This is a genomic window from Terriglobus sp. ADX1, assembly GCF_036877645.1.
Lineage (GTDB): Bacteria > Acidobacteriota > Terriglobia > Terriglobales > Acidobacteriaceae > Terriglobus.
Genome location: NZ_JAEDXV010000022.1, coordinates 1 through 57671 on the forward strand (window position 1 = coordinate 1; position 57671 = coordinate 57671).

Here is a 57671-nt window from a genome sequence, read left to right on the forward strand (position 1 = left end):
CCCCCTCCCCCCTTATTCCTAAAATCGTCTTATCAAAGGACTTAGTATTTAAAGTGGAGCTAAAATCGTCTTTCTATTGGGTTTACACGCAAAATCGTCTTTTCATTGGACTTAGCGGTTGATTGACTGCTTTAGAACCAGTTGCTTATTTTGGCTGTCCATGAGGAATTGAAGTGGCAGAGAAGAATGCAGGTTCTTCAGGTCCGCTTCGCTTCGTTCAGGATGACGCGCTCCCACAGAGATAGCGGCTGCCAAGTGTTTCGGATGAAGGACTTACTTTTATTGTAGTGAGGCTGAACAGAAAACATGCCAAGCCTAACCATTTGATTCCGAGACAGTTATAAGAAATGGGGCTTGACAGAGTTTCTGCCAAGCCCCGGGGAGTTATGACGTGGATGATTTAGAACAGCAGCTTGGCCGCGAACTGCAGACTGCGCTGGTCGGCAGAGGTACCGGTGATCTTACCCACGGCCGTCGGGCTGCCAAGTGCGCCTGAGGGGTTGGAGAAGATGGGGTGGTTGAGGATGTTGTAGGCTTCGGCACGAATCTGCATCTTGAACCGCTCAGTAATGGCGAAGTTCTTGATGCCGGAGAAGTCGAACGCAGCAGTTCCGGGACCGCGGCCAACGTTACGCGTTACCCAGCCCTGGAGGTTCGGGATGGGACGAGCCAGAGAGGTGTAATTACCCGGCGTACCGGTGAAGGTAGCCGCAGTGGGCGATTGCGAGAATGCCGTGGGATCAAACCAGTTGCTGATGCCACGATCGCTTCCCTTGAAAGAGCTTGCGATGGTGCGCCCTGGAGCGAGGAAGACACGGCAGCCAATGTAGTTGGCAAACGAGCAACCTGAACCAGAAACGTTGAACGGATAGCCCGTGCGGAGCTGCACTGCAGGCTGAAGGCTCCAGCCACCGAGGATGGCATTGCCAACCTTACCCTGCAGAAACGCCTTGCCCTTGCCGAAAGGCAGTTCGTATCCACCCGAAATAACCGCGCGGTTACGCGTATCAAAGTTCGAGTAGGAGTGATCGAAGGAAGTTGTGGTGGCGTACGACGAATCGTTCGCACCGGCTTCACCGGAGATGTTGTCCAGGTTCTTCGACCATTGGTAGCTGCCCAAGTAATAGAGACCGTGCTTGGTGCGCTGCTCAATCTTGATGGAGCCGCCGTTGAAGTTGGCCGAACCGAGCGTGGAGCTGGTGAGAATACCGGCGCCAAACTGCGGGAAGGGACGTACGGTGAGGTTGGTTGGAATCACGTACGGATACTGGATGTACATGTTCTGGTCATAGCGCTTCCACATGTGGTGGGAGTTGCTGCCGGTGTATGCCATTTCCAGCAACACGCCGTGCCCCAGATCCTGCTGCAGGCTGGCGTTCCACTCCTGTGTGAGCGGCTGCTTGTTGAACGGGAAGATTGAGAACGGCGCTGGAAGAATCGTCGACGTTGTGGGATCCGGATAAAGCTGGTTGGTGAACACGTTGTTGAACGACTGCTGATAGTACAGCGGAGCAGCGTAACGAGTGAACTGCAGCTCGTTGGTGTTCAGGTTATCGAAGTAAATGCCGTAGCCAGCGCGAACCACCGTTCCGGGATGAGCTTCATACGCCAGACCAATACGGGGCATGAAGCCCTTCTTAAATGGCTGAATGATGCCGGGCTGATAGGTACGGGTGGTATCGATGTACGGCAGGTAGGCGGCCGGAATGACGGACGGGATCTTGGTGAAGGTGATCTTACCGGTTCCGGGGTCGAGTGAGCCTTCGAGCTGGTTCTGCTCATGGAAGGGCTGGTTGTACTCCCAGCGCATACCGAGGTTTGCGGTCAGCTTGCGGGTGAGCGTCCAGGTATCGCTGATGAAAGCGCCGTAGGTGTTATCGCGGTAGTGGCCAAGGGTGGTACCGGCATTGCCGTTGCAACCCGATGTACACATGCCGCGGGCGTAGTTCTGGAACTTGTTGTAGAAGTAGGTGGTTCCGTTCAGTGAGTAGCTCTTGGTGCCAAGGGCACAGTTGCCGACGGAAGTCACGTTATTGGGATCATCGGGTCCGGTTGGCGTGTATCCCGCAGCGTATGTTGCGGGTGTGCAGTTGTCGAAGGTGGCTGCGCCACGTGCCTGGTTATCGGCGATCTGCCAGAGACGGCGGTTCTGGAACTGGAAGCCGAACTTCAGCGTGTGCTTGCCAATAACGTCAGAGAGGGTATCGCCGATGCTAATGACGTTTTCATGGCCACCCTGGTCACCCGAACCATCGCCCACGGACGAATATCCGTTGATGGTGAAGGCGGCGCGACCGTTCTGGCGCGGAGAACTGAGAGCGGTCAGGTTCGAGAGACCTTCGGCGGATGCCCAGTTGCCATTGGGGCCTGCGCTTTGCAGCACGCCAAGAGTGATGTTGTAGAACTCGTTCCAGCCGATACGGACTTCATTCACCAGCTTGGAGGTGATGAGATACGTATCGCCGAGGACGGCGTTACGACCGAGCAGCGGGTTTGCCGTGGAACTTCCGGTTGCCGTCGGGCTGATCTGGTTGGAATCGAAGTTGACGTAACGGCCAAACATGGAATGCTTCTGGTTCCACGTCACATCCCCGCGGATGGTGTACTGGTCGTAGTTGTCCTGGAAGGGTAGTACCAGTGAGTAATTCGAGTTGCCGTTGATCGTCAGCGCATCACTGTTCAGGACAGGGTAGGTAGGATTGAGAACCTGCGCAACCCTGTTTGTCACGCTAAATCCGGCGGGATTGCTGGCGGTGTATCCAACCTTGCCACCGACGACGCCGCTGTATCCACCGGTAGGGCCTGTGGATCCCGGCAGAGCTGTGCTGACGCTGGTCCAGTTGCCGGCGAGTTCGCTTTGCGTGGGGAAGAGTGCCGTGTTTACCGTCTGACGCTGCGACCGCTGACCTTCATATCCGCCAAAGAGGAAGAGACGATCTTTAATGATGGGGAAGCCAACCGTGCCACCGAACTGATGACGGTAAAAGTCAGGTTTGGGGTTGAACTGCTGTGCGCCGTTCACCGTGGTGTACGTCGGTGCGAAATATGCGCGGGCATCAAAGACCGCGTTACGGGCGAACTCATAGGCCGAACCGTGAATGCTGTTCGTGCCGGACTTGGTCACCATGGAAACGACTGCCTGGCCCTGACCGTACTCCGTGGAGAAGGTAGAGCGGAGAAGGTTGAACTCCTGCAGGGTGTCCGTGTTCGGCTGCAGCGACATGTTGTTGAAACGCACGGAACGGACATACGTACCGTCGAGCACGTAGTTGGTGGAGTTACCGCGGCCGCCGTCTACCGTGATGTACAGCGAACGCGAACCTGTCTGGGCCGGTGCACCTGTCTGGCCGGTCTGAGCGGGTGAGACGCCCGGAGCCAGCGTGGCGAGCTGCAACACGTTACGGCCATTCAGCGGGAGGTCGTTGATCTGCTTCTGATCGATGACCTGACCGACAGTGGCTTCCTGTGTCTGAAGCTGCGGCGGGAGCGTGGTGACTTCAACCGTTTCGCTGGTGCCGCCGATTGCCAGAGTGACCGAACCATTGGCGGTCTGGCCAATCTGAATGTCCAGCGACGGGATGACGGAGGTCTTGAAGCCGTCCTTCTCCACGCGGATGCTGTAGTTCGCCGGAGGGATGTTCGGGATAGACCAGTCGCCGGAGCCGTTTGACTTCGTGGTTCGCTCGGCCTTGGTGCCATTGTTGATCAGATGGATGGTGGCATCGGGAATCTTTGCACCGGTTGAGTCCGTAACGGTACCGGCAGCGTCTGTGGATGCAGAAGCCTGGCCCCATGCGGAAGGTGCACCCACGGAAAGCAGAACGACAGGCGCGACCGCGAGCATAAATGCGAACGCGCTGCGTTGGAACGTACGCAGGATGGCTTTGTGGGAGATCGGATTCAAGGTGGACTCCTTCGTCGTTCCGGAGTCCGGTGCGGGGACGCAGGGTCCTATGTTCTTGTGTGGTCCATGCATGGTGATGTTGGCCTCTCCGTTTGCAGCACTATGACAGCGTTTACGCGGAAGTTTGGTGTACGCCTTGAGACGATTCAAAATCCGCGATATTTTTTTGCCGCTGGAACACCGCCCGATGCACCTCTTCCCCGGCAGAGCGGTGAACTTTCAGTGCAAATAAACGGAGCTCTCTTCGACGGCGGGACTTATATCACACCGAAATGAAGAAAAGAAACATGCTTTTTGGAGCTTTTTTCGGGAGGTTCTCGTATACGAACCTGCTCGCGCGCGGTGGGCGAGCGGAATGTGGTTTTTTGTCGACAAAAGGACTGAATCGAATCAAATCGGTCGAGAGGTCAGACCAGCCGATTTCAAAGAATCAGCACCGCGCGGACGTCATTCACGTTGGTGAGAGTGGGGCCGGTCATGACCAGATCGTGGATGGTGGCGAAGAAGGAATAGCTGTCATGACGGCGTAGAAAATCGGCTGCGATGGCGGATGTGTCCCTGGCACGGGTGAGCGTGTCGGGGGTCACGATGGCGCCAGCCGCGTCGTCTGAGCCGTCAATACCGTCTGTGTCGCCTGCGATGGCGTAGGTGCCGGGTCCGCCCTTCAATGCGATGGCGAGCGAAAGCAGGAACTCAGTGTTTCGGCCACCGCGACCGGGCTTCTCGCGACCGAGTGTCACCGTGGTTTCGCCGCCGGAGAGCAAGACCGCGGGGTTGGCGATGGGGTGTCCGTTGTGGCGTACGGATGCGGCGATGCCTGCCATCACGGTGCCGAGCTGTGCGCTTTCGCCTTCGATGGCGTCGCCCAGGATCAGTGGGTTCCAGCCAAATTCTTTTGCTTTGGCGGCTGCTGCCTGCAATGCCTGGAGCGGCGAGGCGATCATGCGGACGTCTGCCTCGAAGGTTTTGGGGGCTTCTTCGCTTTGCGATGCGAGTACGCGCAGCACGCTGGCCGGGACTTCCATGCTGTATTCGCGGATGATGCGGAGCGCGTCGGCAGCGGTTGTGGCGGAAGGGACGGTGGGGCCGGAGGCAATGATGGCCGGGTCGTCGCCGGGGACGTCGCTGATTACGAGCGTGACGACGCGAGCGGGTGCGGCGGCTTGTGCCAGCTTGCCGCCCTTGATGCGGGAGAGCGCCTTGCGCACGGTGTTCATGGCGTGGATGGGAGCGCCGGATGCCAGCAGGGCTGCGTTGACAGCTTGTTTGTCTGCGAGGGTGACGCCGTCGACGGGCAGCGTCAGCAGGGCTGATCCGCCACCGGAGATGAGCGCCAGCACCAGGTCGTCGGGCGAGAGATTCTGGACGGCGGCGAGGATGTCTTCCGCGGCCTGCATCCCGGCTGCGTCGGGTACAGGATGCGAGGCTTCCACGATGCGGATGTGGCGTGTGGGAACTGCGTGTCCGTAGCGCGTGACGACGACGCCCTCCATGGGGACGTTGGGCCATGCCTCTTCCACGGCGGCAGCCATGGCGGCGGAGGCTTTGCCTGCTCCCACGACGATGCAGCGCCCTTTAGGCGGTTTCGGAAGGGAAGGCGCTACGACGATATGAGGGTTGGCGGCCGCTACGGCAGTGTCAAACAGGGCACGGAGTTGCTGGCGGACGACGGTTTCCTCATGGTTAGGCATGGCTTTATGATCCACCATCGTTTTCTACAAAATCGGTTCTGTTTGTATCGAAACGTTTTTGAGAGGATGATGGTATGGCCCGCGTGATGGCGAGCTTGCCGCCGCGAACATTCCAGGAGGACCACCAGCATGCCGCTGCTGCACGATGACCGCCTTTTTCCGGCAGACCCGACCACTCGTTCCATTGCACAACGCCTGTTTGCGACGGTGCGCGATCTGCCGATCGTAAGCCCGCATGGACACACGCAGGCCGGATGGTTTGCCACGAACGAGGCATTCCCTGATCCGTCAAAGCTGTTCATCCAGCCGGACCATTATGTCCATCGCATGCTGTACAGCCAGGGCGTGAAGCTGGAAGACCTGGAGATTGGCAAGGCGGTCATTGAAAATCCGCGCAAGGTTTGGAAGATTTTCGCGGACCACTACTACCTGTTTCGCGGAACACCTTCGCGCCTGTGGCTGGACTATGCGTTTCAGGAACAGTTTGGTTTGACCGAGCGCCTGTCTCCGAAGACCGCCGATCTGTATTACGACACGATTGCCGAGAAGCTGCAGACGCCGGAGTTCCGTCCGCGTGCTTTGTTTGAGAGCTTCAAGATTGATGTGTTGGCAACGACTGACTCTGCGATTGATCCGCTGACGGATATTCAGACGCTGCGTAAGGGCGATTGGAAAGGGCGCATTGTTCCTACGTTCCGTCCGGATTCAGTTGTCGATCCTGAGTTTGCTGGCTTCCGCGAGAACATTGCCAAGCTGGGTGAGATCACCGGCGAGAACACGGAGACGTGGGAAGGCTATCTGAATGCGCTGCGGAATCGCCGTGCATTCTTCAAGTCACTGGGTGCGACGGCAACCGATCATGGACATCCGACGGCGCGGACTGCGGACCTTGATCCGGAAGAGTGCGCGCAGCTTTTCGATGTGATTCTGAGCGGCGAAGCGGATGAGGATGATGAAGAGGTTTTCCGTGCGCAGATGCTGACGGAGATGGCGCGCATGAGTGTGGAAGACGGCCTGGTGATGCAGATTCATCCGGGCAGCATGCGCAACCATAACCAGGTGATCTTCGAGAAGTTTGGCCGCGACATGGGTGCGGATATTCCTACCGCCACGGACTACGTGCATGCGCTGCAGCCGATGCTGGATCTGTTTGGCAATGAGGAAAACCTGACCGTGATCCTGTTCACGCTGGATGAGACTGCGTTCAGCCGCGAGCTTGCGCCACTGGCCGGGCACTATCCTGCGCTGCGTTTGGGACCGCCGTGGTGGTTCCACGATAGCCCCGAAGGCATGATGCGTTTCCGCGAAACCGCTACGGAAACCGCAGGCTTCTACAACACGGTTGGCTTCAACGACGACACGCGCGCGTTCCTGAGCATTCCGGCACGACACGATGTGGCTCGGCGTGTTGACTGCGCTTTCCTGGCGCGGTTGGTGGCGGAACACCGCATTGAAGAAGATGAGGCTTTTGAACTGGCGCAGGATCTGACGGTGAATCTGGTGAAGAAGGCTTACCGGTTATAGGCAATTGGATTTTGCAGAGAAGGGCGCGGCTTTGGCCGCGCCCTCGCTGTTTCGGCTATGTATCGTCATCCTGAGCGAAGCGTAGCGTAGTCGAAGGACCTGCATTCTTTTCACGGATCCAGAATGCTCCAGAAAGCCTATGTCCAAAGAAACCTATGTATACATCATGGCCAGCCGAAGCCTCACTCTGTACATCGGCATGACCACAAATCGAAATCCTCGATGGTCCGATTGTTGCTATCGCCCGTGAAAAACAACTCAAAGGCTGGCGTCGTGTAAAGAAGCTCGCTCTGATTCAATCGTTGAATCCGACATGGCTCGATCCTGTGGAAAATCTTGGAAAACCTGTGCAGCCTTATCAGTGGAAACGTGAAGAGCTGATTGCACTCCATGAGGCATTGCAGAGAGCACAAAAGAATGCAGGTCCTTCGGCTTCACTTCGTTTCGCTCAGGATGACGATTCTTCGAATCGTATGAGCTTCGCTGGACGCACTGCGTGCGCCTGAGCGTGCTTTGCACGCTGCCGAGGTTAGCTGCGCGAACCCTGGAGCACCCGCTTTCAGCTTCGGGCAGTGGCAGATGTTTTGGTTTTGGACTTTACGGAACGTTTTCTTGCCTTGGGTTTTGGAGGCAGGTCGTCGTCGGCTTCTGCGTTGGTCAGATGCTTTTCCATGGCGGCGCGTGAAGTGCGCGAGTTGCCGCTGCGAATGGCGCGGTAGATATCGCGATGGAATTTTGTTGTCACGTGCAGATCAGCGATCTGTTCGGTGGTGGAGCGACGCACTTCGTATAGCGCTCCGGTCAGGCTTTCCATGATGGCGGCCAGGATGGAATTGCCTGCGGCCTGCGCGACGATGCGGTGGAAACGAACATCGTGGATGAGGTATTCGTGCGGCTGGTCGATGGAGGCTTCCATCTCTTCCAACTCTTCGGCCATCTGCTGCAGGTGTCGCTCAGTGGTGCGTTCCGCGGCGAGCGATGCGATGTGGCCTTCGAGAATGCGGCGCGCCTCAAACAACTGATGTATGTCGTAGCCGTGCAGGGCATCAAGAAACGGCAGCGATGCTGCGCCGAACTGCGTGGGAGCTTCCGAGATGAATGCGCCCACACCATGCCGCACCTGCAACAGCCCCATGGCCGCGAGATAGCCCAGGCCGGAACGCAGGCTGGAGCGGCTGATGCCGAGCGTGGAGGCGAATTCGCGTTCGGGAGGCAGCTTGTCACCGGGCTTCCAGGTGCCGTCCTCTAGTGCCTCGCGGATACGTTCCACCACGCGCATGGCGGTCTGGCGGTCGGCGGCTGGGGGACGGGAAGCGGTGTTCGACATGGTCAGCACCCATTCTGCACATAGAACGAGGCATTGGGAAGCCGATTGTGCTTAAAAGGTTTGACAGTGGCTCGCGGGCAGGCGTACACATACAGAGTGGTCAGACCACTTGCAGCCTGATATCTTTATCGAAGCGTTTTTATAAAGGGCGTGCCAATGGCACGCAATTCGCTGTAAGCTTGTCCGGCATACCTGAACGCCCTTATTCGGAGCGCGAGTGAGCCCCTTGGAACCGACTGCAGACCTGTCGCCCGGCCAACGCCGGACGCACGTGGGGAATGTCCGCTGGACAATCTGCGCCATGCTGTTTGTGGCAACCACAATCAACTATATGGACCGCCAGGTCCTCAGCATCCTGAAGCCAACGCTGCAGCATTCGATTGGGCTGAGCGAAGAGGGCTACGGAAACGTAATCGCCATGTTCCAGGTGGCGTATGCGGTTGGCCTGCTGGGTGTGGGGCGATTGATTGACAAGGTGGGCACGCGTCTGGGCTACAGCCTGGTGATGGCGCTGTGGAGCCTGGCTGCATTGGCACATGCATTTGTCAGCACTGTCACCGGCTTTGGTATTGCACGAGTTGCGCTTGGCCTTGGTGAATCTGGCAACTTTCCTGCTGCGATCAAGACGGTTGCAGATTGGTTCCCGCGCAGCGAGCGTTCGCTGGCAACCGGCATCTTCAACGCGGGTGCAACGGCAGGTGCGATCATCTGCCCGCTTACGATTCCGTGGATCACCATTCATTACGGTTGGCATGCCGCGTTTCTTTTCACAGGCCTGGTCGGTTTGCCTTGGATCATCTGGTGGTCTGTCTACTATCGCAAGCCCACGGATCACCCGACGCTGACAGGCGAAGAGCTGCGCCACATCTACGAAGAGAACGCTGCGCAGATGGATGCGGCGAACATTCCGTGGCTGAAGCTGCTGACGTATCGCCAGACATGGGGCATTGTGCTGGGCAAGGGCCTGACCGATCCCATTTGGTGGTTCTATCTGTTCTGGATTCCCGGCTATCTGGATTCGCGTTTTCACGTGGACCTGAAGAATCTTGGACTGCCGATCATGACGGTCTACGTTGTGTCCACCATTGGCGGCATCCTGGGTGGTTGGCTGCCCGCGCTGTTTGAGAAGTTTGGCCTTCATGGATCGAAAGCGCGTTATGGTGCCATGTTTGTATGCGCACTGTTCTCGCTGCCCATGCTGTACATCCACCACGTGAACAACATGTGGACTGCCGTGGCCCTGCTGAGCCTTGCAACTGCGGGACACCAGGGCTGGAGCGCCAATGTGTATACCTGCGCATCGGATGTGTTTCCGAACAGCGTAGTCGGCTCCGTTGTGGGACTGGCAGGCATGGTGGGTTCGGTGCTGGGCACGTTGCTTTCGGTATCCGCAGGACGCATTCTGCAAGTGACCGGTAGCTATAACAGCCTGTTTGTTCTTGCGGGTTCCATCTATATGGTGGCGTTTGTGTGCCTGCAGATTTTCGCGCCCGGCCTGCGCCGAGCGGACGTACCTGTTACCAGTGAGAGGTTGGGAGCATGAAGCATCCTTTGAGTTTGGAAGGCCGCGTGGCGGTTGTAATTGGTGGCACCAGCGGCATTGGCCGTGCCATGGCAATTGGTTTGGCACAGGCTGGTGCGGATGTGGTGAGTACCGGTCGTCGCGCTGAGCAGGTGAATGAAGTTGCCGCCGAGATTGAATCGATAGGTCGCAAAACTATCCGTCAGACGTGCGATCAGACAGATCGCGCGCAGGTGGAAGCTTTGTTGGCCGCTGTGCTGAAGGAGTTTGGCAAGGTCGACATTCTGATCAACTCTGCGGGCATCATCAAGCGCCAGCCCACGCTGACGTATCCGGAAGCAGAGTGGAACCAGATTATGGACACCAATCTGACCGGGATGCTGCGTAGCTGCCAGGTGTTTGGCAAGCAGATGATTGAGCAGAAGTATGGCCGCATCATCAACATTGCTTCTCTGAACAGCTTCGTTGCGCTGAGCGAGGTTGCGGGCTATGCGGCGAGCAAGGCTGCTGTGCTTTCGCTGACGCGTTCGCTTGCAGTGGAGTGGAGCAAGCATGGCGTGACGGTCAACGGCATTGCGCCGGGTGTGTTCCGCACTGAGTTGAACGCGGCGCTGCTGGATGGTTCGCCGCGTGGACAGGAACTGCGCATGCGTTGCCCGATGGATCGTTTCGGTAAGACGGAAGAGCTTGTGGGCGCTGCGATTTATCTTGCCAGCGATTCCGCCAGCTTCACCAATGGCCACACGATTGTGGTGGATGGTGGCTTCCTGGCGAGTGGTGTGAATCAGTAAAGCTTCTAGCTGTTGGCTTTGGCTCTCAGCTAAGAGTGCAGTAGAAGGAAATATTTTGAACACGGTGCGAATGAGAATGCGCCAACAACAAGAGCTAAAGGCTAAAAGCTGAACGGCCAAGAGAGGAATTATGCAGCTACCTAAATTTTCGCTCGGTATGGGCGATCGTTTTGCACATCAGGCAAAGGCGCAGTTGCAGGCATGCATCATGGCCGCTGAGGCCGGTGCGGACATTACGCCTGTTTGGAACAAGTCCAACCGTGAGCACCTGATCATTGGTTCGGAACCCAGCCAGACGCGCGCTGCGATTGATGTTGCGGTGAAGGAACTGGGATGGACGAAGCCTTACTTCGCTGATGCCGATCACATCAATCTGAAGACCTATGAGCGCTTCGTTGTACCGTGTGATTTCTTCACGCTGGACGTGGCGGACAACATTGGTCAGAAGAGTGATGAGAATGAGATCGCGAAGTTTGTGGCGCGTCATCCGGAGTTGATTGGCGAGATTGCAATTCCGGGAATTGAGAAGCCGTTTTCGCTGGACAAGGCATTTGTCGAGAAGACGGCGAAGACCTTCCTTGCTGCTGTGCAGGAGGCTGCTGCGATCTACAAGGCAGTGGTGGCAAAGAAGGGCTCTGAGGATTTCGTTGCTGAGATCTCAATGGATGAGACCGACAATCCACAGACGCCGCCGGAGCTGTTGATTATCCTGGCCGCGATTGCGGATGAGAAGCTGCCCATCCAGACGATTGCTCCGAAGTTCACAGGCCGTTTCAACAAGGGCGTGGATTACGTGGGCGATGTGGCGCAGTTTGAGAAGGAATTCCGCGAGGACATTGCCACCATTGCATATGCAGTGAAGACGTATGGCCTGCCCGCGAACCTGAAGCTGAGTGTTCACTCTGGCTCTGACAAGTTCAGCATCTATGAACCGATCCGCAAGGCGCTGAAGGATACCGGCGCGGGTGTTCACGTGAAGACTGCTGGCACCACCTGGCTGGAAGAGTTGATTGGCCTGGCGGAAGCAGGCGGTGATGCGCTGGTGCTGGCGAAAGAAGTGTACGCAGAAGCATTTGCGCATGCGGATGAGCTTTGCGCTCCGTATTCCACAGTGATCGATATCAAGACGGAAAACCTGCCGACACCGGAGACGGTGAACGGATGGACGAGCGAGCAGTATGTGCGCGCGCTGCGCCATGTTGAGGGTGATCCGCAGTACAACCCCGACCTGCGCCAGCTTCTGCATGTTGGTTTCAAGGTGGCAGCGAAGATGGGCAACCGCTACATTGATGCGCTGGAAGCGAATGAGGAAGTTGTGGCGCGGAATGTAACGACGAATCTTTTCGACCGTCACATCAAGCACCTGTTCGTGGGATAGAGGGAACCTCTTTCTTCAGCGTTTCGTATTGCGAAGAAAGATTCAATTTTGAAGGGACTCGGGTGCAACCGAGTCTCTCTTAATCCGTTTGGAAAGTGCGGCATTCGCCGCTGAAGGAAGAACATCGTGGCCTGGTTTACCGTACAAGCACCGCACGTCTCGGACGCACAGATTAAGGAAGCCTGCGATCGCCTTTTGAGCGAAGCGCGTACACGCATCAACAAGGATCTGAAGCGCGTTCTGTTGCTGCCGCCTGATCTTACTCGCGCACACTCTGGCGCTGGCTGGATCACTGAGTATCTTTACAACGCGCTGCCTGACGCGCATGTGGAAGTGATTCCCACGCTGGGCCAGCATGTGCCGCACACCGAGGCAGAGAACAAGTGGATGTTCGGATCGATTCCGAATGACCGTATCTTCCCGCATGACTGGCGCAATGGTGTAACCAAAGTTGCGAACATTCCTGCTGCGTTGGTGAAGGACACCACCGATGGCGCTGCAGACTGGGACATTCCCGTTGATCTGAACAGCAAGCTCATGGACGAGCAGTGGGACCTGATCATCAACGTGGGCCACGTGGTGCCGCATGAAGTGCTTGGCTTCGCGAACCACAACAAGAACTACTACATCGGTCTTGGCGGCAAGGACACCATCTGCGCGTCGCACATTGCGGCTGCGGTGTATGGCATTGAGAACAATCTTGGCTGCCTGATTACTCCGCTGCGCGCCTGCTACAACTGGAGCGAGAACGAGCATCTGCGGAATCTTCCTGATGTGTATCTGCAAATCGTCATGCAGCGTGATGCGGATAACAAGCTGGTGACCAGCGGCATTTTTGTGGGCGATGATCTGGACACGTATCTGCAAGCTGCAAAGCAGAGCCGCGAACAGAACATTACGCTGTTTGATAAGCCGATCAAGAAGGTTGTTGCGGTGATGCAGGCGGATGAGTTCCGCGCAACGTGGGTAGCGAACAAGGCTGTTTACCGCACGCGTATGGCGATTGCCGATGGTGGCGAGTTGCTGATCATTGCGCCGGGGGTGGAGCGCTTTGGCGAACAGCCGGAAGTGGATGCGCTGATCCGCAAGTATGGCTACAAGGGAACGCCGCGCACGCTTGCTCTCTATAAGACCGAAGCTGACATGCAGGAGATTCCGCATGGCGTGGCTCACCTGATTCACGGCAGCAGCGAAGGCCGATTCCACATCACGTATGCACCGGGTCATCTCACGAAGGAAGAGATTGAGCAGGTGGGTTATGGTTACGCGGACTGCGAAGAGATGCAGAAGCGTTATGACCCCGCCGTGATGAAGGAAGGCTGGAACACCATGCCGGATGGCGAGGAAGTGTTCTACATCAGCACGCCTTCTGCGGGTTTGTGGGCTACGAAGGAAAAGCTGGATAACCCTTCGCGCAAGGATCTTTCGCGCGATCTTCCTGAGGCAAAGTAACGATGGATACCGCACTGGCGCAGCTTCGTGAACAGTTACATGCGGAGCTGCGCCGGTATGAACGCATGGCCGTGGCGTACAGCGGTGGCGTGGACTCCGCGTATCTTGCGTGGGAGGCGTTTCAGGTTCTTGGCGACAAGATGATTGCCGTGATTGCCGATTCGCCCTCGTTACCACGCACGCATCTTGCCTTTGCGATGAAGTTTGCAGAAGACAATGGCATTCCTCTGCGCGTGGTGCAGACCAGCGAGATGGATCGCGCAGAGTATGTGCGCAATGATGGCGCTCGCTGCTTTCATTGCAAGGATGAGTTGTTTCTCACGATGGAACGTATGTTGAGCGAGACGGGTATTGCGACGATTGCCTATGGCCGCAATCGCGATGACAGCGGCGACTTTCGTCCGGGGCAGCGTGCGGCTGCGAATCATCATGCGGTGGCACCGCTTGCGGATGCTTCGTTGGGTAAGCAGGAGATTCGCGCGCTGGCACAACACTTTGGTCTTGAGGTTTGGGATCGGCCCGCTTCGGCTTGCTTGTCTTCGCGGCTTGAGTATGGCCGGCCTGTGACGGCAGAGGCTTTGCGGCAGGTGGAAGAGGCGGAAGAGGCTTTGCTTGCGCTTGGGTTCCGGCAGCTTCGTGTGCGGCATCATGGCGAGTTGGCGCGTGTGGAGATTGAACGCAGCGAACTGGCGAAGGCGTTGTCGCTGGACATGTTGTCGCAGATCACTGCGGCTGTGAAAGCGGCAGGATTCACTTACGTCACGCTCGACACCGAGGGCTATCGCAGCGGCAGCATGAATGCTCTGTTGCCGGTGGCTTCACTTCTGCAGGCTGGTCATCATGCAGCGTGACGCACTTCTCCAACTTCTTCGCCAGCTTGAATCCGGCGACATCACCGCCGAACAAACTGCAGACAAGTTAGCTTCGTTACCTTTTGAAGACCTGGAATTTGCCAAGGTGGATCACCATCGCTCGCTGCGTAGTGGTTTACCGGAAGTGGTGTTCGCTGCGGGAAAAACTGCAGAAGAAACCGCCACGATTCTTTCGCGCATTCATGCCAGTGGGACACCTGCGCTGGCTACGCGTGCGGATGCCGCTGCCTTTGAAGCGACGCAGAAGCTGATCCCTGATGCGAAGTATCATGCACGCGCTCGTGCTATCACCTGTGGCGATGGCGCCAAGAAGAGTGGCGGACGTGTCGCGGTGATCTGTGCGGGCACAAGCGATCTGAATGTTGCGGAAGAAGCTGCCATCACCGCGGATTTCTTTGGTGCGACGGTTTCCCGGTTTACGGATGTTGGCGTTGCAGGATTGCATCGTCTGCTTGCGCACCTCAACGCCATTCGTGAGGCGGATGCGGTGATCTGCTGTGCGGGGATGGAAGGTGCTTTGCCTTCGGTTGTGGGTGGACTGGTTGCAGTGCCGGTGATTGCGGTACCGACCAGTGTTGGTTATGGTGCAGCTTTTGGCGGCGTGGCGGCGCTGCTGGGTATGTTGAATAGTTGTTCGCCGAATATTACGGTGACCAATATCGACAATGGTTTTGGCGCTGGGTATGTGGCTACTTTGTACTCGAACCGCGCTGTGCGTTAGTCCAGTTTTTGCTTTCCTTCAGCATCGTAGTGGTGTGAGAGGAATGCAGGTCCTTCAGCTCCGCTTCGCTTCGTTCAGGATGACGGTCTTTCCGTCCGTATGAGCTTCGCTGGTTTCTGCTTTGTGCAGGAACTTCACAGATGACGGTCTTCGACCGTAAGAGCTTCGCTGGCTTCCTTGCAGGAAACTTAATGAGGTGACGGCGCGCGCAAATGTGTTGGGATTCTTCGCTCTGCTCAGAATGACGATCTTTCAGACCGTAAGAGCTTCGCTGAATCACAGCCTTTCATTGGATCACTACCCATTTCGAGCGAATGCTCTAAAGTGGACGTGACTCTCTTCTCACGAGGCTGCCGTTTTGATCGCAACAGGAAAACAGGAACGCAGCCTTCGCGCGCATCAAGGCATCACACTCGTCCTGCTTTTTACAGCGGGCATTGTGAACTTCTTCGATCGCTCGTCGCTGTCGGTTGCGAATACCGTTGTGCGCGGCGAACTGCATTTAAACAATGCGCAGATGGGATGGTTGCTATCTGCCTTCTCGTTGTCGTATGGGTTTGCTCAGCTTGGGCTGGTGGCGTGGCTGGACCGGCTGGGTACGCGCGTGATGCTGGGCGTTGGGCTGGCGGTGTGGAGCCTGGCGCAACTGCTTACGGGATTCGTTACATCGTTCCCTGTGTTCATTGTTCTGCGTATTTTGTTGGGTGCAGGTGAGGCGCCGTTTTATCCGAGTGGGATTCGCAGTGTGCGTGAGTGGTTCAGCCGTGGCACACGCGGGCGCGCTACGGCGCTGATGAGTTCATCGCAGACGTTTGGACTTGCGGCTGCACCGCCGTTGCTTACCCTGCTGATGTTGCGCATTGGCTGGCGCGGCATGTTTGAGGTGTTGGGTGCGGCAGGACTCGTCGTTGCGTTGCTGTGGTTGTTGCTCCATCGTCCGCGTGCGGCGACCATGCACAGCGATGAGACGCTCACGGTGATTCCTACAGGCAGCGTCTATCGCGAGTTGCTGACGCAGCGCACGGTATGGGGCATGATGCTGGGCTTTGGCGGCGTGAATTACACCGCGTGGCTCTACATTGCCTGGCTGCCGGGATATCTGCAGACGGAGCGTCATCTGTCGCTGTCGCAGAGCGGATGGCTTGCGGCGATCCCGTTCCTTGCAGGTGCGTTTGGCATGCTGGCCAGCGGATTTCTTGCCGATGCGTTTGCGGCGCGCGGTTACAAGCTGACGTCGATTCATCGCACGCAGATCATCCTGGGCATGGTGATGAGCGCGGCGGCGTCGTTCTTCGCGTCGCATGCGTTTTCGCTGCCTGCTGCGGTGATCAGCATCAGCGTTGCGTTTGGGTTTATCCAGTTTGGCGGCACCAGCGGATGGGGCTATGTGCAGGCTGTCAGCCCGCCGCATCTGGTGTCGGCGTTGGGTGCGTTGCAGAACTTTGCCAGCTTCCTGATCGCGTCGGTTGCGCCGGTGGTGACGGGCATGATCGTGGATCGTACGCACAGCTTTACGCTGGCGTTTGCGGTTTGTTCCGCGGTGACGCTGCTGGGTGCGTTGAGTTATGCCACGCTGGCTGCGCCGAGTGGGATGAGGATCGACGATTAGGTTGGTGTAGGGCTTCCCATCGGCGTTGTAGTGGACTGCGAGAAATGCAGGTACTTCGGCTTCACTTCGTTTCGCTCAGGATGACGGTACTTCGTACGTTCTCGATGCTGGACGTGTTCGTGTGAGTTTTGCTGGGCTGTGGTTTGAGGTCATAAGTTGTTTTCCGATTGCAGCAATGCGTCCACATCGGCGCGGTGGGGCATGCCTGTTTGCGCTCCGGTGCGTGTAATGGAGAGGGCTGCGGCGGCACAGGCGAAGCGTGCGGCTTCTGCCGGTGTGCGGCCTTGGGTGAGGGCGACGGCGAAGGCTCCGTTGAAGCAGTCGCCTGCGGCGGTGGTGTCTACCGCGCGGAGATCCGGCGAGGGAACGTGGACCGGCTTCGGCACATCTGCTCCTGCAAGATAGGCTCCTCGCGCGCCCAGTTTCAGGATGACGTTTCGCGCTCCGAGAGCCAACAGGCGCTCCGCGGCTTTGGCTTCTGTCATGGCGGTGGTGCGGCCCAGCAGTGTGCGGGTCTCCGATTCGTTGGGCGTGAGCCAGGTGACGCTGCGGAGCAGATCCAACGGGAGTGGTTGTGCCGGTGCCGGGTCGAGGATTAGCGGGATTTTGGCGTCGCCGCATTCCTTTGCCAACGCTGCAACGGTTTCCAGCGGTGTTTCCAGTTGCGCCAGGACGATTGCGGCTTTGCGTATCTGCGAGCGGGCGGCGGCGATATCCGCGGGGTGCAGGGTGGCGTTGGCTGCGGGCGTAACGACGATGCTGTTGCTGCCATCTGCCGCCACGGTGATGGCGGCCACGCCGCTTGGACCTTCCACGGTGACCACTGTGGAGGTGTCGACTTTCTCAATGATCAGGGCATTGCGCAGGAGCTCGCCAAAGCTGTCTGCGCCGACACGCCCGATCATGTGGACGGCGGCACCCAGACGGGCGGCAGCGACGGCCTGGTTGGCGCCTTTGCCGCCGGGAATGGTGGCAAAACTGTTTCCCAGCAGCGTTTCACCGGGTGTGGGGATCCGATCCACGGTGCTGACCAGGTCCAGATTGATGCTTCCGACGACGAGGATCATGCTCATACTGCCTCTTTTCATAGCACGTCATAGCACGCAGCAATGATTTGGACGAAAAAAGCGTTGGGATTATTCCCGATTTAGAATGAGAAATGGATACTTTGGCGCGGAAACCCGGCGCGCCAACCAGACAGGAAAACGTGGCAGAGATCAAGAACCCTAATCAGGGAGGCGGCGGCTCGCAGAGCAATACCACCTTCCTCGTAATGTTGGTCGTCATGTTCGGCGTGTTTGCCGGGCTTCAGTTTTATAAGTCGAAGCAGAAGCAGCCGCTGCAGCCGCCTACGGCGCAGACGCAGACCGCGAATGCTCCCGTAAGCGCGCCCACCGGCAGCAAAGCCGCTTTCAATGCGAACGCCGTGCAGGCTCCTGCAGCCAGCGCCGCCAGCAATACGGTTTCCGCTGCGGCTGAACAGACCACCACCATTGAAAACGAGCTGTACAAGATCACCTTTACGAACCGCGGCGCGGAAGTTCGCTCGTGGATTCTGAAGAAGTTCAAGAGCCGCTACGGCGCTCCACTGGACCTGGTAAATGCGAAGGCGAGCCAGGAGTTTGGCTTCCCCATGTCGCTGCACACGTATGACGCAGGCACCACGGCCGGGCTGAAGCAGGCCCTGTTTGTGCCCAGCGCAACGGGCAACCTGACCGCTCCGCAGACGCTGACCTATCACTACACACAGGGCAACGTGGATGTGGAGAAGACCTTCAGCTTTGACAGCACATACGTGCTGAAGGCGACGGTCAGCGTGAAGGTGAACGGCGCTCCGGTGCGCGCTCTGCTGGCGTGGCCCGCAGGCTTTGGCGACCAGGAGCAGGTGCTGGATTACAACGGTTCGCGCATTGAAACGATGAAGGACGGCAAGGCCGAACACATTGAATTCAAAAAGGTTTCCGGCGGCGAAACGTTGAATGCTCCCTTGCAGTATGCGGGCACCGCGGATGGTTATTTTGCTGCGATCTTCCTGCCGGATAATCCGGGCTCTGCGACGGCAGTCACGCTGCACAACACCGTTGACGTGAACAAGCTGCACCGTGATGGTACGGTTTCGGAAAAGTCTGTGGATGTTCCGGTGGTCGGCATTGCCGCGGGCAGCACGGACAACACCAGCACCATGCGCGTGTACGTTGGACCGAAGTCAGTGGATGTTCTGAAGGGCATCAAGGTTTCTGGCTCGAGCGAGACGCTGGAACCGGTGGTTGATTTCGGCTTCTGGGGACCGTTCGCGAAGGTTCTGTTCCTGCTGCTGAACTGGATTCACGATCACGTTGCCAGCAACTGGGGATGGGCGATTGTGGTGCTCACGATCTTTGTGAACATTGTGATCCTGCCGTTCCGCTACCAGACCATGAAGAGTGGTTTGAAGATGCAGCGCATTCAGCCGCAGATGGACGCCATCAAGGCGAAGTATGCCAAGTACAAGGTGACCGATCCGAAGCGTGCGGACATGAACACCGAGATCATGGCGCTGCAGAAGGAAAACGGCGTGAACATGTTCGGCGGCTGCGTTCCTACGCTGCTGACGTTCCCTCTGCTGTTCGCCATGCTGGGCATGCTGCCCAAGGTGGTGGAACTGCGCGAGGCGCACTGGTTCTGGCTGCATGACCTGACGGTGGCTGATCCGTATCACATCCTGCCCATCGTGATGGTGCTGACGCAGTTCCTGACGCAGTTCTATATGCCGGCTCCGGGTATGGATCCGCAGCAGCAGAAGATGATGGCGTTCACGATGCCGCTGTTCTCCGGCTTCATTACGTGGAACTACTCGTCGGGTCTGGCGCTGTACTGGTGCGTGGGTAACATCATCATGATTCTGGCGCAGTTTGCCATGAACCAGACGAAGGAAGGCCGCGAGATGCGCGAACTGGCTGCGAAGCGTGCACGCCGCAAGGCAGGCCAGCCGCGCACCATCCAGGGCAAACGGTAAACCGGGCGGGTACGCATGAAATGTGCAACTGAGATTGCACTTCATGCGTACCTGTCAGAGACACCCTAAAATTTTTATCCCACGGGACGGCAACCGCAGTGCGGCGACGATCCCGAAAGAAGGAAGAAAGCACGCGCATGCAGGATCTGAAGACCGCAGCCCAGCAGACCCACGATTTTCTGAAAATGCTGACGACGACAGGCGGATTCAAACTCCGCTTCCGCATTGTGGCCGGCGCAGGCGCCGCCGATCCGGATGGGCTGGAAGACCGCCTGATCTACGTAGAGTTGAGCGGCCCGGATGAGCGCATGCTCATTCAGCGCGATGGTGAGCTGCTGCGCTCGCTGGAGCATGTGTGCGCGAAGATTCTGCGGCTGGAGCCGGAGGAGCACGATCGCATCAGCTTCGACGCCTGCGGCTACAAGGCGGAGCGTAATCGCGAGATTCTGGATCTGGCTGAAGAGGGAATTGAGGCCGTGAAGAACAGCCGCAAGCCTTATCGCTATGAACCGATGAGCAGCCGCGAACGCCGCATGCTGCACCTGGCGCTGAAACGTGCCGAGGGGCTGCGCACGGAATCCAGCGGCGAAGGCCCGAGCCGGTTCGTGGTGCTGTATCCCGAAGGCTGGCAGGCACGCGAACGTGATGACCGCGCTCAGAAGATTCGCGAACGCTTCCGTCGCCGGTAGAGCCAAGTTTCGAGCAATGCAATGCACAACAGCGCCCCATGCGGGCGCTGTTTGCATATAGCGGTGCTCTGGATAAATACCTCACGCGGGTCATGGCAGAATGAGCGCCATTTGGTATCTTTCCCTTTGTCCCTCAGAACCGATCATGCCCCCGCACGAGACACATCAGAAGCCCGTTTTGCAGCAGTCCATTGATGACCTGAAGCGCAAGTTATTGCTATGGATTTTGGCCATGGCATGGCTGGGCACAATTCCTGGCTGGGCCGTGAAGGAGTCTCTGGGCCAGTCATCGGCTGCGTTGCGGGTCATTTTCGCGCTCAATGCGGTTTTTCACCCCGTCATGTTCCTGCTGTTGTGGAAACGTCATGTGCAGCAACGGACGGCTGAGCTCTGCTGTTTATTGTTTGCCGCTATTGTTTGTGCCGGGTGCATGGCGTTGAGTTTGTATTCCACGCGATACGGCGCGAGCATGGATCTGGAACCGCTCTATCTGTGGATTCCATTGATCTACGTGCTTGTCTTTGCGTTGTTTGATCGGCAGACGAGCATTCGGCTGTCATTGGCCATGATGACGCTGTTCTTTGTGGTGAGTCTTCCTTACCTAGTGCGGCCTGCGCATATCCACACTGTTTTTACGATCACGTTGCATATTGTGTCGGCAGCGCTGGTGGCGGCTTTGTACTTTTTCTCCAGCTATCAGCACCAGGTACAGATTGCGGAACTCAACATGGAGCAACTGGCTCGTCTGGCGAATACCGATGCGCTCACTGGATTGGCGAATCGGCGGCGCATCAGTGAGGTGATTGAAGCAGAGCTGATTCGCTATGCGCGTTACGGGCACCACTTCGCCGTCATCCTGCTGGACATTGATCACTTCAAAGCGATCAACGATCGACTGGGGCATGACGTTGGCGATGAAGTGTTGAAGGCACTTGCACTTCGGTGCTCTGCGCTTTTTCGCGATGTGGATCTTATTGGCCGCTGGGGAGGCGAGGAGTTTCTGGTTGTGATGCCGGAGACGCCTTATCCGCAGGCGTTGCAACGGGCGCGGGTGCTTTGCGAGCAGATCGCCGCATCGCCCATCTTCAGCGACCATGTCATTTCCATCAGTTGCGGGGTTGCCAGTGTCGAGGCGCAAGACAATCTGAGAGAGCTCTTTCATCGAGCCGATACCGCCCTCTATGAAGCTAAACGGAATGGACGGAATTGTGCAGTGGGAGCTTCGCCGGAGACGCTTCCGAGCCCGGCCGTTGCGCCATAAACAATGTCTGTATCAACGGCGGGATGTATCTGCTACGCTCATTGCCATGCGAATTACGCCTGCCCTGTTGCTTGCCTGCACAGCCGTTTCTGTGTGCGTTTCACTGCCTGCCCAAACCTCCGTTGCCGACCGCACGACCGCGCAGAATGCGCTGTTTGAGGAGTATTTCCAAAATGGGCTGAAGCGCAATCCTACGGGCGCTACTTCGTTTGGCGACTATCGCTACAACGACAAGCTGGGTGATTATTCGCTTGCCTCCATTCAGCGCGATCACGCGGAGAATGACGATTTTCTAAAGCGCCTGAACGCTATCTCCACCGATGGCATGACAGACACTGACGTTACCTCGCATGCGTTGCTGCAGGATCGCCTGGAGCGCGGCGATGTGAGCTATGCGCTGAAGAACTATGAGATGCCCATCAATCAGCAGAACGGCATTCATACCGGATTGGCTGATCTGCCGCTGAGCATGCCGTTCGATTCCGTCAAGCATTACGAGGACTACATTGCGCGTTTGAAACAGATTCCACGTGTGCTGAGTGAGACGACGGATGTAATGCGCATTGGCCTGAAGGATGGCCTGATGCCGCCGAAGGTGATTACAGAAAAGCTTGCTGGACAGTGCGACGGCGTGGTGAAGGCGAACCCGTTCCTGCTACCGACGAAGAAGTTTCCTGCAAGCTTCAGCGATGCGGACAAGACACGGTTGACGCAGCAGATTACGGATGCGGTGAATAACGATGTGTTCCCTGCCTATGCAAAGTTTTCTGCCTTCCTGCGCAATGATTACGCGCCGCATGGACGTGATGCGCTTTCGATTGAATCGCTGCCAGACGGCAAGCGCCGCTATGCCGAAGCTGTGAAGCAGATGACGACGCTGGACATTACACCTGCGGCGGTTCATCAGCTTGGGCTGGATGAGGTGAAGCGCATTACGGCAGAGATGACCGTACTGGCGAAGAAGGCCGGGTACAAGGATCTGGCGACGTGGCGCGCTGCGATCAATAACGATCCGAAGTGGAAGCCGAAGAGCGAAGAACAAATCGTAGAGGACTTCCGCAAGTACATTGCGCAGATGGAGCCGAAGTTGCCGGAGCTTTTTGGCCTGTTGCCGAAGTCGCCTGTGACGGTGGAGCCGATTCCTGACTTTGCTGCTGCGGAAGCTACGCACTACAACGCGGGTACGCCGGATGGTAAGCGTCCGGGCCGCGTGGTGGTGGCGGTTGCGAATCCCACGACACGCACGCTGGTACTGGATGAGGCTGTTGCTTATCACGAGGGTGTGCCGGGCCATCACATGCAGATCAGCGTGGCGCAGCAGTTGAAGGGGTTGCCGAAGTTCCGTCTGCGCGGCGGCTACTCTGCGTTTAGCGAAGGCTGGGCGCTGTATGCAGAAGAACTGGGCAAGGAAGTTGGTTTCTATCAGGACCCGGTTAGCGATTATGGCCGCTTGAACAGTGAACTGTTCCGTGCGGTGCGTCTGGTGGTGGACACCGGTATCCATGACAAGGGGTGGACGCGGCAGCAGGTGATTGATTACATGCATGCCAACGATGTGAATGATGCGCTGGCGCAGACGGAAACCGATCGCTACATTGCATGGCCCGGACAGGCGCTGAGCTACAAGATGGGACAACTTGAGATTCGCAAGCTGCGCGAGAAGGCAAAGGCGAAGCTGGGTGCGAAGTTCGACATCAAGGCGTTCCATGATGAGGTGTTGAATGGTGGCGCGCTGCCGCTGACCGTGCTGGATGCTCGTGTGTCGAAGTGGATCGACGAGCAGGCTAAGAAGTAGTTCACAGAAACACAACGGTCACACCGAGTACATAGGAGTTGTCTTCGTGTACTTGGTGTGGCCTTTGTGCTTTTCGGATATTTCTTCAGAGAATCACTAAGATAAGTGCATGAGCGCCGCGCACGATCTTTTGGACGAGACCACTATTGTTGCTGTTGCTACGCCTGCGGGGCGTGGTGGCATTGGTGTGATTCGTTTGTCTGGTAAGAGTGCGCTCACTGTGGCTCAACCGTTGCTCCCAAAGATTTCAGAGGCTGGGCCGCGTCATGCGGTCTATGGCATTCTGCGCGATGTGGATGGCACGCGCATCGACGACGCCATTGCCACGTATTACAAGGCACCGCACAGTTACACCGGCGAAGATGTTGTGGAGATTGCAACGCATGGTTCGCCGGTGGTGCTGGATTGGCTGTTGCGGCGATGTGTTGCGTTGGGCGCGACGCCTGCGCGGGCGGGCGAATTTACTGAGCGTGCGTTTCTGCGTGGGCGTCTTGATCTGACGGAAGCGGAAGCTGTGCGCGATCTGATTGACGCGCAGACTCTGGAACAGGCGAAGCTGGCGGCAGAGCAGATGAGCGGCAGCATTGCCGCGGAGATTCGTCCTGCAAAAGATGCGCTCCTGGTTTTGATTGCGACGCTTGAAGCTGGCATTGACTTTGCTGAAGACGACACGCCCATCATGGCCGTGGATGAAATCATTGCGGGTGTTCGAGCAGTGCAGCAACCACTGCAAACATTGCTGGCCAGCTTTACGCATGGGCGTTTGATGCGGGAGGGGCTTCAGCTTGCCATTGTTGGTAAGCCGAACGCAGGCAAGAGTTCACTCTTCAATCGGCTGGTAGAGCAGGATCGTGCGATTGTTACGTCCACTCCTGGCACCACGCGCGATGTGATTGCAGAACGCGTAAACCTGAACGGCATTCCGGTGGAGTTGCTGGATACTGCGGGTATTCGCGACACAGCAGACGAAGCGGAACGCATGGGCGTGGAACGTTCGCGACGCGCGATAGCCGATGCGGACGCCGTGCTTCTGGTGGTCGATGCGACGGAGATGGCTTGGACACAAGACGATACGCTTGAGGCTTATCTTGAAAAGCCTCTGGCAGATGCACTGCAGAATCGACCGCTGCTGGTGGCCTGGAACAAGGCGGATCTTCGCCACGGCTCACAGCCGCTTGTTGCAAACACAAAAGGCGTTGTGACCTCTGCTGCAACAGGCGAAGGAATTGCAGAGCTTCGTGAAGAGATTCTGCGCATGGCGGGATCGCAACCCTCCGCAGCAGGCGCAACGTTAACTAACCTGCGTCAACGCGATGCGGTACAGAGTGCGCTGGAAGCGTTGGAACGCGCTGTGGCTGCGGCCCGCACTGGCATACCGCATGAGATGGTGCTGCTGGATCTTTACGAATGCCTGCGTGCGCTGGACTCGCTGACCGGACAGACTACAGCAGACGATGTGCTGAACCGTATCTTCTCCAGCTTCTGCATTGGCAAATAAACACAAAAGCCCTCCCATGGTTGGTAGAAGGGCTTTGCAGTTGTTCCAAATGGCAGGAGCAGGTGATTAGCCTTCTTTCTGCTCGCCTTCGCCAGTTTCCTTGTTAATGAAATCCTTCAGCGCGCCGGTGCCTTCAAATCCGGCAACCGCGGCCGCAGCTTCGGTGAGGATGGAAGGGTCGGAGTCCACCTTCTTCAGTCCCTCGACAGCAACCACTGCACCAGCGACCTTCTCCACTTCGTCCATCAGTCCCATGAGGTTTCTCCTTTTGATTCCTGTGCGCGGTGGGCTCTCTGTCGGGTACCGCTCATACAGGGGTTTCAGCATACACCCGTTCTCGCTGGGCTGATTTTTTAACTCCGTTGAAATTTTGCGGCCTGCTGTTCATGCCCCCAATTCCACACAACTTGTTGGTGTTAGGCGGGTAACGCGAAGAGGCACGCGGTATACCCCGAATAGCGTAACTGCTCCTCGCGCGTGTGATTTTCATACGTAGAGAGCGATGGGAAACTCATTTCCAGAAGTTATAAACAGGCGCATCGCGGGCCAACTGCGAGCGCGAATCTGCAACCAGTGTTGCTCTTGTCCGCTTGTTCGGATGACTTGGTTCTCTCCCTTCCCCAGGGACCCTTTGAAGGAAGTTACAACTTAATGTCTGTCCGTTTGTCGAAGACCTGGCGGCGTCGCACGTCCGCGTGTCTGCGCTCCGTTTTGCTCCGCACCGTGGGAGCGTTGGTTTCCTGCATTGGCATAGCAGGAATTTCTGCCGCACAAACCGTTCAACACATCCCAGGCAGCACTCCGTTAACCGGGAGCGCGAACCTTACGGTTACGCTGTCTCCGACTGCGGGCACGGTGGCGAACGTTCTCATCCTGACCCAGGGCATTGCGAATAAGGATTTCACCGATGCGGGAGGCAGCACATGTGCTGCCGAATCTACCTTGTCGTCGTGCACTGTGAATGTTCTGTTTAAGCCATTGGCGCCGGGCCGTCGTTCGGGTGCGGTGGTGCTGATGGACAACGTAGGCCAGGTGTTGGCGGAGCAGTTGATTGATGGCGTGGGCACTGGGCCGCTTGCTGTCATTCAACCGGGACAGGCAACGCTGGTGGCAGGCAACGGCACGCAGCCGGAATACATAAATGGCGAGGACGGCGGAAACGCCACCAGCGCACACGTTTATCTACCGCGAGGTGTTGTAGGAACCCCGGCGGGCGACTTCTACATTGCCGATACCTTGAACAACCGTATTCGCCACGTGGATACTGCCGGCAAAATCTCAACCTACGCTGGCATCGGTTACCCCTCCAGCGAACACGATGGCGCGTTGGCAACGACTGCAGGTATCAGCTCTCCTGCGCAGCTTGCGTTGGATGGTGCGGGCAATCTGTATTTTGCGGATACGGGCAATCATGCCATTCGCCGTGTGGATGCGGTGACACACATCATCACGACGGTTGCGGGCACGCTTGCATCACCTGGATCTTCACCGGACAACGTACTCGCAACGTCGGGAATGCTGCGGTCTCCGTACGGAATTGCCCTCGACGCTGACGAGAACATCTACATCTCTGACTCAGAGAACAACGTGGTGCGTCGTGTGGATGCCACCACGGGCATGATGACTATTGTTGCGGGTACAGGCGTTGCCGGCTTCGCCAACGACGGTCATCTTGCTATAACCGCGCAGTTGAACCAGCCCTATGGGCTTGCGTTTGATAGCAACGGCGCTCTCTATATTGCTGACAAGCTGAACCAGGCCATCCGCAAGCTGGGAACCGATGGCAAACTGACCACGGCTGCGGGAACCCTCAACGGGACACCCAGCCTTACTGGCGACGGCGGTTCGCCCCTTAGTGCCACATTAAACTTTCCTACCGCTGTTGCAGTGGATGCAGTGGGCAATGTTTACATTGCTGACTCACAGAACAACCGCATCCGTCGTGCCAACATTACGACAGGAAAGATGGAGTCGGTCGCCAGCTACTACTACTCCACTGTCACTACGACCAACGACAACCTGCTGAACGCCGATACGATTTCGCTTTCCACGCCTTATGCGATTGCGCTGGATGGGCACAACAATCTTTACATTACGGATGACTTCAACAAACGTGTGCTGAAGATCAGCAGCAACAAAGCGTTGCTGCATTTCCCTGACATGAAGGTGGGTAAGAAGTCAGCCACACCGCAGATTCTGCAGATCGAGAATGACGGCACTGACACGCTGACATCATCCAACATTCTTTTCAATCAGAGTGCGCTGGACGTGGCCACCACCACATGCAGTGCCTCCACGACTCTGACGGCCGGCTACAACTGCGCACTTGGTGTAGATTTCGCACCGACCACCATCTCAGATGGGAACAATCCTGTGGGGACACTCACTGTGCAGTCGGACGGTGCCAACTCGCCGGATGTGATCACGATGACCGGTAAAGTTCTTTCTGTGGAACCGACGGCGGTTAATGTGTCCGCAGTAAGCAATCCCTCAGGTTTGGGAGACAACGTAACCTTCACTGCGGTTGTCAGCGAGACGCAAGCATCGGCTGTTCCCACAGGTACCGTGACGTTCTACGACGGCACCACTGCTATCAGCGGCGACATTGCACTGAATAACAATGGCATTGCCACCTTCACCACCAGCGCACTGACGCAGGGACAGCACACCATCAATGCAAACTACTCCGGTGATAACAACAATGCCGCGAGCACGGGCTCTGTAACACAGAGTGTTCTGCAGACCACTTCGATTGTGGTGGTTTCGTCAGACCCTACAGCGACTGTGAGTCAGAATGTAACGTTCACGGCTACCATCAGCGCCACGTCGCCGATCACCAGCGGCACGATCACTTTCTATGACGGTTCAGCAGCAATTGGTGCGGGCAGCATCAATCCCAACAGCACTGCCAGCTTCAGCATATCTACGCTCACGGGCGGGACGCACACCATCACAGCAAAGTTCGCAGGCGATACCAGTAGCAAGAGCAGCACATCGCCCGCACTGGTGCAGACAATCACCAAGGCTGCGTCCACGGTACTGGTGGGTTCCAATCCTTCTACCATCACCGTGGGACAGAGCACGACGCTAACGGCGACGGTTACCAACTCAAATGGCCCTACGCTCTCAGGCACCATTACCTTCAAGAATGGTTCCACCACGTTGGGTAGCGGACCGATCGATAGCAATGGCACGTTCTCGTTGCCTACGACTGGTCTGACATCGGGAACCGATACTGTCACTGCGACCTACAGTGGCGACGGATACACGGCTGGCAGCACTGGAAACACGACGGTCACAGTCAATCGGCTGGCTACGATCACGACTCTCAGTAGTGATGGCTCGCCTTCGAATGCAGGCTCTTCCGTAACACTAACGGCAACCGTTACGCTGTCGCCCGGTGAGACCGCAGTAGGCGCTATCGGCGGCAACGTCACGTTCTACGACGGCAGCAGCCCGTTGCAGACGGTGTCTGTGACGAATGGTGTAGCGACGCTTTCCACAACGGCGCTCTCGGTGGCTACGCATCCGTTGACTGCCAAGTTCAACGGCAGCACGAACTATGACGTGAGCACGTCTGGCGTCTTCAACCAGGTGGTGCAATCCACCAGCTCCAATGTGGCGTTAACGCTCAGCTCGAACAGCATCCTGGCGGGCAAGTCTGTGACGCTGACCGCAAATGTTACGGCTACGGGTGTTGTTAAACCAACTGGTCACGTTACATTCCTGGATGGCGCAACCACGCTTAACACTGTTTCAGTGAATGCACAGGGCGTGGCGGCCATCACGCTGAGCACGCTTGCGGAGGGATCGCATAGCATTACCGCAACGTATAGCGGCGATACGAACTACATCAGCGCTACTTCCCCGGCTTCCACTCTTACGGTGACGCTGGGAGCGCCGACGCTTACGCTGACATCCTCAACCCTGCACACCACGTACAACACGCCGATCACACTCAATGTAACGCTGGGTAGCAATGGCGTTCTTCCATCGAGCCCGACGGTGAAGCTGCTGGATAACGGCGCGTTGCTGAACACCGCGACGATTAATGGTTCCGGCACGGCGAGCTTCGCCACGTCGACGCTGGCTGTGGGAACGCATACCATCACTGCGCAGTTTGCAGGTGATCAGAACAACTCCGCGGTGCAGCAGACGGTGACCATCATCATTGATGCGGCATCGACCAACACGGTTCTAACCACGAGCAACGCCTCTGCGGGTTATGGCGATACGGTGACGCTGCGTGCGACAGTAAGCAGCGGTGTCGCCAATCCCACCGGGAATGTGACTTTCCAGGAGGGCGCAGCAGTCATTGGCGTTGCTTCTGTAAATGCTTCCGGCGTGGCTACGTTCAACATCAATACGTTGTCCGTGGGTCAGCACAACATTGTTGCTCTCTATGCAGGCGATTCGACGCATGCGAGCAGCACTTCTGCTGTGGTGACAGAATCAGTTTTCGTGCAGACGCACACCTCTCTTGCATCCAGCACGAACACTGGCATTGGAGGAGCGTCGTTAACACTGACGGCTGGCGTTTCTGCTGCGGTAACGGTCAACGGTCTTACGGCACATCCCTCCGGCACTGTTACATTCCTGGATGGTTCCACCACGATTGGAACAGGCAGTCTGAACGCGAATGGCACGGCTACATTGACGACCTCAACTCTTGCCGTGGGAACGCATAACCTGACTGCGGTGTATCAAGGCGACAGTACGTTCCAGGGAAGTACGTCTGCCCCGCTGTCGCAGGTGATTCGCAACGCTACAACGCAAACCACGTTGTCCACCAGCGGCTCACCCAGCCACTACGGCAATGCTGTCACCTTCACAGCAAACGTGACGGGTGAAAGCGTGACGCCTACCGGCAATGTGAAGTTTCTGGATGGGACGACCGCGCTGGGACAGGTTGCGCTGAATCATGGCACTGCGACGCTCACGCTGACCACTCTGACACCGGGCATGCACACGATTACCGTGTCTTACGCAGGGGATAGCGACAACTCATCCTCTATCTCCGGCGCGGTGGCACAGCAGGTAACGCAGATATCGCAGCTCACGCTGGTAAGCAACATGAATCCGGCGCTGACTCTGGATACACCCGTGTTGATTGCAACCATCAAGACCGCAGTTGCTCCTGTGCCCACTGGCAGCATCCGCTTCCTGGAAGGTACGACATTGCTTGGTACTAGCGTGTTGGATGCGAACGGTACTGCCTCCATCACCGCAGCTGCGTTTGCGGCAGGAACACATGTCATCACCGCGCAGTTTGCTGGCGACGTAGCGACAGATGCCACGACTTCGGCGGCACTGACGCAGGTAGTGAACTTACGCGCTACGCAGACGTCGCTTACTTCTACGGCTGCTTCAACGGCCACCAACGGCGTGCAATCGCTGGTTGCGGTAGTGAAGGGAACCGGTCCTGTTGCACCGACGGGTATCGTCACCTTCTACTCTGGTGGGAAGTCGATCGGATCCGGACGCCTGGACACAACCGGTGTGGCAACGCTGAGCGTGCAGAACACGGTTGTGGATGGAGCTTCTCTAACGGCAAGCTATAGCGGTGACGTGAACTATGCAGCATCCACCTCTGCACAGGTTCAGCTTCCCCCAACCAGTGCAACAAACTTCACACTGAGCCTGACTCCTTCAGCGCTCAGTGTGCAGTCGAAGAAGTACGTTGAAACCTACCTGGTGATCCAGTCGTTGGGTGGCTTCAGCGACACACTGTCATTGGGCTGCCTGGGTCTTCCTTATGCCGCGACCTGCACCTTTGAGAAGGTCAGCGTGGGTCTGCCGGCAGATGGCCAGGTGAAGATCAAGGTTGTCGTCGACACCGGATCACCGTTGACCTCAGGTGGTGAAAGCGCAAGCAACAGCACGCCCATGAGCAAAGGTCCGCTACTGGCGATGCTGCCTGCAGGTGCTTTGTTTGTATGGCTGCTGCGAGGCAAGCGCCGCGTTCCGGCTCTGCTGATGCTGGTTCTGCTGACCATGCTGATTCCGGTTACGGGCTGCGGCACGCTGAACCAGAGCAGCACGCCTGCGGGTTCGTACACCTTCAATGTGAGCGTGTCCAGCAAGTCCGGCGTTACGCTGTCGCTGCCCGTTAGCCTGACGGTGACTCAGTGAGGAGAACGGTGAGAAACAACATCCTCGCTGTGCTGGGGCTGCTGTGCGTGACAGCATCCCCAGCACAGGTCACAAAGGCCGCTGCGACCGGGCCGGGCATGTACACCACAGTGGGCATTGCCGGTTCGCTCTACAGGAGCGACTACGGTAAGTCGAACCTGTACGGCCCCACCCTCTATGTGGACGCTAACTTTCACCGTTACGTGGGTCTGGAAGGAGAGGCACGCTTTCTGCGCTGGGGCGGCAAGCAGGGCATACAGCAGAACACGTATCTCATTGGGCCGCGCGTCAGCTTCAAGCCAGTGGGTTGGGTGCCCTATGTGAAGATGCCGGTCGGTCTGGGCACCATGCGTTTTCCTTACGGCTATGCCAACGGACAGTACTTTGTGATGGCACCGGGCGGGGGTTTGGAAAAGTGGATCTCCAATGACAACATCCACATCCGCGTGGTGGATGTGGAATACCAGGTGTGGCCGCAATTCACCTTTGGCACGCTGAAGCCGTACGGCATCAGCACCGGCATCAGCTTTCGCGTTTGGTAATGCGGAGCTGTTGCCGGTGCAGGTTCTGTTTGCGATATCGGATGTACCGCATGCGGCAACAGCGGATGAAAACAAATATGTTGCAAAAATCGTGCAACGGAAGTAAAGAGTTCACACTCCCATCACATAGCGCGCGCAACACTGCTGTGCAGGGAGGGAACACGCAATGGTTTCAATCCGGGGAATGCGCTATGACGAAGTAAGCCAGGTGCTGACGGTGGATTTCCGCAACTGGGGCGGCACTACGCGGTATTTCGACGTGCCTCCCAGCGAATGGGCACAACTGCAGGCGGTTTTTGCGAAGGCGGCATACCTGCAAAACGAGATCGCACAAAGACATCGTTCTGAAGCGCTGCTGGCTGCCTAAACAACGCTCAGGCAGCACACGATGCATGCGCTTTGATAGGCTTGCGTGCGTGAAGCTGCACTCTCTGTTCGTCGTCGGAATTCTGCTGGCAATGACGCTTGTTGCAGGCGCAGAGACACTGCGCTATCGCGGCAAGATTGGACAGCGCACGGCGACGATTACGCTCAACGTAAGTGGCGACGATGTCACCGACGCCAGCTATCGTTTCGACCGCGAGACCGCTACAAGCACTTTTTCGCAGGCGCACCTGATGGGTACAACGCTGGTACTGGCCGATGACGATGGCAACATCTTTCATCTGCATCTGCAGGACGCCGCTGGTAGCGGAGTGAAAGACTTTCCCCAGGCGCAGCAATTGCAGGGCAACATGACGCGCGATGAGTTGGATCTTCCTGTGTTGCTGAGGAGAATCAACACATCACCCGAAGATAGGTCAGTTCCTTAACGAACTGTTATTTTGCGAATAGTGACAGCGGAATACTTTCGGCGATGGCGTGGTACGCTGCCTGATTCGGATGGATGTGATCGCCGGAATCGAATTTAGGCAATAGCCGCGCGGGATTTGCAGGATCCGCAACAATTTTGTCGAAATCCAGAACGGCATCAAAGTGCCCCGATGTACGTATCCATGCGTTGATCTTCTGGCGATCCAATTCATTCGTTGCAGTGGGATGGTAGAAGGTGAAGCCCTGATAGGGCGTGATCGTGGCTCCGTAAATCTTTAAGCCTGCCGAATGTGCACGGTCGATCATCTGTTGATACGCGCCGACGATGTGTGCCACCAACGCGGCATGCTCTTCGGGAGAAATCTCGATATCCTTCGTGAACATGCCGAGATCGTTCACGCCTTCAAAGACGATGACGTATTTCACGCCGGGCTGTGCGAGAACATCGCGACTGAAACGGGCCAATGCACTTGGCCCTTGGCCATCCATCAGAATGCGATTGCCACCGAGGCCTTGATTCAACACGCCGCGCGAACGCGTTTTCGTATCGGCCAGCAAACGTGCTGCAAGGTCATCGGGCCAGCGGTCGTTGCCGTTGTCCGTGGCTCCGTGGCCATCGGTGATGGAGTCGCCCAGGGTGACCACTGTTGCGGAGTCTTTCGAGGCTGGCACATCCACGCCGCCGATCTGAAACCAGTGTTCAAACTTCTTCGCATCGGGCATCGTTGCGGCGTCAACCGCTGCGGTGTGCGAAAGATAGGATGTTGCGCGGGAGCCGGGATGGCTGGTCTGAACGTCTGGTGCAGCAAGATAACGAATGGTGATGGCTAGATCCGACGTTGCTGGTGCGTGAAACGGAATCGGATCGGAGAGATACTCTGCGCCTGCCGGGATCAGTACGTCCGGTTTGCCGTCGAAGCTTAGAGCACGATCGGTTGCAGGATCAATCGCTGCATCGGCTGCAGATTTTGGTTTGGCGATATGTACTGTGGCGATACGGAGCGGTGTTGTACCGAACGTATTGGCGATGCGGATACGAAGCTGCTCGCCGCCTAACGAAAGATGCACGATCTGTCGCAGCGTGGCGGCCTGTAACTCATTCGCTGCCAGCGCGTTGGCTCCGGTGGGAACCTGTTGCGACGCAGCCCAACTGCCCACCCATGTCTGCGCGGGAAGAGACAGACAGACGCTGAAGAGGATAGGCAGAAGACGAAGGCTTTTCATATATAGTTTGTGACGCGAACTATACGAACGCCGCGACTGCGCTGTCAACGAATTTGCTGGGCCAATGTATCTTGGCTTGGATTGACTCGCAGCGTGAACACGCAACACGAGATGAGGGAAACAGAATGGATCTGAATGGACGCACGGCGGTTGTGATTGGCGGAACATCCGGCATTGGCAAAGCCATCGCGCTTGGTTTCGCAAAGGCCGGCGCGGATGTTGTGGCGTCTTCGCGATCCGCAGAGGGCGTTGCGGCGACTGCCAATGAGATTCGCGAGCATGGTCGCAAGACGATTGAAGCGACTTCCGACGTGCAGTCGCGCGTTTCGCTTGAGGACCTTTGCATTCGCGTTCTGGCGGACTTCCCTTCCGTGGACATTCTTGTGAATGCTGCTGGCATTACGAAACGCGAGCCCACGCTGGATGTTGTGGACGATACGTGGAACAACATTCTGGATGTGAACCTGACCGGCACGCTGCGCAGTTGCCAGGTGTTTGGTCGCCACATGATTCAGCAGAAGCGCGGACGCATCATCAATATCGCGTCGCTCTCCAGCTTTGTCGCGTTCATGGAAGTCTCGGCGTACTGCGCCAGTAAAGCTGCAGTAGCGTCGCTCACACGGTCACTTGCGGTGGAGTGGTCGCGGCATGGCGTGCTGGTGAATGCGATTGCACCGGGCATTTTCCCGACTGCACTGAACAGCAAGATCATCGACAGTCCTCGTGGACAGGAGCTGAAGATGCGCACACCAATGGATCGCTTTGGCACAACAGACGAACTGGTGAGCACAGCGCTTTATCTTGCGAGTGACGCGACCAGCTTCACCACGGGACAGATCATTGCCGTGGATGGCGGCTTTCTTGCCAGCGGTGTGAATCAGTAGCTTGTTGCTAATTCAGCGCCTTGTAGTGGAACCAGTCGATATCCACGCGGCCTGCATCGCCAGTGGCTGAAGTGCGATAGGCGAAGATCGCCGGGCGTGCTCCCTTCCACCATGAAAACGTCATCTTAGTCTCTGGACCAAGTGGCTGGAAGTTCGTGCCGTTCTCTGTGCTGTAAGAATAGGCGGCCATATCGCCATGCACCGATACGCGGAGGTCGATTACATCACGCGTTAACTCAGGGCCTGCGACGCGATCATTTCCGTGAAAGAAGAACAACTGACGTTTGCCTTGTGCATTGGCAGTAACCTCTACGCCTCCTGCAGCCTTCTCAAACATGCTGAAACCCGCATGCCCGCTGGGCGGAAGCCTGGTTACATCCAGACGCACGGTGGCTTCCAGATTGTTGTCCTGCATTTGTTGCGTCAGCGTATTGTGTGCAGTGAAGAGATCCGTTGCAACAGATGGGGTCAGACTCAGATAGCCGATGCGCTTCGTCAGCGACCACGATGCATTGTCGGGGTTGTGGTTCCACTCCCATTGCGGTCCCAATGTCTTCGCAGTGAATTCATCTGATGTCTGCGGCGATCCTTTGCCAACGGATGCAACAGGAACGGTCACTTCGCCAGAAGCGACAGGTGTTCCCTGCGTTGCGCCTGCAGGAGCATCGCCCATGATGGGCCAGTCATCCTCCCAACGCACCGGTTGCAGATGAAGGATGCGCCCGTGCGATTCGCGCTTCTGAAAGTGGATGAACCAGCCTTTGCCGTCGGGCGTTTCAATGTAGCCGCCCTGGTGTGGCCCGTTGACGTTGGTGTTGCCCTGCGCCAGAACGGTGCGATAGTCGTATGGTCCCCATACGTTCTTCGATCGCATCACGACCTGCGCGCCGGTGCCCACGCCACCATACGGCGCAAAGATGTAATACCAGCCGTTGCGCTTGTACATCTTTGGACCTTCCAGTGTGTGCAGGTTCTTCGGATCGTCCACGATGACCTTGCCTTCATCCAGCACATGCAATCCATCCGGCGACATGCGATGCAGAATCAGCGGGCCTGCGCCTTTGCGCGAGTGGATGAGATAGGCATTGCCATCGTCATCCCAGAACGGGCACGGATCCTCCAGCTTCGGCTGTGCAATCACGGCAACGGGCTTTGACCATGGGCCATGGATGGACTTCGCAGTGGTAACAAAGATGCCTTCGTCCGGCGTGGGGAAATAGATGAAATACGTGCCTTTGTGTTTGCGAATGGCAGGAGCCCAGATGCCTGCACCGTAACGGTTGCCATCGACCATGTCGTACTGCGGCGCCAGCGTTACACGATCGACGGCGTGGCCAAGAATCGTCCAATGCACCAGGTCTGTTGATTCAAGGATTGGGATGCCGGGAACGTAATGAAACGTGGAGGCAACGAGGTAATACTTGCCGCCATCGGCGATCACGTCTGGATCGGAATAATCGGCGAACAGAATGGGGTTGTGGAAGGGAACGGACGCCTCTTTCTTCTGCGCAGTAGCCACACCTGCAACCATTCCACTTACCAACATCAAGCCCGCAATCCAGCGCCGCATATTTCCTCCACGTCCACGACTTATTCCTTTCAGTGAGCCACGGAAGTATCAGGAAGCGCAACCGCATCCTGATACAAAATCCGGGAGATGGTGTGGGTAGCACCTAAAATAGAGTTTGCTTGGCGGACACGACCTCATCTCAGAACACGCGCGGACGCGCTTCGTCTGCGTTTTCCGCATCGCTGCTGCTTATGGTCTCCGCGCTGTTGAGCGGATTGCTTGGGCTGGTGAGAAGCAAACTCATTGCGTATTTCTTCGGCGTTGGTCCGGCAGTGGACGCATATACCGGTGCGTTTCAGCTTCCCGACATGATCTCGTATTTGTTGATCGGTGGTGTAGCGTCCACAACGTTCGTTAAGTTGCTTACGCAATATGAAAGCGAAGGTCGACAGGCAGACGGCGACCGCGTACTTTCCAACGTGCTCAACGTGATGATGATCCTATTGAGCGGGGCGCTTGTTATCGCCGGGATTTTTGCGCCACTGTATGTGCGTTATGTTCTGGAGCTTCGTAATCCTGAGACCGCACATCTGTGCGTGCAGCTGACACGCATTCTGTTGGTGAACCAGTTATTGCTGTTTGCCGGAGGCATCTTCGGATCGCGCCTCATGGTGCGAAAAATCTTCACCTATCAGGCATTGCAGCCACTGCTGTACAACGGCGGCATCATTGCAGGTGCGGTCCTATTACACGCGCGCATGGGAGTGTATTCGCTCGCTATTGGCGCGGTTGCCGGTGCGTTCTTCGGGTTCTTTCTTATCAATTACATTGGTGCGCGTTCCATTGGGATGCGTTGGTCACCCGTGCTGAATCTGCACGATCCGGCGCTGCGAGAGTGGGTCGTGCTGAGTCTGCCGCTGATGCTGGGACAGTCCATAGTTACGCTTGACCCGTGGATACGCAACCACTTTGCAGGCCACACAGAAGGCGCGATCTCGCTGATGAACTATTCGCGGCAACTGTTCAATGCACCCATGCAGATTATTGGACCTGCGGCGGGCGCGGCTTCCCTGCCATTCTTCGCGTCGCTTTGGGTTAAGGATAAAGGTGCGTTTAATTCTGCGGTAAATCGATCGGTGTCGCGTTTGTTGGCAGTGAGTCTTCTACTTACGTCTGTGATGATTGCGCTGGCGCAGCCGATCATTGACGTGGCGCTGCGTGGTGGAAAGTTTCACGGTGGTGATGCTTCCGCTGCAGCTTCTCTGTTTGTTCTGTTCTGTCTTTCGCTGATCTTCTGGGCTTCGCAGAACCTGTATTCGCGCGCCTTTTATGCTGCGGGTAACACGCTGACACCGATGATCTCCGGCACCATTGTCACGGTGCTTTCGCTGCCCCTGTATGCATTGCTGTTTCGCGCGCATGGTATTCCGGGCTTGGTTATTGCGTCAGACATCGGTATTGCTGCGCACATGATTGCGCTGGTGGTGCTGTTGGACCGCAAGGGCATGGTTCGCTTCGCAGACCTGGAGTGGAATGAACTTGCCAAGTCGTCGTTTGCCGCCATTCTTGGCGGGTGCGCAGCAGCATTTTCCCTGCGCTATCTGCCGCAGGGAACGACATTTGTCACGGCACTTCTACGGCTGGCAACAGGTACGGCAGCATGGCTCTTAGTGGTAGTTGTCGTGCTATTGGTGACGCGTTCCGCATTGCCCGATGTTGTTCTGCGGCGTAAGAGAACAGCAGTTGCTGCTATGCCGTTGCCTGAGGCCACCGATGCACCCGACCGATAGCGCGCGGCTGCGCTTCCGTACATGGCACAACGAGGATCTTCCGCTGGCCATTGCGCTCTGGACGGATGACGACGTGATGCGTCACATGGGCGGCGCTCGTTCTGTGAAACAGGCTGAGGAACGCTTTCACGAGGAATGCGCGAACCAGCAGAAGCATGGCTTTCAATACTGGCCGATATTTTCGCTGGAGACAGGCGAGCATGCCGGATGCGCCGGGCTTCGCCCTTTTCACGGCTCACTGGATGAACTGGAAGTCGGCGTGCACATTGCACGTCCCTTCTGGAGCGGACGCTACGGCGAAGAAGCTGCTCGAGCTGTTATTGCGCATGCGTGGGCACACACGTCCGCATCGTCACTGGTCGCAGGACATGGTCCGGATAACGCAAACTCTCAGGCGCTGATTGAGCGGCTGGGGTTCGTGTACACCCACCACGAACCCTGGGGACCGCATCAACGCATGCATCCGTACTATCGGCTGGATCGACTTTAGTAGCGGGCTACTCCGCTTTGCAGGTGAAGCTAGTTGGCTGCTTCGGATCGCCTTTACCGTCATAGATAGCGCGTTTGGGATAGGCGCAGAGCGGGCGCATCGTCTGTGGCACTCGTGGATCTTTCGGTGTGACGGCAAGGATCATTTCCGGCGCTGTACCCTTCTCTACCCACACCTGCAGCAGATCCAGCGCGCCGCTACCTTTACCATTTGCCGCGGGGAAACCTACCTGACCGAAGAGACTTGGTCCCGGCCCGCCAAGGCAATGTTCTACTCCGGGCGCCATGAATAGACGAACGGTCTGGTCTGCCTTCGCTTCGCCCATTGTCTTCTTCACTTCGTTGAAGTAGTTCACGGTATTCCAAGGCGATATGCCGGGGTCATTCCAACCGTGATACAGAATCAGTTTGCCGCCATGCGCTGCGAATGCAGACAGGTCAGGATTCGTGGCATCGATATCTTTTGCAGGGCCTTCCATGCCGCGTCGCAGAGCATCGTTCGTGTTGGCCGCCAAGGGATTCCACTTGGGATCGTTGTAAACCATGTAACGGAAGTAGTTGGCGACATACGCGCCGCCGCTGCCGGTGGTGGGTGCTGTACCCAGAATCCAGCTCTTCCATCCCCCACCTTCATCACCGGGGACATAGCCGGGGAAGATGATATGTCCCTTCGCATCCTTACTGCCGCCATACAGGGTGCGCAATGTTTCTACCTGCTTTGGTGTCAGACAGCTAATGTCCTCGGAGCCTTTGCAGGTTAGTACTGCGGGATTAAAACGACAGTGTTCCGGGTCACTGAGGATGCCGTCCTTCAAGCCATCCTGCGCGTCACATGCGGCCAATGAAGCAGCGTGAATTGCGGGCAGTTTCATGCTGGAGAAGAAGGTCGTGGGATCGCTGCCCATGGCCTGCATCATGGCGAGACCGTTGGCCAGCATGTGCGTCCAGTTGTTTGCCGGCGCGCCCGCGAGGATGCCGTCGTAATCCTGCGGAAAGCGTTGCGCTTCCATCAGCGCTTCACGGCCGCCGTCACTGCATGAGTCGAAGTACGCCTTCTCCTGCGGCTTGCCGTAGTAAGCCTTCACCATGATCTTTGACACGCCTGCGGTTAGATGAACCGCGCGCCAGCCGAAGTCCTTGATCTTTTCTGGATGCCCGAAGGCCCAGCTTGCATCTTCTGAGTCGGCCTGGTGTCCGGCATCGGAATCGGCGGTGGCGTAGCCCTGTAGTACGTTTGCGCCCATCTGCTGGTTGCCGATCGAACCGGCAAACCCGCCATTGCCAACATCCACAATTTTTCCATTCCATCCTGTCTGCGGCAGCCACACTTCAAAACGGATTTTAGAATCTGCCGTGGGATGCAGGATGCCTTTCACCACGCACAGCGGCGGCAACATTAACCCTGGCCCAGAAACGGGCGTGGCAAAGGGCTGCGAAGGCACTTCGGTGGCGGAAAGGATGGTGGCATCCGGCACCGCCACCCGTTTGAGTGCTGCGCAATTCTGCGCGGCAAAGGCGGAGGCGGGAAGGGAAATGAGACTCAGCGCAAGCAGGGAAGAGCGAATCATAACGCGACCACTCTAATACCTATGCTGACAGGAAACACGTGAATTTTATGCGGCACATGACCTGTATTCCTTTGCAATTTCATGGGCTTGAAGCGATAATCGCACTATGGCGTTCCGCTCCTTCGCAACCCGTTCTTGTTGTTGCCGCTAAGTTTCTGAGCGTTCGCCCCTCCGCGTTTTCCTTCCTTTTGAATACCTTCCGGCCTGATCCCCTTCAGGCAGCGAGCTTGCTACCCGTGCATTCTGGTTCCGCGAATCCCTGTTGTTGTTGTCGCTGATATCCCGCTCGCTTCTTGCGGCGCATCGCCGCGCATTTCTTACTACACAGATCGACACATAAAAGGATTCCTCGCGCATGCTTCCGCGTCGCTATCGTCTTGCATCTATTGCACTCGCTCTTATCGCTACCTCTGCTCAGCCGTCGCTTGTGGCGCAGGTTGTGGGCAGCACCATCCATGGCGTCGTAACGGATTCGTCCGGCGCTGCTGTCTCCGGCGCAACGGTCATCGTGCGCGATGAAGATACCGGCACGGAACGCCGCCTGATCACGGATGCGGCAGGACGTTACGCTGCGCCGTCCGTGGCCGTTGGCACTTACAGCATTTCCGTGCAGGCCGCGGGGTTCGCATCGGAGAAGCACAGCGGCATCAACCTCACCGTGGGACAGGCTGTTGCGTTTGATCTGCACCTGCGCGTTGCGTCAGATGCACAACAGGTCAGCGTGACGGATTCTGCGCCCACCGTGAATCTTTCGAACGAACAGGTGTCCGGGCTTGTGAATGAGCGCCAGGTGAAAGACCTTCCGCTGAACGGGCGCAGTTATGACCAGCTCATCACGCTGAATCCTGCGACGGTGAATTACACCTCGCAGCGATCGGGCTCTGTTGGCACGTCGAACTCGTCTGTGGGCAATATGTTTTCTGTGTCTGGTCGCCGCCCGCAGGACAATCTCTACCTACTAAACGGCGTGGAATATACCGGCGCATCGCTCATCAATGTGACACCCGGCGGCACCAGCGGCCAATTGCTGGGTGTGGAGGCCGTGCGCGAATTTAACGTGGTGTCTGACACGTATGGCGCCAGCTATGGCAAGCGACAGGGCGCGCAGATCAGCATTGTTACGGCGTCAGGAACGAATCGTGTGCATGGTTCGGCGTATGAGTTTCTGCGCAACTCTGCACTCGATGCGCGCAATTACTTTGATCAGGCGAAGAAGCCGAACTTCCAGCGCAATAACTTCGGCGCGGCGTTGGGCGGCCCCATTCGCAAAGACAAGGTGTTCCTCTTCGGCAACTATGAAGGCTATCGCCAGAATCTTGGATTGAGCGACGTGACGCTGGTGCCCAATGCGGCTTCGCGCGCGGCTGCCGTGGCTTCGGTGAAGCCGCTGCTGAATCTGTGGCCTATTGCGAATGGGCCGGATCTTGGTTCGGGCATTGCGATTGCGTATTCCACTCCGACACAGCACATCCGCGAAGACTTTGGTACGGCGCGCGCCGATGCAAACCTGACGGCGAATGATCTGCTGTTTGGCGTGTACACCGTGGATGATTCCACGGCACATACCCCCACGCAGAATCCACTTTCGCTGATTGATGAAGCGTTGCGCGAACAGGTGTTCAGCGTGCAGGAACAGCATGTGTTTTCACCGCGTGTATTAAACACGGCTCGTTTCGGCTTCTCGCGCGCAAGCTTTTACTTCATGGGTTCAGTTCCACCAGATGTTGCTGCTGTGTCCGGTACATTCGTTCCCGGTAAGCCTGTGGGCGCGATTGTGATTGCGGGATCGACGGCCTCCAATGGTTCTTCGCAGATCACGGGTGCGGGCGCAAACGTTGGTTCGAACAATGCGATTACGCGCAACCTGTTCACCTTCGACGACCACGTTTACATCACGCTGGGTAATCACACGCTGGAAGCAGGCGGCTGGTTGCAGCGCCTGCAATCAAACGACAACCTGGCGCAGAATCAATACGGGCAGGCCAGCTTTGCATCGTTGTCAACGTTCCTTGCGGGCAATATCAAGACATTCACTGTTGTGCCGTCACCTACGGAACTGGCGTGGCGTAGCTGGTTTGGCGCGGCCTATGTGGAAGACACGTGGAAGGCGCATCGCAATCTGGAGCTGAGCTACGGTCTGCGTTTTGAAAGCAGCAATGGGTTCAATGAAGCCCGGGGCCGCGCTGGTGTGTACACGCTGACCAATGGCGTGATCAGTACCAATCCCACTGTGGGTAGCAACGGCCTGTTGAACAACCGCGCGAAGTTCCTGCCGCAGCCGCGTGTGGGACTTGCATGGAACGTTTCCGGCGACGGTAAGACTGCTGTCCGCGCCAGCTTTGGTCTGCATCATTCACTGCTGGATAACCTGGACTACCGCTTCGATCAGGCTGCGCCGTTCAACACGACGCTTTCGTACAGCGGTACAACTGTGGCAAATCCAACATCTGGTGCAGCAGGTTTGATCTCACCTTCGAACGTGCAGACGGATATTGCAACGCCAACGGTTGCGTCCTATACGCTGCGCGTTGAGCGTCAGCTTGCACCGAATCTTTCGTTGACTGCGGGCTATATCGGATCGCACGGCTATCACCAGATTCTGAGTGAAAACCAGAATGAACCTGCGTCTATCGTCTGCAACAACAACTGCCCCACGGGTGTGCCCAACGGCACGCTGTATTACCCGAACACCACACGCGCGAATCCTGCGGTGGCGAATACGACGTCATGGGTGTCACAGGGCAGCAGCAATTACAACGGCCTGCTACTAGACCTGAAGCGCAACTTCGCCAGCGGTCTGCAATTCCGCGCTGTGTATACCTTCAGCAAGAATCTGGACAATGGCTCGGCGTGGAATACCAGCGTTTCGGCGAATACGCCCGCGTTCGTCTCTTACCCAAAGAACCCTGCACTAGATTACGGCCCTGCCGCCACGGATGTTCGTCATCTTGCAGCATTCAACGGAACGTACAATCTGCCCTTCGGTCATGGCCATGCATTTGCTTCGAACACCGGCGCGTTCACGAATCAACTAGTGAGCGGATGGACCGTGAGTACCATCCTCACGCTGCAAAGTGGCCTGCCGTTCTCGCCGCAGCTTGGCTACAACCCCACGGGCTCTGGCGATACGCGTAATCCTGTTCGCCCGAACGTGAACCCCAACTTCAACGGCAAGCTGATCAACAAGGGCACAACCACGCAGCGTGTGGCGCAATACTTCAACCCTGCCGCGTTTAGCGCGCCTGCGTATGGCACGGTGGGCAACCTGGGACGCGACACGCTGAACGCGCCGGGTTATGCGGATTGGGATTTGTCGCTGCAGAAGACTACTTCAATTGGCGAACGCGTCTTAGCTCAATTCCGTGTGGAGAGTTTTAACCTGTTGAACCACACCAACCTGCTTGGGCCCAATGCGGTGATCTATTCCTCAGGACCATCGCAGGGAACAACGGCGAATCAAACAGCAGCGATTGTCGCCAGTCCCACGGCTGGTGTGATCACGGCAGCGGCGACGTCACGACAGTTGCAGTTGAGTTTGAAGCTTAGCTTCTAAGAGCATCGGCGTTGCTTGGTCATTCTGAGCGGAGCTTTTCGCGCAACTGCAATTTTTGCGCGTGAGCATTCGCTTATGGCTGAAGGAAGGTTGTCCTCAAGCATCGTAGTGGGCAGAGAAAATGCAGGTCCTTCGACTCCGCTACGCTTCGCTCAGGATGACGGCCTTTGGCCGTATGAGCTTCGATTCGATACAAAATGACGGCGGTAAATGCAGAGAGGCGCGGCATCGGCCGCGCCTCTCTGCATAAATCGAACGTCAGTTTCTACGAGCCGGAGCCCGCCTTGAAGATATCTTCCGCGTAATAGTTTTCCACCTTCGCCTGATCGCGCAGCATTTCGAGGTACGCGCTGCGCAGCAACTGGCTGCGGGTGTTGCGGATCTGATCACGGATGTTCTGCTGCACCGCGGGATTGTTCAGATCACGCTGTCCAGCAGCCTCACGGCTTACAAGATGAATGATGGAGTAGCCGATGGGCTGCTTCGTACCCGGTGGTGTGATCGTAATGATGGCAGTGTTCTCGCCCGCTTTCAGCTTGCTTACCGCATCCCACACCTGCGCGTCCTGTCGCAGTTGCGATTCGGAGATAAAGCCCATATCGCCTCCGTTGGAAGCGGTCTGTGGGTCTTCGGAATAGTTCGCAGCCAGCGCGCTGAAATCGGCGCCGCTATCCAACTGTGCCTTCAAGGTTGCAATCTTCTTACGAGCATCGGCGTCATTGCCAGCCTTGCTGCCCTGAAGGTTTCCGCCTGCCTGCTGTGACGGCTGATTGGTCACTACAATCTGCGCCAGATGAATCTTGTTTTCAATCAGATTGAAATCGGCTTTATGCGAGTTGTAGAAACTCGAGACTTCGCCATCGGTCACGTTGATCTTGCTGTTGATCTCTTTGTTAAACAACTTTTCAAGCGTGATGGACTTGCGCAGGTCGCGTCGTACTTCGTCCAGCGACCGGCCACTTTCCTTGAGCATCTGGTTGAACTGCTCTTCGGTGTAGTGGCTCTTCATCTCCGTCAACTTGGCGTCCACTTCTTCATTGGTGGCCGTCAGGTTCATTTTGGCGGCCCGCTGCTCTGTGATCTCCGCGTCGATGAGTGTGCGGAGAATCTGCAGCTTGTCGCTTTTGGCCTGCTCTTCCGTGATGGGCTGCTGATCCTGGCGTGTACGCTCCTGATCCTCGTAGGTGCGGTCCAACTCAGAACGCATGATGGCATGGCCATTCACGCTGGCAACGACATCCGCTCCGTGTTCTTTCTTGCACCCCACGGTGGCGACAACGGTGAAAAGACTAACGGCAGAAAATAGCCAGGTGGCGCGATGTGCGGTCTTTAAAAGCATCCGGTGCAATGGTAACGCCTTCGCGCCCGGAGCGCACGGTTGCGACAAAAGCTGTGCAGATTCACGAAACATTATTTCGCCGCCGGAGCCGAAGTGGATGCCTCAGGAGCATCCAGCGAGGGCAGTGGAACTGCGGGTGGAGGAGTGACTCCCTGTGCCAGCAGGGCGTCGTCTACGGCACGATAGACAAACTCAATCGGCACGGCGCCGGTAATCATTTCGCCGTTGATGAACAGGGCCGGAACGCCGTTAACATTCAGCCCCTCACCTTCCTTCATGTAGGCCTTTACAGCGGTCTCATCCTGTTTCTCCACGCAGGCAGTCAGGCGTTTCATGTCCAGCTTCTGCTTCGTGCCTTCGTCCAGCGCGGCGCGATCCAGTTGCTTCAGGGCCGCGGGAAGGGTCTTGTTGTTGTCCTTATCCTTCGCGTCTGGATCGATGCCGATGGTGTCCAGATGGCTGTGCATGTCATCCACGTAGTTCCAGTAGGCCTTGGGGTTCTGGTCTGCCAGGCAGTCCGCGTTCACCGCTGCGTGCAGGCCCCAGGGGTGAATCTGCGTCAGAGGGAAGTCCTTGTACACAATGCGGACCTTGTCGCCATAGCGATTCGTAATGGCGGGGAACATCTGCGCGTGCATGCGGGCGCAGAACGGGCACTCCAGGTCGTCGTAAACCACAATCTTGACCGGGGCCTTCTCATTGCCACCGCGCGCGGGGCGGCCAGCGTCACTGGTCAGGTTAAGGGGGTCTTTGGACAGGTCGAAGGTATTCATCTGCGCCAGCGACTGGTTGTCCTTGCTGATGAGAAAGGTCATGGGCTTCAGCGCCTTGCCATATTCGCCAATGGAGACGGTGATCTGGTCAAAGCCTGAAACGGGGCTTGGGCGGCGATCACCAACTTTTACGTCATAAGTGAAGGGCAACTGCGCCTTCGTACGGATCAGCAGCGCGACGCGACGCGTCAGTTCCGGCGACATCTTCATGGCGTCCGCGCCAGCCTGGGCACGGCAACCACTGCTAAGGATGGTGCTGGCAGCCAGCAGAAGAAGTGCAGAAAGACGCGTAACGCGAGGGAACATCGACATCCTTTCATTATCTCAGGCCTGTTAGACGCACTTCTTTTCACAAGGGCACAACCGCAGGATGGTAGCCTAAGGCGAAAGATCGGAGTCTTTACGCCATCATGAATGACGCCTTGAAACCGACCGTGTCACTTGGAGAGCGCGTGCGCGCTCATATCGCCATTGCGCGGTTGGACCACTCCATCAAAAACCTTTTCGTCCTTCCGGGCGTAATCGTTCCCCTTAGCACTTACCCCGCACTGCTGGATCGCAGCCTCATTGTCCGGCTGGTGCTGGCCTTTTTTTCCATCACATTGGTGGCGTGCAGCAACTATGTCATTAATGAAGTGCTGGACGCCCCATTTGACCGCCTGCACCCCATTAAGAAGAACCGGCCGGCGGCGCGCGGTGTGGTGAACATTCCCGTAGCCTATATTCAGTGGCTTTGCATGATGCTGGTGGGACTGGCCATTGGCTGGTTCTTCATAGGCAGGATGTTCACACTGGTGGCGCTGATCCTGTGGATCATGGGCTGCCTGTACAACTTCCCTCCCGTCCGCACCAAGGACAAGCCCTATGTGGACGTATTGACCGAGTCAGTAAACAACCCTCTGCGTATGTTGCTGGGTTGGTATGCCGTAACGGCAGTGCTGGTGCCGCCGGTTTCGCTGCTCATTGCGTACTGGATGATTGGCTGCTACTTCATGGCGCTGAAGCGCTTCAGCGAACTGAACGAGATTGGCGACCGCACCGTTGCCGGGTCGTATCGCAAGAGCTTCCAGCACTACACCCCGGAGCGCCTGCTGGTTTCGGTTCTGTTCTACGCCTCCACGGCCATGCTCTTCCTGGGCGCGTTCATCATTCGTTACCGCATGGAACTGATCCTGGGATTCCCACTGGTGGCCTTCACCATGGCAATCTATCTGCAGATTGCGTTCAAGCCGCAGTCTGCTGTGCAGAACCCGGAAAAGCTGTATCGTGAACCGTTGCTGATGGCATCGTTCATTGCGACGTCGTTGGTGATGGCGATTCTGCTCTTCATCCACATGCCGCGGCTCGAAGAGTTCTTCAATCCCACGCTTCCTTCTACGCCCGCGGTGACCGCTCCGGCGGTACAGTCGCAGTTGCGGAACGGAACAGAATTCACCGGCGAGGTGGCATGACAGCAGCGTCTGAGACACGATTCAGCCGCACTCTGCTTGCTCTTCTTCTCATCCTTACGGCGGCCAGCGCGCTTGCCTGGGGCCACTATCGTCCGCTTGATCAGGACGAATGGTTCGTCTTTCAGACGGACACGGTATCTTCCATCAGCAAATTGATCGAGGTCCAGCGACACTACCCCATCTCGCTGGACCCGCTCTTCTATCACTTGCTGGGTCACGCTTCGACATCGCTCTTTGGTGCAACAGCGTTTGCTATCCGTCTGCCGTCACTGCTGGGCTTTCTGCTGATGCAGGTCTGCCTGTATGCCATAGCGAAGCGCATTGCAGGTAATTTTGCCGGCTTCATTGCGGCTGCTGTTCCTGCTCTTACCGCAACGCTTTTTTACGCACAGCAAGCACGACCCTATGGTGTTCTTCTGGGACTCGGCGCGTTGTTATTGCTTGCCTACCAGCACTGCACACGCGATACGGAACGCACTGCGTGGCTGATTGCGCTTGCCGTTACGCTGGCTCTCGCGCTAAATACGCATTACTTTGCGATCCTTCTGCTACTGCCGTTGTATGCCGCTGAGCTGGTGCGTATTGTGCAGCGTCGTCGGATCGATTGGCCCATGATCTTTGCGATCGGAATCGGATCAGCCGGAGTTCTTCTCACGTTGCCGTTTCAAAAGAGCGCTGGCGAATTTCGGAAGCATTATTACAACGTGGGTAAGGTGGGGCTACATGCAGTCACGCAGTCGTACCGTGCGCTTCTGCTGAATTACACGCAGTATTCCTTGCGGACACAGCACATCCTTATGGCGCTTCTTGTTGTGGCAGCGCTGATTTTTGTTGCCGCGCTTTTGGTTCGTTTTCGCGCCAATGATCCAACGGTGCCGTTAGCTGAAAAGGCATTCCTTCTGGTGCTGGCGATACTCCCCTTTTTTGGATTTCTTCTGGCACGCTTCGTCACCCATTCCATTGAAGTGCGTTACATTCTGCCAGCGATTTTGGGACTGTCTGTCCTCATTGCGATTACTGTCACACCGTTTGAGCGCAATGCGTTTCGTGCGCGTGCTCTGGTTGGTGTTGTGTTGGTATTGCTTGTTGGCCTGGGTTTTTCACGCGCAGCAAATGCGCGCCTGCAAAGGCCGTCGCCGCGAATGCTGACGATATCGCATGTGCCAGCGCAATCGGGACCTATCTACATACAGAACATGGGCAACTTCGACGAGATTGGAAATGCCGTTGCAGATCCTGCTATCCGCAGCCGGTTCGCGCTCGTCTACTCCGCGCCGCTAGAGATTGCTCTGGCGCATCACGACACGCAGTCACTCACCGCAGAACACATGCGGCATTTCACTGGCTATCGTATCGAAAACTACGAAGATCTACGCAGACAGCCCGGGCCACATTTGATGATCCTCTATCACGGCGGTGGGTGGAATTGGCTTGATCTCCAGCTTGTACGCGATCACGCGGTGGTTACTCCCATTGGAACCGCATTGGGCGGCGACCTGGTCCTTGTATCCTTTACCCAAAATGAGGCAGCAAGCCCAGATAGAAGATAATCTCTAAACAGCAAAGATGATGCTTGCCAATCGCCTAAACTGACCCCTCGGATGCTCTCTATAGCGTGGCGGCAGCGGCTATTGTGATTTGTCGCTCCAATGCTCTAGCGGTACATCTGTTTTGCTACGGCTATCTCGCTTATGTTGACGTCTCCTATCCGTTGCAACAAGAAGAACATTCCGCTTAAAAAGGTTGTGTCTCCCTCCGCCTTCTCGTATATGTTTGGCTAGACTGTTGTCCTCTTATATCTGCAAGAAGATGCTGTACCGCTTTGTGCTTGGTTCGGTCCGGCAAAAATGACATCTATATCGTTTCATTTGCGAGAAATTGTGCAACATGAAGTGCTTATATCAACTATGCCGTAAGCTGTGAGGATCCTTGCTCAGCGAGACGAAAGAACTCGAAGCAGTTCCGCTTCCTGAAAATAAGATCTACTATCCTGCCCTGGATGGATTGCGCGGCCTTGCAGCTTTAGCTGTTTTCAGCTTTCATTATCTGGGCCTGCCGAAGCAGTTGAATTGGGGATGGGCGGGCGTGGATATCTTCTTCGTTCTTTCCGGTTTCCTCATCACCGGCATCCTGTACGATTCACGAGCCCGTGCGGATCGTTTTCGCATTTTTTACATTCGACGTTCTTTACGTATCTTTCCGCTTTACTACCTGGTGCTGTTAATTCCGGTGCTGCTGTATCCGTTGGTTCACTGGCATTTCTATCGTGGACTGTGGGTATGGCCTGCGTATCTAGGAAATTATGCAAATTTCTTATTTGCTTCCGATTACGCGGCCAACGCGTCGCCCTTTGCAGGACTTATAACGACCGTTCACGGTTACGCCTTCGGCTACGGGTTAGACCACTTATGGAGCCTCAGTGTAGAAGAGCAGTTTTATCTTGTATGGCCTCTGCTGGTATATGTCATAGGTCGCAGAATCACTCTCCGGAATCTGTGCGTTGCTGTCGCAGTAGCAATTCCATTCTTGCGTTTAGCGTGTCTCCATTTTCTGTCGCCACGCTGGATCGAGCTTGGCGCTATTTACTTCCCAACGCCGCTACGTGCGGATTCCTTGTTGCTCGGTGGTGCAGCGGCGCTCGCGCTTCGCGGGCCTGAAGCTTCGCAACTGCAGCGGTTTGCAAAGCCGCTATTGCTTTTAAGCGGACTCGCCTTTGCTGCGATCGAGATGCTCAACCTGGTGCAAACACATCAGCTGATCGATGCAAGCCTTATAAGAAACAACAATGCCTTCATCTTTTCGCTATTTGCCGTGTTGGGCGTAGCGATGATTCTGCTGATGATTCAGTCCGGGAGTTTTTTGTTTCGGCTAGGCATGCTACCCGCGTTGCGGGCCTTGGGACAGAGGAGCTATGGCTTTTATGTGTATCACCTTATCTTCTATTCCCAGTTTCATACCATAGCCCTGCTGCTCATGCTTGGCCACAAGAAGTATCTGCCACAAGGGACTGCAGTAGTAGCATTCGTCGGAACGCTGGTACTCTCGTGGCTCAGCTTCCATTATTTCGAAGCGCCCATTCTGAGATTGAAGAGCCGCCTGGCCCCATGAACCGACGAAACACATTACCGGATTGGCAACGATTTGCTACATACTTTTTGTTCCTTTTAAGTGCTGCGTTTTATTTGCTCTACTTTGTCCATCTGAGAGCGGATTTCCCAAACTTTTCTCCTTGGAATGACTGGGCGAAATCGACCGATGAGGGCTGGTATGCAAGCGGTGCAGTGCACCAGAAAGTACTTGGCAACTGGTATTCGCCAGGCGCATTCAACCCGGCAGTTCCGATGCCGGTATGGTCTGTGCTTGCTGCTCTGTGGTTTCGCGTAGCTGGTTTTGGGATCGTGCAACTGCGCGTCCTGGCACTATTGGTGTTTGGGGCTTCCATGGCAATGCTATGGGCGCTCGTAAGAAGACACGCCAGTATCCTGATGGCAACATTAGCGGTTGCACTCATTCTTTTGAACCCTTTTAGCTATGGTTTTCAGCGGCTGGCTATCCTGGAACCTGTCTTGGTGTTCTGGATGTTGTTGTGCTGGATTCTTGCTCGTAGGGCGGCGCTTTCTGCGTGGCCGCTGTACTCCGTTGTACTGGGCATGAGCATGACCGCACTGCTGCTGACGAAGAGCACTGGGCTAGTACTGCTGCCTTCTGTTGCCGCCTATTTCATTCTTTGTGGGCAACAAGAGGGTTCCGCGCGATCCCTTTTATTTCGCCGTGGTGTGATTGCTACGGCTGTCATGGCAATAAGTTTTGGCGCGTATCAATTGGCGATGTATCCGTATCGCGAAGATAGCCGACTATTATTTTCAGTCAATCATGGCCGCGTTCACCTGAGCATTGTTCCGCGATACTTCATGCTGACCCTGCGCGATGGAGGATGGATCCATCCAGTTCTGTTTCCCTTAGCGTGTCTTAGCCTTGTGGGAGCGGCAATATGGCTGAGAACGCTTTGGAAATCACCGCTTTTTACCGCGGCTGCACTTGCCGCAGCGGGATACCTAATGTTCATTCTGTACCATGGCAACCTGCAGCCACGGTATTACCTGGTCGTAGCGCCGTCGATAAGTATTGTGCTGGTCCTCACATTGCAGTTGCTTATGGACCGCGGTCCACAGCAATCTAACTACCGATGGGCAACGGTGTGTTTCGCGGGAATTATGCTAACGACAATCGTTACCATGACTGTCAGGACGCTGCGGTATATAACCCATCCGCAATACACATTTCTGTCCGCCACAAATAGCATCCGGGGCGTTATTGATTCAACGCCATCTTCCAATCGGTTTATCGTTTCTGATTTAGGGGATGAGATTTCGCTGTTCACGGGGCTCTCCTCGATTTGCGAAAGCTATGCTGTATTTCCCCCTGCAGATCTAGATAAGATGCACCATCCAGGCTGGTTCATTTATCTGATTGGGACGAACAAAACTACACCCATGCGTCAATACCTCTTCACCCATCATTCGGTGGTTGAGGTTGCGCGCTATGACATTTTCGACGACCCTGCACACCATATCCTTGTGCTGTACAAGGTTGGTTCTCAGAACTGATTGGCGTCATACATCGCATAATGGAAATGCCTCTTCATTCTTCAATGAAGAGGCATTTCAGTATTCCAAGCGCATTACGTTGTTACAGGCTCTTCTGAGCCGGTCACCTGGAAATCAAGATGTTCTCCCTTTGCTTCCACGCGTACGTGGTCGCCGTGGCGAACTTCGCCGTTCAGGATCTTGATGGCCAGTGGATCCTGCACCAGCCGCTGGATCGCACGCTTCAACGGACGCGCTCCATAAGCTCGATCGTATCCTGTTGCAAAGACCAGATGCCGTGCTTCCGGTGTTAACTCCAGCGTGATCTTGCGATCCTTCAGCAGGTTCTCCAACTCATGCAGGCGCAGATCAATGATGTGTGTCAGTTGATCTTCACCCAGCGCATGGAAGACAACGATATCGTCCACACGATTGAGAAACTCAGGACGGAAGTGTTTCTTCAGCTCTTCCAGCACACGCTGTTTCGCATCCTCAAAGCCCTGCGGCCCCTCTGCCCATGCGGTCGTCAGAGCACTTGCGCCGATGTTGCTTGTCAGAATCAGTACAGTGTTCTTGAAGTCCACTGTACGTCCCTTGCTATCGGTTAAACGACCATCATCCAGCACCTGCAGCAGTACATTGAACACATCGGGATGTGCCTTCTCGATTTCATCGAACAGCACAACCGAGTATGGCCGACGACGCACAGCTTCTGTCAGTTGACCGCCCTCATCAAAGCCGACATATCCCGGAGGCGCGCCAATCAAGCGTGCCACGGCGTGCTTCTCCATGTACTCGCTCATGTCGATGCGCACCATTGCCTGATCGTCGTCGAATAGAAACTCAGCAAGCGCACGCGCCGTTTCCGTCTTACCTACACCCGTTGGGCCCAGGAAGATGAACGAACCAATCGGCCGCTTCGGATCGCTGAGACCCGCACGCGAACGACGAATCGCATTCGCAACGACAACCAGCGCTTCGTCCTGACCGATGACGCGTTCCTGCAGACGCTTCTCCATCTGCACCAGCTTCTGCACTTCGCCTTCGAGCATCTTGCTGACGGGGATGCCGGTCCACCGCGAAACAATCTCCGCAATGTCCTCTTCATCCACCTCTTCTTTCAACATGCGTGCCGAAGCGCCGGCCTTGATGGCATCCTGTTCGCTTTCCAGCGACTTCAGCTCTGCTTCCGCCTTTGGCAGATCGCCATACTGAATCGCAGCAGCACGTTCATAATTGCCGCGACGCGTCTGGTCCTCTGCTTCAAAGCGCAGGTTCTCCACCAGCTTCTTCAGTTCAGTGATGCGGCCAATCGCTTCGCGCTCATGCTGCCACTTTGCACGCAGCCCGCTTGCCTTTTCGTTAAGTTCAGCGAGCTCGCGCTCCACATCTTCCAGACGATCACGGCTGTTCTCGTCCGTCTCGCGTGCGAGAGCTGTCTTCTCAATCTGAAGACTCATCACGCGACGATCAATCGCATCAATCTCTTCTGGAACGCTGCCAATTTGAATCGCCAGTGAAGCCGCAGCTTCGTCAACAAGATCAATCGCCTTGTCCGGCAGAAAGCGATCGCTGATGTAGCGATGCGAAAGCTCTGCCGCTGCAATGATGGCGGAGTCCTTGATGCGCACATTGTGATGCGCCTCGTACTTCTCCTTCAATCCGCGCAGGATGGCGATGGTGTCCTCAACGTTCGGCTCACCGACATACACCTGCTGGAAGCGACGTTCGAGCGCAGCATCTTTTTCGATGTACTTGCGGAATTCGTTCAGCGTCGTTGCGCCAATGGCACGCAATTCACCACGCGCCAGCGCGGGCTTCAGCATGTTGCTGGCGTCGACTGCACCCTCGGAAGCGCCTGCACCCACAAGGGTATGAAGCTCGTCAATGAACAGAATGATCTGCCCATGCGACTCTTCAATTTCCTTCAGCATCGCCTTCAAACGCTCTTCAAACTCGCCGCGATACTTGGCACCGGCAAGCATGCTCGCTAGATCAAGCGAGACCACGCGCTTGTCCTTCAACGATTCAGGAACGTCACCGCTCACAATGCGGCGCGCAAGTCCTTCTACAATCGCCGTCTTACCTACACCGGGTTCACCGATAAGGACGGGGTTGTTTTTTGTACGACGCGAAAGTACCTGCACCACACGACGAATCTCTTCATCGCGACCAATGACGGGGTCCAAACGGCCTTCACGCGCCTGCTTGGTGACATCCTTGCCGTACTTTTCCAGCGCCTGGAACTTACCCTCAGGGTTTTGATCCGTTACACGCTGCGTTCCGCGCACACTTGTGAGCGCCTTCAGAATCGCGTCATGCGTTGCGCCCAGAGCGTTTAACGCGTCGCGCGTGGGATCGTTCTTCTGCTGTGCCAACGCCAACAGAAGATGTTCCGTTGAAACGAACTCGTCCTTAAAGTTGTCGGCTTCCTTAAACGCCTGCTCCAGCACCTTCGTCAGCGCCGCACCGGCACTGGGGTTCTGCTGTGCGCCCTGAATCTTCGGCAACCGCTGAATCGCGGCATTCACATTCGCCAACAACTGCTGCGCCGGTACGCCAATCTTCTCCAGAACCGGCAACACAATACCTTCACGGTCTTCCAGTAGAGCCGCCAACAGGTGCAGCGGCATCACTTCCGGATTGCCATATTCCGCGGCCATTTGCCCGGCGGCTTGTATCGCCTCCTGGCTCTTGACCGTCATCTTGTCCCACTTGATCGCCATAATCTCGTTCCACTCCCTTGGAAGCTTTGCGTTATTTCACTGGCCAAGCGTCGCCACGCCCGTACCTGCCGATCATTACAATCATCCTGTCACGGAGTGTTGTTTGCTGTGTTGCAAATCACACGCCAGTTCTTTCAAAAAGGAAACGCCTACACCTTGCCTGATCCGCTTCCGCGCAGGCCAGGAATCATCCTGGCCGTTATGCTGCTCGCCATGTCTTCCGGCCTGGTGGATGCCGTGGTCTACATGCGCCATGGTCACGTCTTTGCCTATGCCATGACCGGAAACCTGGTACTGCTGGGCGTTGCGTTTGCCTCCTACAACCTGCATTCGATCCTGAGTCACCTTGCGCCTGTTCTCGGTTTTGCCTGCGGTGTGTTCATCGGCAAATCCCTCCTCCGAAAATTCCGCCCTTTTGCCCTGCATCTCACACTGCTACTTCAAATTGCGACTCTAACGCTTGCAGGTGCTTTTGCCTCGCGTATCCCGGCAGACCTGCTGGTCGTCTGTCTTGCTGTCTCCGGTGCCGTGATCATCACGGTTATCCGCCGCGCGGGAGAGGTCGCCTTCAATGTCACCTTTATGACCGGCAACCTTCGCGCTGTGTTTGAAGGAGCCTTTGACACTCTCTGGCCATCCCATGCCACCACTCATCTCACACTGGGCAAGCAACAGTTCCTTATCGTTGGGCTTACGGTGATAGGCTTCCTCGGCGGTGCTGCCATCGGTTCACTTTCGCTGCAACGCCTTAGTGACCACACCTTTTGGATCGCTGATTTGCTGCTTATCGTTGCTGGATGGCTTATTCGCCGGGTTCAGGCCTCCGAAGAGAACTCTTAGCTCCATCTGAACGGAGGGCTGCCAAACTTCCCGGCAGCCCTCTCCTGCGTGAATTTTGAAAGCCGATTAAGCGGCCTTCTGTTCCGTTGAGGCAGGCTGGTTTTCCTTTGCCTCAATCTGGTTCGCGGGCTGTGCCGCCGTCACCTTGATCTGCTTCGGCTGCGCGGCCGCCTTCTTCGGCAACTCCACGATCAGCACACCGTTCTCGCTCTGCGCCGTCACCTGTTCGGTGTCTACCGTCTGCGGCAGGGTAAAGCTGCGAACGAAAGAGCCGAACCGGCGTTCAATGCGGCGGAAGTTCTCTTCCTTCTGCTCACTCGACCAGTTACGTTCGCCCTTCACGGTCAGCACATTGTTTTCCACGCGCACATCCACATCCGCAGGCTTGATGCCGGGGATCTCGAAGGTCAGCGCCAGTTTCTGCGCGTCCTCATAGATGTCGACCGCCGGAACGAACGATCCGGCCTGCAGGCTCTCGCCCTCTGTACCCTGGGGGCGCGAGAAGTCATGAAAGATGGAGTTCAGCCGGTTCTGCAGCACGGCTACATCGGAAAACGGTGTGAAACGGGTAATCGTCATGTCTGTATCTCCTTGAACCTGCATATCTTGTGGGGCCGGAAAGATCTCGCAGAATTCCGGCCTCTGCACTATCTGATGCAGATACTAGCACCACGGTTGCAGATTATGTGAGCGTACTAGACTCATATTAAGAGAAAATTAAACGGCTGGCAGTCCTGAATAACTGCCAGCCGCCACATCCCCGGGGAAGGCTCTTACTTACAACTTGAAGATGGAGTTGGAAAAAGGGGTCTTGGGTGGGGGAGCGTCCTTGTCGTACTGAATCGGTGCAAACGGACGCGGCTGATCGGGATTTGCATGTACTTCATGCTTAGTGCCGGTCACCGTGTGCAGTGAGTTATGTTTCTTGCCGATTCTGCGCGACAGGTGGTTATGGTTGGATGAGTTGTGCGAGAGAAAACTCATGGGGATACCTCCTAACGTCCTCGATCTACGTCAGAGGTGCTCGTCTGGAGCGGGTCCAAGAGGGTGCGGTCGAGAGCGGCAACAACAACCGGGGTCGGCCAGGCCCAGAGGGGCGGGCTGAAGGCGGATAACACCTCCCTGCCGCGCAGCATACGCCTACCGGTCGATAATCGGCAACCACCGATTTTCTTTCCTGTGAAAAAAGAAAAGTCACCCAACCGTTGTCTTTAAGGCCGGGCGTCTTGCTTCACCTTGACGACAAAGTAGGTAAAGGGACTCCCCTCAGTCAAAACCAGTTGGTGTGCCACCTTCGGACCAATATGAACCACCGCCCCAGGCTTTAGAACTCTGGAAACGCCGCCAGTCACGCTGCTGCCTCTCTGCTCGCCGGGGGCGGTGGTTCTTGCGTTTTCCAGATGACCTCCACTGACCAGAGTTGCTTCACCGGCGACAGCAACGAAGATGTCCACCCAGTCGCGATGCTGTTCCGCTTCGCCCGTCTTTACGCGTGTCGTAATTCCCATGCTGTGGTTTCCGTACCCACCCAGAGGCTGCGGATAGACACCGGATTCTGCCTTGGCAGCGTCTGTGGTCGTGGCTTTGGTCCAGTTCTGCATCTGTTGGTCGGTGAATACTTCCGCTGATGAGAAGGGTTCACCGGTCAGCTTTACGGTGCCCTTCTTGCGGAAACCGGCAATGCGATGAAACGTCAGGTAATTTGCATCGTGAAAGTTGTGGGCTGTTCCCTGGTCATCGTCGAAGGCCGTGCGCGAGGCCACGATGATGTCGCTGCCATCAAACTGCCAATCGACATATTGAAAGCCATGCACGCGCGATTCGGGGTGATGCAGCACGATTTCGCGCGGTGTCCAGTGCGTCAGGTCAGGAGAACTCATGAGCGCCAGCGTATTCCGTACGCTCGCGGGCGAGCTTACTGCCATGGCTTCGCCGGGTAACGCGGGGTTTGACAGTGCCCAGTACAGCTTCGACGAGGGATCGAAACGAATGGAAAATTTCGTTGCGCCGCCGGGAAAGTTCACAAAGCGATCCAGCTTCATACTGTGGTCTGCAAGTTTCAGCACGGCAGCACGCGATGCGTTGTTCACACGCAGAATGTCCAGCATCGATCCATCGCGGTCAACAACGGCATTGCCTTCCAGCCACGTATCGCCCATGTCGCCTACGGGGAATGACAGCCGGTCAGCCAAAGTCCAGCTCGCGGGCTTGGTGAGATCGCTGTCCACGGACGCCCACATCATGAAGGCCTGAAACGAACCCCACGGCCCTTGCGGATGGAATTCAAATGCGCGGTAAATCCTGCCATCGTGCATCACCACGGGCACAGGCGCCGTGTGGTACCCGGTGTCTTCTGTCAGGAAGTGGGTGGCGCTCCAGGTCTTGCCGTTGTCATCGGATTCGCGGATTACGATGCGTCCGT

40 protein-coding genes (1 of these 40 running past the window's edge) are annotated in these 57671 nt (G+C 56.5%); 26 read left to right on the forward strand and 14 right to left on the reverse strand.

Annotated features, from left to right (window positions below; all coding sequences use genetic code 11):
- Nucleotides 1-400: 400 nt before the first annotated feature.
- Nucleotides 401-3904 carry a TonB-dependent receptor gene (locus JAO32_RS14300; RefSeq protein WP_334241541.1) on the reverse strand — a complete coding sequence of 1168 codons (3504 nt, stop codon included), beginning with the start codon at nucleotides 3902-3904 and terminating at the stop codon, nucleotides 401-403.
- Between the two features lie 422 nt (nucleotides 3905-4326).
- Nucleotides 4327-5595, reverse strand: a complete 1269-nt coding sequence (locus tag JAO32_RS14305; protein WP_334241543.1) for a glycerate kinase type-2 family protein — start codon at nucleotides 5593-5595, stop codon at nucleotides 4327-4329.
- Nucleotides 5596-5724: 129 nt separating this feature from the next.
- On the opposite strand from JAO32_RS14305, the gene uxaC reads away from it, so the two are divergent.
- A complete protein-coding gene (gene uxaC / locus JAO32_RS14310) occupies nucleotides 5725-7119 on the forward strand; it encodes a glucuronate isomerase (protein ID WP_334241545.1) in 1395 nt (464 codons plus the stop codon).
- Between the two features lie 559 nt (nucleotides 7120-7678).
- Here the strand turns inward: uxaC and JAO32_RS14315 are convergent.
- Nucleotides 7679-8446 (reverse strand): FadR/GntR family transcriptional regulator, encoded by a 768-nt coding sequence (locus tag JAO32_RS14315; RefSeq protein WP_334241547.1) that lies wholly within the window; start codon nucleotides 8444-8446, stop codon nucleotides 7679-7681.
- A 217-nt stretch (nucleotides 8447-8663) separates the two neighbouring features.
- Between JAO32_RS14315 and JAO32_RS14320 the strand changes: the two genes are divergently transcribed.
- From JAO32_RS14320 to JAO32_RS14350, 7 genes are all read left to right on the forward strand, one after another.
- On the forward strand, nucleotides 8664-9989 hold the full coding sequence (locus tag JAO32_RS14320; protein WP_334241549.1) for an MFS transporter: 1326 nt from the start codon (nucleotides 8664-8666) through the stop codon (nucleotides 9987-9989).
- Nucleotides 9986-10759 (forward strand): SDR family NAD(P)-dependent oxidoreductase, encoded by a 774-nt coding sequence (locus tag JAO32_RS14325; RefSeq protein ID WP_334241551.1) that lies wholly within the window; start codon nucleotides 9986-9988, stop codon nucleotides 10757-10759. Before JAO32_RS14320 ends, JAO32_RS14325 begins: the two co-directional genes overlap by 4 nt.
- A gap of 130 nt (nucleotides 10760-10889) precedes the next feature.
- On the forward strand, nucleotides 10890-12137 hold the full coding sequence (locus JAO32_RS14330) for a tagaturonate epimerase family protein (protein WP_334241553.1): 1248 nt from the start codon (nucleotides 10890-10892) through the stop codon (nucleotides 12135-12137).
- A gap of 126 nt (nucleotides 12138-12263) precedes the next feature.
- On the forward strand, nucleotides 12264-13589 hold the full coding sequence (locus tag JAO32_RS14335) for a lactate racemase domain-containing protein (RefSeq protein WP_334241555.1): 1326 nt from the start codon (nucleotides 12264-12266) through the stop codon (nucleotides 13587-13589).
- Between the two features lie 2 nt (nucleotides 13590-13591).
- Complete coding sequence (gene larE, locus JAO32_RS14340) at nucleotides 13592-14440, forward strand: ATP-dependent sacrificial sulfur transferase LarE (protein ID WP_334241557.1); 849 nt, start codon at nucleotides 13592-13594, stop codon at nucleotides 14438-14440.
- A complete protein-coding gene (gene larB, locus JAO32_RS14345; RefSeq protein ID WP_334241559.1) occupies nucleotides 14430-15182 on the forward strand; it encodes a nickel pincer cofactor biosynthesis protein LarB in 753 nt (250 codons plus the stop codon). The genes larE and larB overlap by 11 nt, the downstream gene beginning before the upstream one ends.
- A 358-nt stretch (nucleotides 15183-15540) precedes the next feature.
- A complete protein-coding gene (locus tag JAO32_RS14350; RefSeq protein ID WP_334241560.1) occupies nucleotides 15541-16791 on the forward strand; it encodes an MFS transporter in 1251 nt (416 codons plus the stop codon).
- Between the two features lie 149 nt (nucleotides 16792-16940).
- On the opposite strand, the gene rbsK is transcribed toward JAO32_RS14350, so the two are convergent.
- Nucleotides 16941-17864 (reverse strand): ribokinase, encoded by a 924-nt coding sequence (gene rbsK, locus JAO32_RS14355; RefSeq protein ID WP_334241562.1) that lies wholly within the window; start codon nucleotides 17862-17864, stop codon nucleotides 16941-16943.
- 134 nt (nucleotides 17865-17998) lie between these two features.
- Here rbsK and yidC point away from each other — a divergent pair, with 134 nt between their 5' ends.
- The 5 genes from yidC (at nucleotide 17999) to mnmE (ending at nucleotide 25029) form a co-directional block, all read left to right on the forward strand.
- Entirely contained in the window at nucleotides 17999-19786 is a 1788-nt protein-coding gene (gene yidC, locus JAO32_RS14360; RefSeq protein ID WP_334241565.1) for a membrane protein insertase YidC, read from the forward strand.
- A 137-nt stretch (nucleotides 19787-19923) separates the two neighbouring features.
- Nucleotides 19924-20475, forward strand: coding sequence for a Jag family protein (locus JAO32_RS14365; protein ID WP_334241568.1), 552 nt, complete (start codon nucleotides 19924-19926; stop codon nucleotides 20473-20475).
- A gap of 145 nt (nucleotides 20476-20620) precedes the next feature.
- A complete protein-coding gene (locus JAO32_RS14370; protein ID WP_334241569.1) occupies nucleotides 20621-21736 on the forward strand; it encodes a GGDEF domain-containing protein in 1116 nt (371 codons plus the stop codon).
- A gap of 46 nt (nucleotides 21737-21782) precedes the next feature.
- Nucleotides 21783-23531, forward strand: a complete 1749-nt coding sequence (locus JAO32_RS14375; protein ID WP_334241571.1) for a DUF885 domain-containing protein — start codon at nucleotides 21783-21785, stop codon at nucleotides 23529-23531.
- A gap of 109 nt (nucleotides 23532-23640) precedes the next feature.
- Complete coding sequence (mnmE, locus tag JAO32_RS14380; RefSeq protein ID WP_334241573.1) at nucleotides 23641-25029, forward strand: tRNA uridine-5-carboxymethylaminomethyl(34) synthesis GTPase MnmE; 1389 nt, start codon at nucleotides 23641-23643, stop codon at nucleotides 25027-25029.
- Nucleotides 25030-25095: 66 nt separating this feature from the next.
- Here mnmE and JAO32_RS14385 read toward each other — a convergent pair whose 3' ends face one another.
- Complete coding sequence (locus JAO32_RS14385) at nucleotides 25096-25284, reverse strand: hypothetical protein (RefSeq protein WP_334241575.1); 189 nt, start codon at nucleotides 25282-25284, stop codon at nucleotides 25096-25098.
- Between the two features lie 396 nt (nucleotides 25285-25680).
- On the opposite strand from JAO32_RS14385, the gene JAO32_RS14390 reads away from it, so the two are divergent.
- The 4 genes from JAO32_RS14390 (at nucleotide 25681) to JAO32_RS14405 (ending at nucleotide 32515) form a co-directional block, all read left to right on the forward strand.
- On the forward strand, nucleotides 25681-31161 hold the full coding sequence (locus JAO32_RS14390) for an Ig-like domain repeat protein (RefSeq protein ID WP_334241577.1): 5481 nt from the start codon (nucleotides 25681-25683) through the stop codon (nucleotides 31159-31161).
- An 8-nt stretch (nucleotides 31162-31169) separates the two neighbouring features.
- Complete coding sequence (locus JAO32_RS14395) at nucleotides 31170-31703, forward strand: hypothetical protein (protein ID WP_334241579.1); 534 nt, start codon at nucleotides 31170-31172, stop codon at nucleotides 31701-31703.
- A gap of 166 nt (nucleotides 31704-31869) precedes the next feature.
- Nucleotides 31870-32070 (forward strand): KTSC domain-containing protein, encoded by a 201-nt coding sequence (locus JAO32_RS14400; protein WP_334241580.1) that lies wholly within the window; start codon nucleotides 31870-31872, stop codon nucleotides 32068-32070.
- Nucleotides 32071-32119: 49 nt separating this feature from the next.
- On the forward strand, nucleotides 32120-32515 hold the full coding sequence (locus JAO32_RS14405) for a hypothetical protein (RefSeq protein WP_334241583.1): 396 nt from the start codon (nucleotides 32120-32122) through the stop codon (nucleotides 32513-32515).
- A 7-nt stretch (nucleotides 32516-32522) separates the two neighbouring features.
- Here the strand turns inward: JAO32_RS14405 and JAO32_RS14410 are convergent, their stop codons facing one another.
- Nucleotides 32523-33740 carry an SGNH/GDSL hydrolase family protein gene (locus JAO32_RS14410; RefSeq protein WP_334241585.1) on the reverse strand — a complete coding sequence of 406 codons (1218 nt, stop codon included), beginning with the start codon at nucleotides 33738-33740 and terminating at the stop codon, nucleotides 32523-32525.
- A 125-nt stretch (nucleotides 33741-33865) separates the two neighbouring features.
- Between JAO32_RS14410 and JAO32_RS14415 the strand changes: the two genes are divergently transcribed.
- Nucleotides 33866-34624: an SDR family NAD(P)-dependent oxidoreductase gene (locus tag JAO32_RS14415; protein ID WP_334241586.1), complete on the forward strand. Its 759-nt coding sequence runs from the start codon at nucleotides 33866-33868 to the stop codon at nucleotides 34622-34624.
- Between the two features lie 7 nt (nucleotides 34625-34631).
- Here the strand turns inward: JAO32_RS14415 and JAO32_RS14420 are convergent, their stop codons facing one another.
- Nucleotides 34632-36194: a glycoside hydrolase family 43 protein gene (locus JAO32_RS14420; protein WP_334241588.1), complete on the reverse strand. Its 1563-nt coding sequence runs from the start codon at nucleotides 36192-36194 to the stop codon at nucleotides 34632-34634.
- Between the two features lie 119 nt (nucleotides 36195-36313).
- On the opposite strand from JAO32_RS14420, the gene murJ reads away from it, so the two are divergent.
- Together murJ and JAO32_RS14430 are read left to right on the forward strand one after the other, a co-directional pair.
- Entirely contained in the window at nucleotides 36314-37924 is a 1611-nt protein-coding gene (gene murJ / locus JAO32_RS14425; RefSeq protein ID WP_334241590.1) for a murein biosynthesis integral membrane protein MurJ, read from the forward strand.
- Complete coding sequence (locus tag JAO32_RS14430) at nucleotides 37908-38414, forward strand: GNAT family N-acetyltransferase (protein WP_334241592.1); 507 nt, start codon at nucleotides 37908-37910, stop codon at nucleotides 38412-38414. The genes murJ and JAO32_RS14430 overlap by 17 nt, the downstream gene beginning before the upstream one ends.
- 7 nt (nucleotides 38415-38421) lie before the next feature.
- Here JAO32_RS14430 and JAO32_RS14435 read toward each other — a convergent pair whose 3' ends face one another.
- Complete coding sequence (locus JAO32_RS14435) at nucleotides 38422-39981, reverse strand: tannase/feruloyl esterase family alpha/beta hydrolase (protein ID WP_334241594.1); 1560 nt, start codon at nucleotides 39979-39981, stop codon at nucleotides 38422-38424.
- A 355-nt stretch (nucleotides 39982-40336) separates the two neighbouring features.
- On the opposite strand from JAO32_RS14435, the gene JAO32_RS14440 reads away from it, so the two are divergent.
- Nucleotides 40337-43534: a TonB-dependent receptor gene (locus JAO32_RS14440; RefSeq protein ID WP_334241596.1), complete on the forward strand. Its 3198-nt coding sequence runs from the start codon at nucleotides 40337-40339 to the stop codon at nucleotides 43532-43534.
- A gap of 265 nt (nucleotides 43535-43799) precedes the next feature.
- Here JAO32_RS14440 and JAO32_RS14445 read toward each other — a convergent pair whose 3' ends face one another.
- Nucleotides 43800-44873, reverse strand: coding sequence for a SurA N-terminal domain-containing protein (locus JAO32_RS14445; RefSeq protein WP_334241598.1), 1074 nt, complete (start codon nucleotides 44871-44873; stop codon nucleotides 43800-43802).
- A 71-nt stretch (nucleotides 44874-44944) separates the two neighbouring features.
- Entirely contained in the window at nucleotides 44945-45958 is a 1014-nt protein-coding gene (locus JAO32_RS14450; RefSeq protein WP_334241600.1) for a DsbA family protein, read from the reverse strand.
- A 98-nt stretch (nucleotides 45959-46056) separates the two neighbouring features.
- On the opposite strand from JAO32_RS14450, the gene JAO32_RS14455 reads away from it, so the two are divergent.
- From JAO32_RS14455 to JAO32_RS14470, 4 genes are all read left to right on the forward strand, one after another.
- Nucleotides 46057-47097, forward strand: a complete 1041-nt coding sequence (locus tag JAO32_RS14455) for a UbiA prenyltransferase family protein (RefSeq protein WP_334241601.1) — start codon at nucleotides 46057-46059, stop codon at nucleotides 47095-47097.
- Complete coding sequence (locus JAO32_RS14460; RefSeq protein ID WP_334241603.1) at nucleotides 47094-48647, forward strand: glycosyltransferase family 39 protein; 1554 nt, start codon at nucleotides 47094-47096, stop codon at nucleotides 48645-48647. Before JAO32_RS14455 ends, JAO32_RS14460 begins: the two co-directional genes overlap by 4 nt.
- Nucleotides 48648-49026: 379 nt before the next feature.
- A complete protein-coding gene (locus tag JAO32_RS14465; RefSeq protein WP_334241606.1) occupies nucleotides 49027-50205 on the forward strand; it encodes an acyltransferase family protein in 1179 nt (392 codons plus the stop codon).
- Nucleotides 50202-51704: an ArnT family glycosyltransferase gene (locus JAO32_RS14470; protein WP_334241607.1), complete on the forward strand. Its 1503-nt coding sequence runs from the start codon at nucleotides 50202-50204 to the stop codon at nucleotides 51702-51704. The genes JAO32_RS14465 and JAO32_RS14470 overlap by 4 nt, the downstream gene beginning before the upstream one ends.
- 74 nt (nucleotides 51705-51778) lie before the next feature.
- On the opposite strand, the gene clpB is transcribed toward JAO32_RS14470, so the two are convergent.
- Complete coding sequence (gene clpB, locus JAO32_RS14475; protein ID WP_334241610.1) at nucleotides 51779-54409, reverse strand: ATP-dependent chaperone ClpB; 2631 nt, start codon at nucleotides 54407-54409, stop codon at nucleotides 51779-51781.
- 108 nt (nucleotides 54410-54517) lie between these two features.
- On the opposite strand from clpB, the gene JAO32_RS14480 reads away from it, so the two are divergent.
- The gene (locus tag JAO32_RS14480; RefSeq protein WP_334241611.1) at nucleotides 54518-55249 is read left to right on the forward strand and encodes a YoaK family protein; all 732 of its coding nucleotides are present in this window, start codon (nucleotides 54518-54520) and stop codon (nucleotides 55247-55249) included.
- Nucleotides 55250-55315: 66 nt separating this feature from the next.
- Here JAO32_RS14480 and JAO32_RS14485 read toward each other — a convergent pair whose 3' ends face one another.
- From JAO32_RS14485 to JAO32_RS14495, 3 genes are all read right to left on the reverse strand, one after another.
- Entirely contained in the window at nucleotides 55316-55828 is a 513-nt protein-coding gene (locus JAO32_RS14485) for an Hsp20/alpha crystallin family protein (RefSeq protein ID WP_334241613.1), read from the reverse strand.
- Nucleotides 55829-56026: 198 nt separating this feature from the next.
- Entirely contained in the window at nucleotides 56027-56233 is a 207-nt protein-coding gene (locus tag JAO32_RS14490; RefSeq protein WP_334241615.1) for a hypothetical protein, read from the reverse strand.
- 227 nt (nucleotides 56234-56460) lie between these two features.
- Nucleotides 56461-57671, reverse strand: partial view of a sialidase family protein gene (locus JAO32_RS14495; protein ID WP_334241617.1) — the 3' portion only. It continues 337 nt past the right edge of the window; only the last 1211 of its 1548 coding nucleotides appear in the window; its start codon lies beyond the right edge, outside the window; it ends in the stop codon at nucleotides 56461-56463.

Bases quoted from the DNA above. Each gene is read 5' to 3' on its own strand.
- JAO32_RS14315 (WP_334241547.1), bottom strand. From the start codon at position 8,446: ATGTCGAACACCGCTTCCCGTCCCCCAGCCGCCGACCGCCAGACCGCC.
- JAO32_RS14485 (WP_334241613.1), bottom strand. From the start codon at position 55,828: ATGACGATTACCCGTTTCACACCGTTTTCCGATGTAGCCGTGCTGCAG.
- JAO32_RS14330 (WP_334241553.1), top strand. From the start codon at position 10,890: ATGCAGCTACCTAAATTTTCGCTCGGTATGGGCGATCGTTTTGCACAT.
- JAO32_RS14435 (WP_334241594.1), bottom strand. From the start codon at position 39,981: ATGATTCGCTCTTCCCTGCTTGCGCTGAGTCTCATTTCCCTTCCCGCC.
- JAO32_RS14400 (WP_334241580.1), top strand. From the start codon at position 31,870: ATGGTTTCAATCCGGGGAATGCGCTATGACGAAGTAAGCCAGGTGCTG.
- JAO32_RS14455 (WP_334241601.1), top strand. From the start codon at position 46,057: ATGAATGACGCCTTGAAACCGACCGTGTCACTTGGAGAGCGCGTGCGC.
- JAO32_RS14415 (WP_334241586.1), top strand. From the start codon at position 33,866: ATGGATCTGAATGGACGCACGGCGGTTGTGATTGGCGGAACATCCGGC.
- JAO32_RS14420 (WP_334241588.1), bottom strand. From the start codon at position 36,194: ATGCGGCGCTGGATTGCGGGCTTGATGTTGGTAAGTGGAATGGTTGCA.
- JAO32_RS14445 (WP_334241598.1), bottom strand. From the start codon at position 44,873: ATGCTTTTAAAGACCGCACATCGCGCCACCTGGCTATTTTCTGCCGTT.
- JAO32_RS14470 (WP_334241607.1), top strand. From the start codon at position 50,202: ATGAACCGACGAAACACATTACCGGATTGGCAACGATTTGCTACATAC.
- larE (WP_334241557.1), top strand. From the start codon at position 13,592: ATGGATACCGCACTGGCGCAGCTTCGTGAACAGTTACATGCGGAGCTG.
- JAO32_RS14375 (WP_334241571.1), top strand. From the start codon at position 21,783: ATGCGAATTACGCCTGCCCTGTTGCTTGCCTGCACAGCCGTTTCTGTG.
- JAO32_RS14460 (WP_334241603.1), top strand. From the start codon at position 47,094: ATGACAGCAGCGTCTGAGACACGATTCAGCCGCACTCTGCTTGCTCTT.
- JAO32_RS14390 (WP_334241577.1), top strand. From the start codon at position 25,681: ATGTCTGTCCGTTTGTCGAAGACCTGGCGGCGTCGCACGTCCGCGTGT.
- JAO32_RS14490 (WP_334241615.1), bottom strand. From the start codon at position 56,233: ATGAGTTTTCTCTCGCACAACTCATCCAACCATAACCACCTGTCGCGC.
- JAO32_RS14305 (WP_334241543.1), bottom strand. From the start codon at position 5,595: ATGCCTAACCATGAGGAAACCGTCGTCCGCCAGCAACTCCGTGCCCTG.
- JAO32_RS14365 (WP_334241568.1), top strand. From the start codon at position 19,924: ATGCAGGATCTGAAGACCGCAGCCCAGCAGACCCACGATTTTCTGAAA.
- larB (WP_334241559.1), top strand. From the start codon at position 14,430: ATGCAGCGTGACGCACTTCTCCAACTTCTTCGCCAGCTTGAATCCGGC.
- JAO32_RS14385 (WP_334241575.1), bottom strand. From the start codon at position 25,284: ATGGGACTGATGGACGAAGTGGAGAAGGTCGCTGGTGCAGTGGTTGCT.
- mnmE (WP_334241573.1), top strand. From the start codon at position 23,641: ATGAGCGCCGCGCACGATCTTTTGGACGAGACCACTATTGTTGCTGTT.
- JAO32_RS14450 (WP_334241600.1), bottom strand. From the start codon at position 45,958: ATGTCGATGTTCCCTCGCGTTACGCGTCTTTCTGCACTTCTTCTGCTG.
- rbsK (WP_334241562.1), bottom strand. From the start codon at position 17,864: ATGAGCATGATCCTCGTCGTCGGAAGCATCAATCTGGACCTGGTCAGC.
- clpB (WP_334241610.1), bottom strand. From the start codon at position 54,409: ATGGCGATCAAGTGGGACAAGATGACGGTCAAGAGCCAGGAGGCGATA.
- JAO32_RS14430 (WP_334241592.1), top strand. From the start codon at position 37,908: ATGCACCCGACCGATAGCGCGCGGCTGCGCTTCCGTACATGGCACAAC.
- JAO32_RS14410 (WP_334241585.1), bottom strand. From the start codon at position 33,740: ATGAAAAGCCTTCGTCTTCTGCCTATCCTCTTCAGCGTCTGTCTGTCT.
- JAO32_RS14370 (WP_334241569.1), top strand. From the start codon at position 20,621: ATGCCCCCGCACGAGACACATCAGAAGCCCGTTTTGCAGCAGTCCATT.
- JAO32_RS14440 (WP_334241596.1), top strand. From the start codon at position 40,337: ATGCTTCCGCGTCGCTATCGTCTTGCATCTATTGCACTCGCTCTTATC.
- JAO32_RS14325 (WP_334241551.1), top strand. From the start codon at position 9,986: ATGAAGCATCCTTTGAGTTTGGAAGGCCGCGTGGCGGTTGTAATTGGT.
- uxaC (WP_334241545.1), top strand. From the start codon at position 5,725: ATGCCGCTGCTGCACGATGACCGCCTTTTTCCGGCAGACCCGACCACT.